31 protein-coding genes and 5 tRNA genes are annotated in these 54,892 nt (G+C 45.6%); 27 read left to right on the forward strand and 9 right to left on the reverse strand.

Annotated features, from left to right (window positions below; all coding sequences use genetic code 11):
• Window positions 1-259 precede the first annotated feature (259 nt).
• From HMPREF3190_RS05965 to glf, 4 genes are all read left to right on the forward strand, one after another.
• Window positions 260-2,902 carry a BspA family leucine-rich repeat surface protein gene (locus HMPREF3190_RS05965; RefSeq protein WP_066781353.1) on the forward strand — a complete coding sequence of 881 codons (2,643 nt, stop codon included), beginning with the start codon at window positions 260-262 and terminating at the stop codon, window positions 2,900-2,902.
• 249 nt (window positions 2,903-3,151) lie between these two features.
• A complete protein-coding gene (locus HMPREF3190_RS05970; RefSeq protein WP_066781355.1) occupies window positions 3,152-6,313 on the forward strand; it encodes a leucine-rich repeat domain-containing protein in 3,162 nt (1,053 codons plus the stop codon).
• A gap of 172 nt (window positions 6,314-6,485) precedes the next feature.
• The gene (locus HMPREF3190_RS05975; RefSeq protein ID WP_066781357.1) at window positions 6,486-8,336 is read left to right on the forward strand and encodes a polysaccharide biosynthesis protein; all 1,851 of its coding nucleotides are present in this window, start codon (window positions 6,486-6,488) and stop codon (window positions 8,334-8,336) included.
• Window positions 8,337-8,571: 235 nt separating this feature from the next.
• The gene (glf, locus tag HMPREF3190_RS05980) at window positions 8,572-9,684 is read left to right on the forward strand and encodes a UDP-galactopyranose mutase (protein ID WP_066781359.1); all 1,113 of its coding nucleotides are present in this window, start codon (window positions 8,572-8,574) and stop codon (window positions 9,682-9,684) included.
• 80 nt (window positions 9,685-9,764) lie between these two features.
• Here the strand turns inward: glf and argS are convergent, their stop codons facing one another.
• Window positions 9,765-11,561 (reverse strand): arginine--tRNA ligase, encoded by a 1,797-nt coding sequence (gene argS / locus HMPREF3190_RS05985; protein ID WP_066781361.1) that lies wholly within the window; start codon window positions 11,559-11,561, stop codon window positions 9,765-9,767.
• Window positions 11,562-11,769: 208 nt separating this feature from the next.
• On the opposite strand from argS, the gene HMPREF3190_RS05990 reads away from it, so the two are divergent.
• From HMPREF3190_RS05990 to ybaK, 8 genes are all read left to right on the forward strand, one after another.
• Window positions 11,770-11,845 (forward strand) — tRNA-Arg (locus HMPREF3190_RS05990).
• Between the two features lie 99 nt (window positions 11,846-11,944).
• Window positions 11,945-12,196: a glutathione S-transferase N-terminal domain-containing protein gene (locus tag HMPREF3190_RS05995; RefSeq protein ID WP_066781363.1), complete on the forward strand. Its 252-nt coding sequence runs from the start codon at window positions 11,945-11,947 to the stop codon at window positions 12,194-12,196.
• A 79-nt stretch (window positions 12,197-12,275) separates the two neighbouring features.
• Window positions 12,276-12,352 (forward strand) — tRNA-Pro (locus HMPREF3190_RS06000).
• A gap of 4 nt (window positions 12,353-12,356) precedes the next feature.
• Window positions 12,357-12,430: transfer RNA gene (locus HMPREF3190_RS06005), tRNA-Gly, on the forward strand.
• 335 nt (window positions 12,431-12,765) lie between these two features.
• Window positions 12,766-13,686, forward strand: coding sequence for an L-lactate dehydrogenase (locus HMPREF3190_RS06010; RefSeq protein ID WP_066781402.1), 921 nt, complete (start codon window positions 12,766-12,768; stop codon window positions 13,684-13,686).
• 142 nt (window positions 13,687-13,828) lie between these two features.
• Window positions 13,829-14,659 carry a patatin-like phospholipase family protein gene (locus HMPREF3190_RS06015; RefSeq protein ID WP_066781365.1) on the forward strand — a complete coding sequence of 277 codons (831 nt, stop codon included), beginning with the start codon at window positions 13,829-13,831 and terminating at the stop codon, window positions 14,657-14,659.
• Between the two features lie 212 nt (window positions 14,660-14,871).
• Window positions 14,872-15,489 carry an RdgB/HAM1 family non-canonical purine NTP pyrophosphatase gene (rdgB, locus tag HMPREF3190_RS06020; protein ID WP_055348447.1) on the forward strand — a complete coding sequence of 206 codons (618 nt, stop codon included), beginning with the start codon at window positions 14,872-14,874 and terminating at the stop codon, window positions 15,487-15,489.
• 94 nt (window positions 15,490-15,583) lie between these two features.
• The gene (gene ybaK / locus HMPREF3190_RS06025) at window positions 15,584-16,075 is read left to right on the forward strand and encodes a Cys-tRNA(Pro) deacylase (RefSeq protein ID WP_055348264.1); all 492 of its coding nucleotides are present in this window, start codon (window positions 15,584-15,586) and stop codon (window positions 16,073-16,075) included.
• A gap of 292 nt (window positions 16,076-16,367) precedes the next feature.
• Here the strand turns inward: ybaK and HMPREF3190_RS06030 are convergent, their stop codons facing one another.
• The 5 genes from HMPREF3190_RS06030 to sstT form a co-directional block, all read right to left on the reverse strand.
• On the reverse strand, window positions 16,368-18,410 hold the full coding sequence (locus HMPREF3190_RS06030; protein ID WP_066781367.1) for a cation:proton antiporter domain-containing protein: 2,043 nt from the start codon (window positions 18,408-18,410) through the stop codon (window positions 16,368-16,370).
• Between the two features lie 90 nt (window positions 18,411-18,500).
• Complete coding sequence (locus HMPREF3190_RS06035) at window positions 18,501-20,078, reverse strand: NYN domain-containing protein (protein WP_066781371.1); 1,578 nt, start codon at window positions 20,076-20,078, stop codon at window positions 18,501-18,503.
• Window positions 20,079-20,402: 324 nt separating this feature from the next.
• A tRNA-Lys gene (locus HMPREF3190_RS06040) sits at window positions 20,403-20,478 on the reverse strand.
• Window positions 20,479-20,567: 89 nt separating this feature from the next.
• Window positions 20,568-20,644, reverse strand: a tRNA-His gene (locus tag HMPREF3190_RS06045).
• A gap of 715 nt (window positions 20,645-21,359) precedes the next feature.
• On the reverse strand, window positions 21,360-22,685 hold the full coding sequence (sstT, locus tag HMPREF3190_RS06055; protein ID WP_156425746.1) for a serine/threonine transporter SstT: 1,326 nt from the start codon (window positions 22,683-22,685) through the stop codon (window positions 21,360-21,362).
• A gap of 785 nt (window positions 22,686-23,470) precedes the next feature.
• On the opposite strand from sstT, the gene HMPREF3190_RS06065 reads away from it, so the two are divergent.
• The 6 genes from HMPREF3190_RS06065 (at window position 23,471) to HMPREF3190_RS06090 (ending at window position 35,736) form a co-directional block, all read left to right on the forward strand.
• The gene (locus HMPREF3190_RS06065; protein ID WP_066781376.1) at window positions 23,471-26,482 is read left to right on the forward strand and encodes an AfsR/SARP family transcriptional regulator; all 3,012 of its coding nucleotides are present in this window, start codon (window positions 23,471-23,473) and stop codon (window positions 26,480-26,482) included.
• A 136-nt stretch (window positions 26,483-26,618) separates the two neighbouring features.
• Window positions 26,619-29,375, forward strand: a complete 2,757-nt coding sequence (gene secA, locus HMPREF3190_RS06070; protein ID WP_066781378.1) for a preprotein translocase subunit SecA — start codon at window positions 26,619-26,621, stop codon at window positions 29,373-29,375.
• 9 nt (window positions 29,376-29,384) lie between these two features.
• The gene (gene prfB / locus HMPREF3190_RS06075; RefSeq protein WP_066781380.1) at window positions 29,385-30,491 is read left to right on the forward strand and encodes a peptide chain release factor 2; all 1,107 of its coding nucleotides are present in this window, start codon (window positions 29,385-29,387) and stop codon (window positions 30,489-30,491) included.
• Window positions 30,492-30,928: 437 nt separating this feature from the next.
• Window positions 30,929-31,435 carry an NfeD family protein gene (locus tag HMPREF3190_RS06080; RefSeq protein ID WP_066781382.1) on the forward strand — a complete coding sequence of 169 codons (507 nt, stop codon included), beginning with the start codon at window positions 30,929-30,931 and terminating at the stop codon, window positions 31,433-31,435.
• Between the two features lie 54 nt (window positions 31,436-31,489).
• A complete protein-coding gene (locus tag HMPREF3190_RS06085; protein WP_156425747.1) occupies window positions 31,490-32,467 on the forward strand; it encodes an SPFH domain-containing protein in 978 nt (325 codons plus the stop codon).
• Window positions 32,468-32,667: 200 nt separating this feature from the next.
• Window positions 32,668-35,736, forward strand: a complete 3,069-nt coding sequence (locus HMPREF3190_RS06090) for a phosphoenolpyruvate carboxylase (protein WP_082715212.1) — start codon at window positions 32,668-32,670, stop codon at window positions 35,734-35,736.
• A 269-nt stretch (window positions 35,737-36,005) separates the two neighbouring features.
• Here HMPREF3190_RS06090 and HMPREF3190_RS06095 read toward each other — a convergent pair whose 3' ends face one another.
• Window positions 36,006-37,472, reverse strand: a complete 1,467-nt coding sequence (locus HMPREF3190_RS06095) for a dicarboxylate/amino acid:cation symporter (protein WP_156425750.1) — start codon at window positions 37,470-37,472, stop codon at window positions 36,006-36,008.
• A gap of 399 nt (window positions 37,473-37,871) precedes the next feature.
• Between HMPREF3190_RS06095 and HMPREF3190_RS06100 the strand changes: the two genes are divergently transcribed.
• From HMPREF3190_RS06100 to HMPREF3190_RS06115, 4 genes are read left to right on the forward strand one after another with little or no spacing between them, the layout of a single operon-like run.
• Window positions 37,872-39,674 carry a lipopolysaccharide biosynthesis protein gene (locus HMPREF3190_RS06100; protein WP_449676325.1) on the forward strand — a complete coding sequence of 601 codons (1,803 nt, stop codon included), beginning with the start codon at window positions 37,872-37,874 and terminating at the stop codon, window positions 39,672-39,674.
• Window positions 39,674-40,129 carry a hypothetical protein gene (locus tag HMPREF3190_RS06105; protein ID WP_066781384.1) on the forward strand — a complete coding sequence of 152 codons (456 nt, stop codon included), beginning with the start codon at window positions 39,674-39,676 and terminating at the stop codon, window positions 40,127-40,129. The genes HMPREF3190_RS06100 and HMPREF3190_RS06105 overlap by 1 nt, the downstream gene beginning before the upstream one ends.
• A gap of 8 nt (window positions 40,130-40,137) precedes the next feature.
• The gene (locus HMPREF3190_RS06110) at window positions 40,138-41,016 is read left to right on the forward strand and encodes a DUF5685 family protein (RefSeq protein ID WP_066781386.1); all 879 of its coding nucleotides are present in this window, start codon (window positions 40,138-40,140) and stop codon (window positions 41,014-41,016) included.
• Window positions 41,009-41,875, forward strand: coding sequence for a J domain-containing protein (locus HMPREF3190_RS06115; RefSeq protein WP_066781388.1), 867 nt, complete (start codon window positions 41,009-41,011; stop codon window positions 41,873-41,875). Before HMPREF3190_RS06110 ends, HMPREF3190_RS06115 begins: the two co-directional genes overlap by 8 nt.
• 163 nt (window positions 41,876-42,038) lie before the next feature.
• Here the strand turns inward: HMPREF3190_RS06115 and sdaAA are convergent, their stop codons facing one another.
• Complete coding sequence (gene sdaAA, locus HMPREF3190_RS06120; protein WP_066781390.1) at window positions 42,039-43,667, reverse strand: L-serine ammonia-lyase, iron-sulfur-dependent, subunit alpha; 1,629 nt, start codon at window positions 43,665-43,667, stop codon at window positions 42,039-42,041.
• A 652-nt stretch (window positions 43,668-44,319) separates the two neighbouring features.
• On the opposite strand from sdaAA, the gene HMPREF3190_RS06130 reads away from it, so the two are divergent.
• The 3 genes from HMPREF3190_RS06130 (at window position 44,320) to HMPREF3190_RS06145 (ending at window position 48,660) form a co-directional block, all read left to right on the forward strand.
• Window positions 44,320-46,215 carry an ABC transporter ATP-binding protein/permease gene (locus HMPREF3190_RS06130; RefSeq protein WP_066781393.1) on the forward strand — a complete coding sequence of 632 codons (1,896 nt, stop codon included), beginning with the start codon at window positions 44,320-44,322 and terminating at the stop codon, window positions 46,213-46,215.
• Window positions 46,212-47,975: an amino acid ABC transporter ATP-binding/permease protein gene (locus HMPREF3190_RS06135; protein WP_449676328.1), complete on the forward strand. Its 1,764-nt coding sequence runs from the start codon at window positions 46,212-46,214 to the stop codon at window positions 47,973-47,975. The genes HMPREF3190_RS06130 and HMPREF3190_RS06135 overlap by 4 nt, the downstream gene beginning before the upstream one ends.
• Window positions 47,976-48,198: 223 nt before the next feature.
• On the forward strand, window positions 48,199-48,660 hold the full coding sequence (locus HMPREF3190_RS06145; protein ID WP_082715214.1) for a nitrous oxide-stimulated promoter family protein: 462 nt from the start codon (window positions 48,199-48,201) through the stop codon (window positions 48,658-48,660).
• Here HMPREF3190_RS06145 and HMPREF3190_RS06150 read toward each other — a convergent pair.
• Window positions 48,596-49,936: an MATE family efflux transporter gene (locus HMPREF3190_RS06150; protein ID WP_449676330.1), complete on the reverse strand. Its 1,341-nt coding sequence runs from the start codon at window positions 49,934-49,936 to the stop codon at window positions 48,596-48,598. The two genes, HMPREF3190_RS06145 and HMPREF3190_RS06150, sit on opposite strands and share 65 nt — an antisense overlap.
• Window positions 49,937-50,595: 659 nt before the next feature.
• On the opposite strand from HMPREF3190_RS06150, the gene HMPREF3190_RS06160 reads away from it, so the two are divergent.
• Both HMPREF3190_RS06160 and HMPREF3190_RS06165 read left to right on the forward strand, forming a co-directional pair.
• Window positions 50,596-51,552 (forward strand): magnesium transporter CorA family protein, encoded by a 957-nt coding sequence (locus tag HMPREF3190_RS06160; protein ID WP_066781401.1) that lies wholly within the window; start codon window positions 50,596-50,598, stop codon window positions 51,550-51,552.
• Window positions 51,553-51,649: 97 nt separating this feature from the next.
• Window positions 51,650-54,892, forward strand: a 3,243-nt coding sequence (locus HMPREF3190_RS06165; RefSeq protein ID WP_156425748.1) for a leucine-rich repeat protein, incomplete at its 3' end; no start/stop codon positions are given.

Here is a 54,892-nt window from a genome sequence, read left to right on the forward strand (position 1 = left end):
CTTTTTTTGTGCTTGAATAACTTCTCTTTACCTGTAGTACGTATGTATGTGTGCTTGTACATACATTTTGAAGGCATGTTACCATGCGCTATTATTACCGATAATATCAGCATTATGCCTGATAGTTCTATAGTTATGATGTAGAAAGACATCGTTGAAGCCATTCTTAAGTGTTCTTTAACGCTTATGGTGTAGCATTCAATTCCATTGTTTACAATTTTATAGTTATGTAAGTGTTTTTGTGGATAAGGATGATACGATGTTACATAATGTAAATAAATGCTTAGCTGATAATAAACATTGTATGTATCATCATGATGAAGTGTTTTGTACGAACGCACGACAGGATGATTCTTTACGTCGCTTTCGTCTCTTTTCTGCTGTTGGGGGAAGTATGCGTTTAGCGGCTGTTGTATCGTGTGTAAGCTTATCGCTGATTTGCTCTTCTTTTATTGCTCCACAAGCGCACGCGCTTTCTTCAAGTACTCCTTCGCTGCACAATGTTGTTCGCAATCAATCTCGTGTTTTAACAGATAGTGACGTAAATGCTATGGCTGGTTGCGAAGCAGTGCTAGAGGGAGATACTGTTGTCATTCGTCCAAAAAATGGTGCCTTAGAGGGTGTTATATCAGGTTTTAATGATAATAATCCACTGTTACAAGATAAACAGCTTGATTTTGAAAAAATAAAATCTGTTCTATCGAATAATTATCTCGATATTAAGAAAATACGTCTTGATGGTAAGATTTTTGCTTATAAGTCGATAGCTGGACTGTTTAACTTATCGGGCTCAGATGTTGCTCCAGAGGGTGCAGACAATCGCTTTTTGCATATAGAGTCACTTGGCAATCTTGGCGAGATGGATGTAAGTAATGTCACTAATATGTATCGACTTTTTAAACGCTGTGTAAATATTACTGATGTCTCAACGCTTGCTCAGTGGGATGTATCTCATGTTGAAAATTTCGGTGAATTATTCCGCGACTGCACAAACCTTAGCGATTTATCTGGCATAAAAGCGTGGAATGTGTCTCGTGTACGTGATATGACGTCGCTCTTCTCAGGAACAAATATTACTTCTACTGACGCTGTTTCTAATTGGAAAACAGATAGTTTAGTATGTGCTAATGGTCTTCTTAGTTCTTGTAAGCATCTTACCAGTTTAGAGGGGCTTACGAACTGGAATACCCGTAACGTTACTTCGATTAACGCTGCTTTTGGTGGTTGTGAAAGCTTGAAAAGCTTAAAAGGCTTAGAGAAGTGGGATACGAGCTCGGTTCAGACGACACGCGGTTTATTTGCTGACAATGCACAGCTTACCGATATATCGGCATTACGCAATTGGAATGTATCGAAAGCAAAAGAATTCATTGGAATGTTTTTTAATTGTCACTCACTTAAAGATGGGTCAGCCCTTACCCATTGGAAAACATCAAACTTAGAAGATATGACGGCTACGTTTGGCGGTTGTACATCACTCGAGAACATCGGCTCAATTATTTCGCACTGGGATACCTCGAAAGTTACTAATTTATCGGGTGCTTTTGATGGTGTACCTTCTGATCAAAATTCTACTATCCTTGATTTGAGTAACAAAGTTTTTAATGATGTTCAAGGCATTGCTTCATTTAAAGCGTATAAAGGCATTCTTATTGCAAATAATTGGTCAGGAGATGCTCTCAAAACCATATCGCATGACACTATGTTTGCACCAGGCAAGCCAACCTATCTGCTGTTAACGAATACACACAGCTTGCTTGATACATTTAAAAATGAGCAATTTTCACTACCTGTAACTATCACTTTTAAGTTTGGTAATCCAGAACAGCTTATTACGCGAACCATATATCTTCCTGCCGTATATGACACGAGCGCTGTTATTGGTACTGCAGGTTTGTCACTTGCAGAACGTGAAGCATATGCTATGAAAGTTATCAAGCCTGTTGTTGATAAAGCCGTTGAAGATGAAGTGAACGCGCTTAAAGCACAGTATCCGCTGACAGGTGTTGTAAGTCCGCACGCAGCGCTTACCACATCCCCTATGTCGCTTTTTCAACAGTATGTAGCACAACAAGAGTTTGTCTTAAACGATATTGCACGTGATGCAAAAATTTCTATCACTCATGATGGTCCGCTCACTGATACAGAAAAAGCTAAGGTTAAAGCTTTATTGGTTAGTGTAAGCAAAAATAAAGATTTTACAGCGCAGGATATTTCCGTTGATGATGCAGGAAATGCTACGATAAAAAAGGATAATTTTGCATCGAAGAAGATATCCTCTGATCAGCTCCTTGATGTAAAAATCACACGCACAAGCAGTGTTGTTATTCCTACAAAGACAGTTTACGTAGCAGATGACACGCTTGCGTATCGCCAACAGCGCGTTATTGAGCAAGCAGTTGATGGACAAAATACTGTCACGACTACTATTAATAACGGTAAAACTACGACAACAACTGTTATGACGCGTGCTGTTCGCAATGGTTTGGTGCATGTTGGTAATAAGGAAGTTATCAAGAACGGAAATGAACTAACGGTAAAAATATATCGTGTGAATAGTGAAACAGGCAGTTTGTATAATCCCACTATTCATGTTGAAAAACCGTGGACGAAGCTTTTAGCTGCTACACCTTATGCACCAAACGCTGCGCCTGATGATTATACTTCAGCCTCGACTGATGACGCATCTTCTTCGCTTGCATCTCCTAGAACACATACGGCACCGTCGCTTTTAGAATTTCCTCATTCAGATAAACAGAGCAAGAATGTGGCCACTTCAGAACATAAACTGCCTGCTACTGGTGATTTATCGCTGTATTTATCAGGTGCACTGTTAGCAACAAGTATAAGTGCGGGCGTGCTTGCAAAGCGGCGTAGTACGCAACGTTCAAACAAGCGTTAGTTAGCGCTATTCTTACACGTGCGAATTCTTCTGAGCGGTGCATTGTTACTCCGTTTATCTTGTTGTGTTTTGTATTGCGCAATATGGACGTTTAAGTATACGTACCGGTTTTTCGTTAGTGCGCATTCATTATTTCTATCCTTTTTATCTTATTATGCAAGTATGTGTTTATTTTTATAATAGTTCCTGCTATGTTTGAACATTGTGATAATAGCACTGATTGTTTTAGTGACTTAAAGGACGTAAAGCATGACAGGATATGAACCATCAGATACACCAACGGTGCATAATAATAGGTCGGCATCGTCACTTGTGATAGCTACAGACGATGAACAGCCAAAAAATACGCATGCTGTATCAATGCATGCAAGTCGTTGTTCAAACAGTGTCGTAAGTGTAACACTGGTTACTACCGCACTAGCAGTGGGTTTAGCATCGGCGTCTCTGATTGGAGGAGAACCTGCATTTGCATTAAGTGCCCATACTGCGTCTTTAGCATCAAATGAAGAAACGGTACCGTCTGCTGTTGATGCGTCTACCAACACGTATGATGTATCAGGGAAAAACAATCAAACGAGCGCATCGGTGCGTGATCACAATCAAACGGGTGCGTACAAGCCGCACGCTGTACCAATCGACATTCAGCCAGGCGATGACAAAAAGTATGTTGCTGAAGATAGTCCTGTTTTAAAGCAGCTTATATTTTTAAGTCAGGAATGGCTTGCATATCAAAAAGATAGAAATTATGATCGAAAAGCTCGTGTTCCTGATAATTGGAAGTTTAGCGTTGCTGACGCTAAAAAAGTAGAGCGTCTTGTAGTGCCTTATGAAGTTCTACCAATTATGACACGCTATCATGATGGTGCAGAGCTTGGCGATACATCTGATTTAAAGTATTTTACTCATCTGAAATCGTTTGACTTTCATAAGTATAAAGTTGATAAACCTGATGAGTTTATGAAAAATTTACCCGATTCGCTTGAAGAGCTTTCGTTTTATACCGATCAACGCGAAGACTCACAGTGTGGTTCAACACTTATGCGCAGCATAGCGCATTTAACAAAGCTGAAGAAGTTGAATTTGCACAATATGTATCTTACGAATCTTGATGGCGTTCAATCGCTTACGAAGCTTGAAGATCTTGATTTAAGTTATGGCGCGCTTACTGATATAGCGCCCCTTGCAACACTTAGCAATTTGAAAACACTGAATGTTAAGTATAATACAGTAAAAGATATTGCGCCTTTAACAAAGTTATCGCAGCTTAAAACAATTGATGTATCTCATAACGACATCTCTAAACTTCCAACATGGACAAATCAATCGCAGTTACAAGATTTAAATATTTCAGAGAATACTATAAGCGACATCACTCCTTTAGCACATTTACAACAACTACAGAACTTAAACGCGGCTTCTAATCAGATACGTTCTATAGAAGCGTTAAAAAATCTTACTGCCTTGCGTGCATTAAATTTCAGTTTTAATAAACTGAATGATGTAGAAGCGTTAAAAAATCTTTCGACATTACACAGTCTTGCTATAGAAGATAACAAAATAAAGGATGTGTCGTGTTTAGCGCCTTTTTGTAAGCCTGGGGGGCTTACTACGATATCTGCTTCTGGTAACAGTATTGCAGATGTGTCTGCTATTTCACGTGCGGTCACTGAAAAATTTACCGACGAGCATCCTGAGTATCATTTCGATTTTCAAAATCAGAAACTAGATTTTGATATTGATCCTGCTAAGCCTGAACTTTCAGCATGGGGAATTAAAGCAGCTGACCATACGATACAGTTTTCTCTTGGCGATACACATCCAACGCGAGTTGATGCGAATCCTTATATGGGTGAAGAAAATATTACATTTGAAGCGCTTAATCTTCCGTCGGGAGAATTTAAGCCTTCTTGGTGGCACCTGCTGGGGATTAGGCCACATACGTGGAATTTTTCTTTCGATGGCACGCTAACGCTGTATCGTTACCGACCATATCTTAATACATTAGATTCGCTTAAGCTTAATTATGGAAGCGATTATCCTGGTGATAATGCCTTTGTTAGCAGAGTGTCTATTAAAGGAGAAGATTCGTTTCCAAAAGACGGACGTATTGATGTGCATATTCGTCCGCAAGACAGCGCTATTGATACTTTTGCTTCTGGATTTACCGAGAAGTGGGTGACTATTAGTTATCAGAAAAAAGATGATCATAGTAATAAATTTACTACTATGCAAGAGATATATCTTCCGGTGCCAGTATATGTTAAAACGATGGCTGAAACGTGGAATCCTCGTGTTGCGATGCTTAAACTTAAAGCAGGTGAGCTGTTGAAGCTTGATGCGCTCAAAAGCGCAGTTACCGATACAACACCATATAGAAAGTATATTCCGACTAGCGATGAGATTGACGATGAGATATACTCTCCGGTTCCATATGGCATTGCGAAAGTGTATGCCAAGATGAATAAAAACGGTGATTTCGAAGAATATGTATGTGCTGCCCCTGAATTTGATTGGGGCAATTTTAAGGACCGCGAAGTGTCTACACGTGAGGTAGGCAAAACCATTTCTGTGCCATTTACGATGACGTTTGCTGATCAATCAACGTATACCGGTAAGGTTGAAGTGAAAGTTGAAGCTCATTCATCGGGTTCTGGCACAGGGACAGGGACAGGCTCTGGAACGGGCACAGGCACGGGAACTGGAACTGGAACAGGTGGCGATACGGGATCTGGGACAGGCACAGGAACAGGTGGCGATACCAGCGGTAACGATCATACAGGATCGGAAAACGCTACCACGTCTGATACAAGTAACAGCTCTTCGTCCGACAACACAGGAGATAACGGCAGCAATACTCCAGGCGGCAACAATAGCGGCAACAATGATGGCACCGATAACGGCACCGACAACGAAGGCTCCAATGCCGGCTCCAACGAAGACGATACCGCTTCCAACGAAACGTTCTCATCAGAACAAACGTCGGGTGCAGTCTTGGTACGTGCTCCTGCTCATCGCTTTGCTCGTTACACTCATGGCGCGGGCAGTGCAGGTGCACGCGGTGCGTCCGCACAAATGTCTGCTGGCGTACCTGATGGCACGTCTGGCAGCTTGGATAATGCCGCCGCACGTGACGCAAACGCCGCAAACGCCACGCAAGACGCTACCACCGCGCAAAACGCCGCACATGCCTTGAATGGCGCATCATCTGCACACGGCACCAGCACCAACAAAGCAGACGCTTCAAAGGGCGCGCAAGCTTCTCACAAGAACGGTGCAGAGAGCGCACTTCAAGCGTTTTCCCACGGATGGCCTTACATTGTTGTGGGTGTTGTGATTGTGGTTGCAGCGATAGCGCTTGTTGGCAGGCGTGCTGCACTTCATCGCGATAAACAGCGCTCAAGCAAGAAATAAGCGCCGCGTTTTCGTGCATCGCCGCGCATAAAAGAGTACAATAGACATTGATTTCTAGCAAACTATCAGTATGTATATCTTGCATAGTGGTAGTTTGTTTGCTAATCTAACTAGGTTTTCTAACTAGATTTAGAGGCTTGAAAAAACACAGGGAGTTAAGGCGTCACGGCTTATGGATATTCGATTTACGCGCCGAACAGCATTTCTTATTTTTTGGGATATTGCTTCTACGTTTGCAGCGTATTATTTTGCGTCGGTATTAACAGGCTTGGTGCTCGAGCTGTTTGATACTCATGAAATTTATTTTCTTATTGGAACAGCAGTAGTTATCAATTTGTTGCTATTTTTAGGGTTTCGCCTGTACAACAACTTATGGGAATACGCGTCAATTGATGACGCTTTGCGCATTACTGTTGCGTGTTGCTTGGGCACCTTGGTAACAGCGGTGTTTTTATGGCTGGTAGGGCATTGGCTGCCTATTCGTGTGTATTTTGTATCACTGTTTATTATGATTTTTCTGTCGGGAGGCGCGCGCGTGCTGTTTCGTATTATACGAAGTAAGCGCCGTGAGTTTGAGCTTGTGTCTCATGCGGAACATCGTCCGCGTACGCTTGTGGTTGGAGCAGGTGAAACGGGGTCACTTGCCATTCAGCGCATGATGTCAAAAGATCCTCTGATGCCTGGTAATCCTCTTATTGCAGTGGACGATAATCCCGATAAGCAAACGTTGCGTATACATGGCGTGCGCGTTGTAGGCACGAGCGATGATATTCCTGAACTGTGCGAGCGCTATAGTATTGAGCAAATTGTTGTAGCCATTCCATCTGCTTCAATTGATCAGCGAAAACGTATATATGAGCGCTGTACACAAACGAATTGTAAATTACGTACCCTTCCTAATGTGCGCGAACTTAACGTTGATGAAATTGAGGATGTGCGTCTGCGCGAAGTAGATGTTGCTGATTTGCTTGGGCGCGAGGAAATTGTGCTGAATACGCAGCTTGTGTGCGGGTATATCTCGGGGAAAACCGTGCTTGTGACGGGTGGCGGTGGCTCGATTGGCTCGGAGCTGTGCCGCCAGATGTGTCATGTTGTGCCTGAGCGCATTGTTATTTTCGACATGTACGAAAACGATGCCTACCTGCTGAAAAAGGAGCTGCTGAGCCATTTTAGCGATACGGAAATTGATATTGAAATTGGCAATATCTGCAATGAAGCACGGTTGCGCGAAGTGTTTGAAAAGTATCATCCATCAGCGGTATTTCATGCAGCAGCGCATAAGCATGTTCCCTTGATGGAAATTTGTCCGCGCGAAGCAATTTTGAATAATGTGTTTGGAACGCTGAATACGGTGAAGCTCTCTGATGAATTTGGCGTCAACAGGTTCATTTTTATCTCGACCGATAAGGCGGTAAACCCCAGTTCAGTTATGGGTGCCACCAAGCGCATGGGCGAGATGATCATCCAGCACTTTGCGCAAAGCTCGCAAACGGTGTTTGCGGCGGTGCGCTTTGGCAACGTGCTTGGCAGCAACGGAAGTGTTATTCCTATCTTCAAGAAACAAATTGCTGATGGTGGCCCTGTTACCGTTACCGACCCCAATATCGAACGCTTCTTTATGACTATCTCTGAAGCGGCGCGGTTGGTTATTCAAGCAGGTGGTATGGCGCATGGCGGCGAGATATTCATTCTCGATATGGGCGAGCCTGTGAAAATTCTCGATTTAGCGAAAAGCCTTATTACGCTTTCCGGATATAAGGTTGATCAGGATATTCGTATTGAATTTAGCGGTTTGCGCCCCGGTGAAAAAATGTACGAAGAGCTGCTTATGAACGAAGAGAATACGCTCCCGACGAAGTTAAAAGGTATCATGATCTCAACCGGCAAAGATGTTGGTTATGAAGAAGTGGAACATAAGCTTGAGCAGTTGCGTCACGTGTTGACGCAAAGTGATAAGCAGGCACTTCGCGTGTTGCAGGCGGCTGTTCCCACGTACACGTACACGGCGAATAGCCACGAGTAGGTTTTTTGGCGCTACGAGGGCGCACTTGATGCGTTTTGCGCGTTTGGGCATTTAACGGAGCTTGCGTGTTGTACGGTTGCGAATGCGCGATGGAGCAGCGCATTTGCGGTGCGTTTGCTGGAAGTTCGCATTACATTTTCGCTGAATGCTTGTTTTGGTTATATGCGTCTTCTGTAGCTTTATCGGTTTTGCGGTTTTGCACTTTAAGTACGTCTCCACGTTTGAAAGGAAGTTTATGACACGCTACGATTATCTTATTGTTGGAGCAGGATTAAGCGGAGCTGTGTTTGCGCATGAAGCGCAGGCGGCAGGGAAGAAATGCTTGGTTATTGACAAGCGCGCTCATATTGCGGGTAATATCTACACGCAAGAGATAGAAGGCGTGAATGTGCATCGATACGGTGCGCATATTTTTCATACGTCGCTTAAAAACGTGTGGAATTACGTGCAAAAATTTGCTGAGTTCAATAATTATATCAACAGCCCAATAGCGTATTACAAAGGCGAAATATACAACATGCCGTTCAACATGAACACCTTTGCAAAGATGTGGGGCGTCGTAACTCCTGCTGAAGCTCAGGCGAAGATTGCAGAGCAAATTCAGCGTGAGGGCATTACCGAGCCCAAGAATTTGGAAGAACAGGCATTATCGCTTGTAGGCCGCGACATTTTTGAGAAGCTCGTGAAAGGCTATACCGAAAAGCAGTGGGGGCGCTCGTGCACCGACTTACCGGCGTCTATTATCAAGCGCTTGCCGTGCCGCTTTACGTACGACAACAATTACTTTAACGACCCGTATCAGGGAATTCCTAAAGGTGGCTATACTGCATTTGTACGTGCGATGCTTAAAGACGTTCCCGTGCGTTTGAACGTGAGTTACGAAGCGTTGCTGCGCGAGACAAGCGATGAGTTTGCGCGCGTAATTTATTGCGGTCCAATTGACGAGTTTTACCACTATGACATGGGACAACTTGAATATCGTTCGCTTCGTTTTGAGGATGAAATTCTTGACGAGCGCAACCATCAAGGCGTTGCGGTTGTGAATTACACCGAGCGTGACGTGCCGTATACGCGTATTATCGAGCACAAGCATTTCGAGTTTGGCACGCAAGAGAAAACGGTTATTACGCGTGAGCATCCGGCGAACTGGCAGCCTGGTGACGAGCCGTATTATCCGATTAACGATGAACGTAACACCGCGCTGTATAAGCGCTACGAACAGCGTGCAGCGCAAGAAGGTTCAGTTGTGTTTGCAGGGCGCTTGGGTGCGTATAAGTATTACGATATGGACAAAGCTATTGCTGCTACATTTGAGCTTGTTAAACGCGAGTTGGGTGTTGTGCTGTAAATAGGCGCATGTTGCGTGCAGCCCTAGTTTTGTGTTGAATTGTGAGCGCACAGCAAGCTGTGCGCTTTTTCTATTTTGCTTTACATTTTTTCAGGTGCGCTGACGCCCATCAGTGACAAGGTAAGTGCAAGGACGATGCGCACAGAGTCGCAAAGCGCTAAACGTGCCGTGCGCGTTGGTTCGGGAGCGTCAATAATGCGACATTCCGTATAAAATTGGTGGAAGAGCGCTGCTAAATCTTGCGCATAGTGAGTAAGTTTAAACGGCGCTCTATCGCGAGCAATAATGCTGATCAGTTCAGGGAAATCGGCCATCTTACGCATGAGCGCAAGTTCGCTTTCGCACGTAAGTGAGCTTAAATCGCACGCGTTGCCAATGAGGTTTGCAGCAAGGTTTTGTGCGCTTGCATGCTCCAAGGTGGTCTCTGCTGTTTGCGTTGTTTGTGGCTGCGTATCCGCACCGTCCGCGCCCGCAGCGGCACTGCGTTCCCGTGAAATAAACACATCCTGACCAGCCGCTTTGCGCAAAACAGCGCAAATGCGCGCGTGGGCATATTGCACGTAGTACACGGGGTTGCTTGCGTCTTGCTTTTTTACAACTTCAATATCGAAATCAATAGGCTGATCGCTTGAGCGCGAGAGCATGGTATAGCGTGTCGCGTCAACACCTACTTCATCAATCAGTTCCTGAAACGTGATCATCTCGCCGGTGCGCTTCGACATACGCACGGTCTCACCGTCACGAAACAGGTTCACAAGCTGGCCAAGTACCACTTCAAGCGCACCTGGACAACCCCACGCCGCAAGCATTGCCTCGCAGCGTTTTATGTACCCGTGATGATCGGCTCCCCATAAGTCAATAAGGTGGCCAAATCCACGTTCGAGTTTATTGTGATGATACGCCATATCGCTCATGAAATAGGTGTATTCGGCGTTTTCTTTTATAAGCACGCGATCTTTCGTGTCGTCGAATGCTGTTGAGCGAAACCATGTAGCGCCATCTTTTTCATAGATGTAGCCTTTGCTGCGCATGGCTTCAAGCGCGTAATCGATTGAGTTTTTGCCCTGCTCGTCGGGGATGTATAAACTGCGCTCACTAAACCAACAGTCGAAATTCGTGTGAAAGTTCTCAAGTGTTTCCTTATTTGCAGCAAGCATCTCATGGTATGCGCGTTCACGAAATGCGACCAAGCGCGTTTGCGGATCGGCGTGAAGCCACGTGTCGCCATCGCTTGCAATAATACCTTTTGCGATGTCGATGACATACGCGCCACCATAAAACGCTTCCGGTATTTCGATTGCTTCACCAAGTAGTTCCAGATAGCGCAGCACTACTGAGTTGCCGAATACGTCCATCTGAACGCCTTGGTCGTTAATGTAGAATTCGCGATACACCTGGTATCCTGCGTGTGTCATAACGCGTGCGATGGCATCGCCGAGTACCGCCCAACGACCATGACCCACATGAAGTGGGCCTGTTGGATTTGCAGACACAAATTCCAAGTTGATGCGCGGCTCTGACGTACGAATAGCATGTTTTCCGTAAGAAAATTGCTGCGTGCGCACCGTTTGTATTACGTCGTGTAAGCATGAAGGCGAAAGCTTGATGTTGATAAAGCCAGGTCCTGCAATGCACGTGCTTTCAATGTATGAGTTTGCTGGCAGGTGATCAAGGATAATCTGCGCTATATCTCGTGGATTTTTGTGTGCCTCTTTGCTGCAACGCAGAGCGACCGTTGATGCCCAATCGCCGTTAGCTTCATCGCGCGGACGCTCAAGCGCGCAGGGCGGTATGGTTGAAAGCTGCAACGATTCATCTTTGCATGCGGCATCAAGTGCCTGAGTGAAGAGAGTTTCGAGATTTTCACGAATTGACATGCGTATTAACTCCTTTTAACACCACATAGGTAACGTGTAGAAAAAAGTATATCAGGTGAACGGTTAAAAGCGCAGGCAGTTATTGAAAAACGCGCCTATTCCATAATTTTTAGAAGCAGGAGCGCATTGTGCGTAAGATGTACCTACGTTTACGCTATAATAGAGCCGCTTTGCAGTATGCATGCATGCGCAAAAAATGATGTAATGTGCGCCCATGGCTCAACGGATAGAGCAACAGACTTCTAATCTGTCGGTTGTAGGTTCGATTCCTACTGGGCGCGCCATGTTTCATTATTACATGCATTATGAACCTCAGTGTTTTGCGGCGACATGTGTTGTATTGCGTAACGTGCTAGAAGTTGCTGTGTTAAGGAGAGGGCATTATGATTTTTGAACACCATATTCTTTACTTTAAACCTCATTGTCCTTACTGCGAGCGTGTTCTTGAGTTTTGTCGCCGCAATAGCGTTTCTCTTGTGATGAAAAATATTAGCACCGATCGGAGTGCTTTTGAAGAGTTAGTGCAGGTAGGAGGCAAGTCGCAGGTACCTTGCTTAGTGCACGGCGGCAAAGCGCTGTATGAATCGCAAGATATTATCGAATATTTTGTAGACAAAATCGAAAAAGAACGTTAACATACCAAAGTGCGTTTTTAAACCTTGTGGTTGAACTTAACAAACGTTTTGCAAGGAAGTTTTGTATGAACGCAAGCGTCGGGATGTGGCGCAGTTTGGTAGCGCGCCTGCTTTGGGAGCAGGATGTCGCAGGTTCGAATCCTGTCATCCCGACCACTCTGCGGGTGTAGTTCAATGGTAGAACTCCAGCCTTCCAAGCTGATAACGCGGGTTCGATTCCCGTCACCCGCTCCAGTTTTCTCAGTTTCTGGTTATAGTGCTTTCCTGAGTATAAAATTTAGGAGAACCTCTTTGCTATCAGGGGTTTTCGTTTATCGAACACCCTTTAATAGTATCCTTTATTTTTTAAACCCCCCCCCCTGTTAAAAGCGTCATTTGAGTTACGCCTGTGGCAGCGTTGCTGTTAGGCTTGATGCTGCTGCTTGGTGACGCGCTTGGCGCTTCGCTTTGGCATTTCACCTTTTTTCACCGCAGCTTATTTTAGATATTGGTTAATTTCAGATATTGTGCGCATTGTTGTGCGTACGGCGTGCTATGTTGGTATCAATACAAAAGAAAGAGGTGATACTATGCGAAAAGTTGCCGTATTGGGCATGGGCAATGTTGGTGCTGCCGTGGCGCATCATCTTGTTGTAGCTGGTAAAGTTGATGATTTGTACCTTTATGACACCAACGAAGAAAAAGTGAAAGCTGATGCTCTCGATTTCAAAGACTCGATGAATAATCTTGATCATTTCACAAATATTTATATCAACGATTATGATGCCCTCAGTGACGTGGATATTATCGTAAGCGCATTGGGGAACGTGAAGTTACTGGACGTTCCCAATCCCGATCGATTTGCCGAGTTAAAGTTTAATCGTCCACTTGTGCTTGAGTGGGGTGCACGTCTTAAAGCATGTGGCTTTAAGGGCATTATTATCAATATCACAAACCCCTGCGATGCCATTTGTGCGCTGTACCAGCAGGCAAGCGAACTGCCTCGCGAGCACGTTATCGGTACGGGCACTTTGCTTGATTCAGCTCGTTTGCACCGCGCTGTATCTGAAGTGTTTCAGGTGTCTCCGAAGGCAGTTAGTGGCTATAGCCTGGGCGAACACGGCGATTCTCAATTTGTTGCCTGGTCGACGGTAAAAGTGTTCGGCAAGCATATTGAAGAGTTGTGCGCTGATAGCGACATCAGCTTGCCAGCGATTGATGACGCTGTGCGTGTTGGCGGTTTTACGGTATTCTTTGGGAAAAAGTACACCAATTACGCCATCAGTGCTGCGGCAGTTCGTCTGGTCGATGCGGTATTTGCTGACGCGCGCGAAGAAATGCCGGTTTCAAATTATCGCGAAGAGTACAAAACATATTTGTCGTATCCAGCTATTGTGGGGCGTAGTGGCATTGTTGCACGTTGTGAACTGCCGTTGACGGATGAAGAACTAAGCAAATTGCAGCATTCAGCTGACACGATTTTGCATAAAACGGAATTTGGCGTTTCATAGTGCGTGTCGTTTTTTGTTTAGCTTACGTGCACATGAAATGATGATGTGCCTGATAAGGTATTCTTTCTTGTGCATATGTTAGTTTTTGCACACTACACAGTGCATTGTGTTTATGCGTTTTTTTGCTACGAAATGAGGTTTAATGGAGTTTTTTGGTGAGTTTGAGGGTGGCGGATCGCGCTGCTTTTTTACGCTGGGCGCACTTTCGGTTTTAAGAAAAGAAGGTGTAACGTTTTGTGATTTAGCAGGTGTTTCTGCGGGTTCAGTGTCTGCGCTGTTAGTGTATTGCGATGCCGTAGACGATATGCTCTGCGCGCTACCATATATTGAGCGTAGTGTTGGCTTGCTTCTTAAACGCGGCATTGATGTAAGCGACGTTTATACATTTTTGAATGAGCTTATCGCGCTGTTAGATTTATCGCTTCCTGAGCGTTTTAGTGCACGAGCGGCAACATCGGATGCTCCTCGTTTATTTGCAGGCGTTACATCTGTTGACGGTAAACGACAGTGGCTTCAAAATACCGACTCTTTTGACGATTGTCTGCGTGCGATAGGCGCTTCTTGCACGATGCCTGGTTATTCAAAACCAGTATGTATAGAGGGAAAATATTACGTAGACGGTGCTGTTTACGAGGGGTTTTGTCTTGATATTGCAATGCAGTTGCATACCAATGCGCAGCATTTGGCTATCTTTACATCTCCACGTAATTTTCAACTTGATGAAACTGCTGCAAGCGGACAATGGTGCCAAAGCACTATTTCTGATTTGCAACACTGTACTCAAACGCGTGCAGGGCGATATAATGCTACGCGCAAAGCGTATAAGAACCTTGAGCGTGAGGGAAGTGCCTGGTGCATTTTCCCGCCTGATATTCTTGATGTGTCGGTGCTCGAATATCGAGCTGATGTGCTGGCGCATGCGGTAGAAGTTGGGAAGCAAGCAGCATATGATTGTCTGCGCCGTGTGTCGTAAGTGATTGTCGTGCGCGTGTGGGTGAGTCGTAAGTGATTCACGTGCTGGTGCGTGCAATGATAGGCGAATGTATGTGCGTGCGCACTTGTGCGTTCGTTGTGTGCGCGTGTGTGGCTGTGTTCGTTCGTGTGTTTGGGCGCGTGTGCGTTCATGCGTGTGCGCTTGTGTGGCTGTGCGCACGTGCGTGGGCAGAATAAAAGCGAAGGATGGCTATGAAAACAGTATTGATTGCGTCGAATAACGCTCATAAAGTTCAGGAAATTTCACGTGCACTTGCGTTTCCAGAATGGGAGTTCAAAAGCCTGCGTGACATGGACATCATTTCTGATCCGTGTGAAAGTGCGTCCACGTTTGAGGGCAATGCACGGATTAAGGCGCGTGCTGCTTTTGACAAAGCGCCTGGTGTAGCTGTACTTGCTGACGACTCTGGTTTGTGCGTTGATGCCTTACATGATGCTCCTGGTGTGCATTCGGCGCGTTATGCAGGCGAGCACGCAACTGACGCGGAAAACAACGCGAAGCTTCTGGCAGCGCTTGATTGCGTCCCTCATGAAAAACGCAGCGCTCGTTTTGTATGTACACTCGTATTTATCGATGCTGATGGAACCGAATGGCTGGCGCATGGTTCAGTTCATGGCTTTATTGGGACACACCTTCAAGGGGCGGAGGGTTTTGGTTACGATCCTCTGTTTTTCCCCGATGCGTTTCATGGTGAAAAAACCTTTGCAGAAGTTTCTCAAGCGGAAAAAACGTCACTTTCGCATCGAGGATGTGCGCTTCGTGCGCTCCATAAGCAGTTATCGAGCGTGTATGGAGAACGTAACGCGTAAGGAAGCTGTACTCGCCGCACTTGCACCGTTGCCAGCTCACGTACCCGCCGCACTCGCACCTACACGCACTCGTAAGATAGAAGATGACTGAAACATGAGTGATAAAACAAGCGAAAAGAAGACAAACGCCGTTCGCGAACTAGAAGCGGCAGGTTGTGCGTTTAGAACGCATAGCTACGATCCTGAATGCGCATTGGCAGGCGTTGAAGTAGCTGCTCTTTTACACCAAAACCCTGATGCAGTCTTTAAAACACTGGTAACGCAAGGCAAATCGGGTGCGCATTACGTATTTATGGTGCCTGTAGCGTGCAGTTTGGATGTGAAGCGTGCTGCTAAAGCAGTAGGTGAGAAGTCTATCGAAATGGTGAAGTCGAAAGATTTACTAGGCTTAACAGGCTATATACATGGCGGTTGTTCTCCTGTTGGTATGAAAAAACCGTTCATAACAGCTTGTGATGAAACAGCTCAACTCTTTGATACTATTATTTTTTCAGGTGGTAGGCGTGGATTACAGCTCGAAATGAGTCCGCTTGAATTGGCGCGCTTTATGAATGTATGCTTTGTTGATCTTGTTGAACATCCATAGCTATGCATGGAATGCATTTCATAAGGAAAGACATCTACAATTCTCGCGTCACATTATATGCTTTGTGCACGCATTAGTGCATCTTGCATAACAAGTGTACGCCACTCATAACACGTTACGTCACCAAACGCTGTATCGTGCAAAGTGCCACATCCTTCAAGTTATTACATCTTCTATAATGTTGCGTTCTATGCACCGCAACATCGTGCATGAAGCTTCACTCAATGCAGTTTTTTGCGTAGATCTGCATTACAATGCTATTGCACATATTGGTTGCTGCCGTTTTCAAACTCTACAATTGATCATTGAGGTCTATTTGCATAAGTGCCACATTTTGGCGTAAATCACGCGCTTGCTGCCAGCTGAGCTTCTCGTCTTCATACGCGCTTTGAATCGCTTCAAGTTCAAGACGCAATGCTTCACGCAATACTTCTTCAATTGATTTTTCACGTCGCGTAAACGATGTAATTGATGGGAGTGTTTCTAAGAGTGCCGCACGTGCCGTTTGATATTCCACTATCAAGCGTGAATACGCTTCACTGGGCAGCTGCGATATGGTCATTTCTTCTTCCATACGCTCAATAGCATAACTTATAGCATTCGCATGCACGTTACGATTGATTACTTGCGTTTCTGTGGGTGTTTGTGAAGGAAGCTGCCTGCGCATTTTTTGTATGCGTGTTAGAGTTCGTCGTGCAAGGTTAAGCGCATTTCTCAGTCGTTTTGTAAGGTATGGCAAGCGATGCTGCGACCGTTCGAGCATGTTGATAACACGCGCATAGCGTGCAATAAGAGCATACGCGTCTTTGAAGGATATTTCTTCTGCTTCAAGACGCTGCCATACATAATCTTGCTCCCACTGAAGTGCTTTAATACGCAAGTGTAAATCGGAGATGGTTTCTAAATTTTCAGACTCTACAATGCGTTTTATTCTATCGTTGTAGCGACGAATAACTTCTGACGTTGCACGACGATTATCATCATTTTGTTGTGCTGTTAAGTTTTCAATGACATTGCGTAAAATAGCGACATTATTTTGAGCTTTTTGCTTTGAGTCACCAATCGTATCAGGTAGTTTACGCGGTGCAAGGAGCGGCACAATAAAGGTTGCAAGAATAAGCGATAACAAAATAACGCCTGATGCAATAAAGATAAGCAAATTGCGATTAGGAAAGTGAAGAAGTGAACCATCGATAGTTATCCACGTTGGAATGGTGAACATAATGGCTAGCGTAATAGTTCCTTTAGCACCTGCAAAGGTGGTAATTGCCGCACTGCGAGCGCGCTGTTTAGTGCTGCGTTTTATATGCTTTTCTACGTCGCTTCGCCATTCAGAGAGTAACGACCATACAAAACGCGTAGAGTGCATGATGATTGACACAATAAGGATATAGGCAATAAGTTCGAGTGGTCCTGCGTCAATACCTTTAAATCCATCGGTAAGAGCAGTAGGAAGTTGCGTTCCAAGCAGCACGAATACAATACCGTTCAGGGCAAAGGCTGCCACACGCCATACACTACTTGATACGATATTAAGACGCGAAATAGATGGTCCTAAATTGCGTTTCGCAAATGACATGGTAATTCCGCATGCCACAACGTTAATAACGCCACTTACATGCATGTGTTCACCAACGAGGAATGCGATAAATGGTATCAACACTTCAAACAATACATGAAACGTAGTATTTTCAAGCCCAAGATTGCGCACTTTTTGAATTGCAAAATTTGCAATAAGTCCAATAACGATACCAAGAACAAGTCCACCAATGAATTGGTACAAGAACGTAAGTATGGCGTCTTGCGCTACAAATACACCACCAACAGCCACGCCAAGGGCAAACTGAAAGCACACGATACCACTTGCGTCATTGAGGAGCGATTCACCTTGCAAAATGGCCTGCTGACGTGGCGGAATGTTAGCATCATGTTTAAGCGATGACACAGCAACCGCATCGGTTGGCCCAAGCGCCGCACCAAGCGCGAGTGCTGCAGCAAGTCCGATAGATGGAATAAGTGCATGCACTGCTACACCAATGACAATTGCAGATAAAAGCACAAGACCAATGGCATACGAGAGCATTGATTTTTTATTTTTCCACAGTGAAGTTTTATCGGCTTCATGCGCTTCGTGAAAGAGAAGCGGCGCTATAAATAACACTAAGAATAGTTCTGGCTCAATTTCAATAATAATGCGGCTATCTGCAATAATTGCAACCAGTGCACCGAGAGCAATTTGTACAAGCGGCGATGAAACTTTTGGCACGATTTGGGCAATAACTGCTGATATAAGTACGGCAGATAAAAGTACGAGGGCAAGTGTTATTGTTTGCACGTGATGTCCTGTTCGTTGAAGTTGTGCTGTTATGTGGCTTACACGGTGTTATTCCTGGTATCAAATGCGTGATTGACGGCTTTAGATGCGTTATTCTTGGTTGTTTGCACGTATGGTTGCAAATATGCTTTTATTTTTGTGTACAAGCTCGATGGTGCTTATGTGCGCAAGCAAATCGGAAAGTTTGCTATACGAATACGCTTTAGGTTCAAAGTTCGGTATGCTTGTTCGAATAAGCTTTCCCAGTGCAGGAACTGAAATAGTTGCATTCTTGTGTTCTGCTATGAGCGTTGTGATGTGCGCACTCAGTGCATCTAACGATGGGAAAGCAGCTGTTTGCAAGGGTGTTTGAGCTGAAATGCTTGGTTGTTGTGTTGTGTTTGGATGTGTGAGTGTTGTATCAGTGCTCCGCGTTTTTGCAACAGCTCGTGGAAGCGCTTTGTTTGTTTGAGGGCGAGCTTCGCGTTGATGAGAGTCATCTATGGTATGAGATAACCTGGCTACCTTTGAAGTGTTGTTGGACGTCTTGGCGTGTGATTCTTTTGCTTTTGATGCATGCGTTAAAGCTGGTGCTTTAGCTTTGCGGCTTGCTGAGCTGGTGCTTGTGGCTGTATCGTTTGTTTGCTTGTCGTTTGTGGTGTTCGTTGTATGTGTTACGCGTGTTGCATGTGCAGAAGCGCTTGTGTTTTCATTGCTTTCGTTACTTGTTTTAAGCTCGGCGTTCGTTGTGTGCTGTGCATTTGCACTTTCTTCTTTACGTTGCTGAGTTTGATGGGCAGGTTTTGGCGCTTTTGGCGCGGATGTAGCATTGCTTGCTGCTTGTTGCTTTTGATGCGCTGTGGTCGTTTGTACTGTTCGCGCATTTGACGTTGCCACAAGCTTCAGTTTTGTAGCAGCTTGTGTATGGTGCTGTTTATTTGAATGTGTGTCAGCAAGTTCTACTAACATCGTTTTGCCCGATGAAACAAGTTTTATGCTACTAAACTCTGCAAGCAGTTTACTCAGCTGGTTGGTGCCATAATTGCGTACATCAAAATCGGGATAGCGTTTTACAAGACGGCTTCCAATTTCCCCAAGACCTGTTTCTCGTTCTTTATTCAGATTATTGGTAACAATATCAATGATTGTTTTTTCAATTTTTTTGCGTGATAAAAGCAGCTCCGCATTTTGTGTGTTATGTCCATTTTTTTGTTTCGCTGCATCATTTTTGTTGTCGTCTTCTCCAAGAAGCACTTCAAGGCATTTAAACACATCACAGGCAGTTCTAAAAGGCAAGGGAGTTTTGTTTTCGCCTGCGCCAATAACCATAAGGCCTGCTTCACGAATACGTGCTGCTAAACGTGTGAAATCGCTGTCAGATGACACAAGGCAAAATCCGTCAACCGTTTTGGTGTACATGATGTCCATTGCATCGATAATAAGCGCTGAATCGGTTGCGTTTTTCCCCGTTGTATAACTAAATTGCTGAATAGGCGTTATTGAATTTTCTAGCAGGGTGTCTTTCCATTTGGCATGGAGTGTACTGGTCCAGTCGCCATAAATGCGTTTGTAGGTGATAATGCCATAATTTGATAATTCGTCAAGAATAACGCCAATGTATTTTGATGACACATTATCTGCGTCAATAAGTAGTGCAAAACGTTTATCCGATGAGTTTTTTTGCTCCAAAGTATGCTCCTCACATGAACCTGAGGTGTTCGTTGTTGTTTGTTTTTGCTTTTCAAATATAAGTATACCGAGTTTCGTGGAAGGTATTTGGGAGAGTTACATAATTCTACAAAGAGAATTGATGCAATGCGCGCATGGGTGTGTACATGCCTGCGTTATACCGGTTGTAGCGCATGCATTACGAGTGTGGTAAGGCGTCTGTGCAATCGTTGTGTCGGCGCCTGCGTATGCGTGTGCTTATGGTGCACTTTGCACAGAGAGAGCGCTGCGTTTACTTGTGTGTTTATCTGTAAAAAGAAAGGGAAGTGGTGAAAAGAGAGGTGGTGGTGGACCGTCGGGGACTCGAACCCCGGACCTTGGGATTAAGAGTCCCCTGCTCTACCAACTAAGCTAACGGTCCAAAGTAGTGCACTTTCATGAATAATGCACAGTGTAAAACATTGTAAATCATGTTTTGTTTTGCGCAAGTACTTATATGCAATAAGTGTCTGGGGTGGATGATCGGACTCGAACCGACGACCTCCAGAGCCACAATCTGGCGTTCTAGCCAACTGAACTACACCCACCAAATGCGCAAGCAAGTATTTTATAGATTATTGCGTGAAAAAGCAAGTAGCTTGGATAAAATTTCTTGATCCTGTTGCAAAAGTGCTGCATACAGGCATGTTTGTAGGGTAACGAAAGGCAAGCATGCAGGTAGTTCGAGGGCAGTGCGCACGTAGCGCGCAATGATTCGTATGTCAATGTAACGGCAGCATGCAGGTGCGCGCAACATGGGGAGTTATCTTCACATGAACAGCTTGAAAGTAACAGCAGTATGCAGGAGAGTGTAACTTTTGCGTTTATCTTTGCGCCCGCAAGCGCGTAGTAACAACACCACGCAGGTGTGCGCAACGCTTCTTTAAGCACGCTCTTACATGATACGTGGGTGTGCAACAAGTATTTGCGGTAGCATGCCGCATGCACTCTTTCGGTGGTTGTTTTGCAATCACACGGCACGTGTAAGGTTAGGTTTTCCAATATATGCTGCCCACATAAAAAAAGAGCACCTTGCATTTGGGTACAAGGCGCTTAAAAGAGAACCAACTGGTGTGGGTTTGGGAAGGTTGATTAGAGGAAGGTAATCAAAATTCCAGTGGTTCTTCGGATACACAACATCCACTTGTGGTGTAGCTTATCAAGTAAACCTGAAAGCAGTCTTAAAGAAATCGTAAAAATTCAAAAATGACCCAAGAAACAATGAGTCTTTTTTGTTTTTGAGCACGAACAGCACCATTATGCCTATTCAGTTACCGTAGCTTCTGCATGTGGAGAAGCTGCATCACCTGCGCTTGTTGTTTTGTTTTCTTCAGGACGAGCGCTTCCAAGAGCTTTGCGGTCTTTTCCCATAACAAAATCAATACCTTGTTTTTGCCACTGGCGATACTCTGCTGCGGCAGTAAAGAGTACATCGGATGACGAATTAAGAGCTGTTTCGCAGGAGTCTTGAATAACACCGATAATAAGCCCGATAGCAACCACTTGCATAGCAACATCGTTTGAAATGCCAAATAGTGAACATGCAAGAGGAATCAGTAACAGCGAACCGCCTGCTACACCCGATGCTCCTGCAGCGCTTATAGCTGAAAGCACCGATAAAATAACTGCTGTTGGCAAGTCGACCTGAATGCCCATGGTGTGAGCAGCACACATAGCCATAACAGAAATAGTGACGGCTGCGCCTCCCATATTAATAGTAGAACCAAGCGGAATGGACACTGAGTAGTTGTCTTTTTCGAAGCCTAACTTTTCGCATAATTCCATGTTAACAGGAATGTTTGCAGCAGAAGAACGCGTAAAGAATGCCGTTAAACCTGAGTCGCGTAGGGTACGCAGCACTAAGGGGTAGGGGTTATGACGTGTGAGAGCAAATACGAACAGCGGATTTACGATAAGCGCAATAATCAACATGCATGCTACAAGCAGTACAATGAGTGCTCCGTACTGGGTAAATATTTTTAAGCCGTTACTTGATACTGACGTATAGACCAAGCCTAAAATACCAAATGGGGCGCAGTTGATAACCCAATGAACAATTTTTCCAATAGCGTTTGAAATGCACTCAAACATGTTTTTGGTAGTGTCGCGTGATATGCGCAATGCAATACCAAGCAAGATAGCCCACGATAAAATGCCAATATAATTAGCTTTCATAAGCGCTTCAACTGGATTGACAGTGATATTTAGCACAAGTGTGTTCAGAACTTCTCCAATGCCTTCAGGAGATGATTGTTGTGCGCCATTGACTTGAGCAAGCGTAAGCTCAATAGGAAATGCCATCGCAGCGAGAACAGCCACGAAGCCTGCAGCAAACGTAGACAGTATGTACAGGAGCAGAATTACTTTCATGTTGCCTGCCGTTTTTGCTTTAGCGAGCGCGCTAATTACCAAGAAAAATACGAGGATTGGCGCAACTGCCTTTAGTGCAGCAACAAATAACTTACCAAGCAATTCGATAAGATAAATGTGCGCAGGTGCGAATACGCCTAGCAGCGCACCTATGAAAAGCCCGAGAACAATTCGCAGAATAAGATCGATATTGTTCCATTTTTGAATAATAGTTTTCACGTGTAACCTTTCTCGCAAGAGGCATATGCTTGTTATAGTGTAATGGTTAGCCACAACAAGAAATGTTATCAGCTTATTACCATTTCTGTTAAAAACACATTGAAGCTTTTTGTAGCTCCTTAAAAGCATGTGCCAGAGCGTTGTGTACATAGTATCGAAAAAATTCTTTTTCGTATGTCAGATTTTTCAAGAGGGATATTTTTCACTCTTAACGGAATAGACACGTTACTGTTGCACCGTCCGTTCTTGCATCTTTTTCATGGTGAACGTCGTGTGCTTTCGGTTTTTTATAGGTTGCGCATCTGGTTTGCGCGCAGGAATACGTGCTTCTAGCTTGTGGGCGGATATAAGCATTTCTTGCTTGCATACAGGAATGAAACGCTTATTGTGTGCGGGAATACATACGAATTGCGAGAAGCTAAGCGTACAGGTAATTGAACTGGGCGGCGTATTTTTTGACTGCAGAAATGGTATTTTTGCAGTTAAATGCGAGGTGTTTTTGCAATTGCGCATGTTATGCACAGTGTTTGAACCGTAAGGGTTCTTGTATGGTCGTGCGTTGCAATACAGTTCCTGAGCGCGTGCAATATCAAGATTTATCAGGTATTCTTCCTACCGTATGGCGCTATTAAACACAAACATTGGTCGCCAAATCACGCACAAAAAACTTTTTAATGCGAACAAATAGTCGTACAGCAGAATAGTTCTCGCTTGAAGTACGTTTCTCTACTTGATATTTTTTTGCGCACTTTACCGCGAAACACAAACAATTGAAAGGGGTGTTTATGAATTGCTACCTTAAAGCCTCACTTTGTTTTGGGGCAGCACCTGGGTATTTAGAGCAATTGAGCGTTACGAGTCGTCCTCACTTAATTACCAGATTGCTCCAAGAGCGAAATGTGGCGCGCTTTATTGTTGCTCCAGTTGGATTTGGTAAAACGGCACTTGTCTACGATTATTGCAAAACGGTGTTTTCCTTTAAGACCTTAGCGTGGCTTGATTGTGCTAATCCTCGGTTTTTGCGTGATTTAGACAATAACGACCTGTTGGAATTTTTATCCGATGAAAGCTTCGCTATGAAGCTGGTAGTGTTTGAAGATATCCCACTTCTTGATGAAGATCGCCAACGCGCATTCTCACAGTGTATTGATGTGTGTATTGATAAGCATATTGAAGTGATTGTAACGTGCGTACCGAGCAATGATGCCTACGGATGCTTGCAAAAAGACCGTTTGTATCTTCCCACGTCTTCCTTGCTGCTTACCAACGAAGAACTTATACACGTTGCGCGCCATCTTCAACATGTATCTTACGATTATGAACAGGTACACGATACATCCCGCTTATACCTTAAAGATCGGCCAGTACGTGCAACTGATACTCAGCTCGCACACCATAGCACGCCTGCTCACCAGATAGCTTTGTGTCGAACATTTCAGCGCATTCCACAAGTATGTTGGCAGCATAATGGACATCCTACTTGTGCATTTATTGAACAGTGTTTGCGTGCTGCACGTGATAAAAGAGAACTGTTTTCCCTGTTGACGCTTTTGATTGTACGCCGTGCATCAGTCGCTCAGCTTGAGGATATTGTATCAATTGACGCCGCGTGGCTTTCTGATTTTGCTCGCATGCATGCTTTTGTTGAGTTTGATGTTCGTACACAGATATTTGAAACACTTGCTGTTGATGTGTCGTGCATTTTAGAAGCATTTATGCACGTAGTTTCGTCATCAACGATGAATTTTGATTCGCTTGATAGCAGTCTCAATGGTTTTCTTTCGCTATCGCATTGCGCAAGCGTACATGATTATTTCGAGCAGATGAGCGATGTACTTTGCTCTTGTAATAATTATGCGCGCGCTCTGCAATGTATAACACGCGCCTTTTGTCCACAAGAACAGCTTGAATGGTGCTTGATTCACAATAGCGCTCTTATCGAGCAGTATTGTTTGGCTGATTCGTTAGTATTGCTTGAAAATGTTTTGCCGCATGTGAACAAGCATAAAGCTGAGTGCTTGTTTATGTGTGCTGAACGTCATTTTTATTTTAATCATTACAAACGTGCACGAGTGCTTGCTGCGTGTGTATTGCATGAAAAAGATGCACCTGCTGAATTAAAAGACGCTGCTCTTAATGTATATATGTGCAGTGGTGGGCGTGTGTCTTTGGATGCGAAACACACAGATAGGACACCTTGCGATAAACAAGCAGATAATACGCCCGTAAATACGCAATCGCGCAATGAACGTAGCGATAGCTGTTCGCTTCATGATATTTTATTTGCATCTGAACAGGAAAATTATAAGTTATTAGCATCATTTGCCTCTAATAAAGCACCACAACTTGCCTTTAAACAGCCACATACTGGTTATGATACTTCGCTGTATTGGTGTGCATTTGTGCTTCTCAAAATAGCAGAAACGCTTACGCAACAGTATCAGCGCTGTACGTTGCGCTCTCGTTCAAACGCAGCGCACTCAACGTACTATTTTGATCATCTTGCATGCTTAAAAGAAATTCCAGCAGCGCAAAGATTTACCTACGAGGCATTTTCAAAGGAGATACACTACATTAACCCATTGTTTGCATGTTTAGGAAAAGCATATACTACGTTGTGTAAAGAACAGAGTATGTTTCCAGGGCCTTTGTTGAGCGCGCCTCTTTGTCGTGCGCTGCATGCTTCTCATGTTTTGCTTGAGTATGAACACATGCGTTTTCAGAAGATGTCACCTCATCCGCCCGCTCAATCACTTCAATCGCTGCACAGTCCTATTGATAGCTCTCCCTGTTCATCGGGACGTCGTTTAGAGCATAATGCTGCTGGTACCTTAGAGATAAACTCTTTAGCTGCGCCGAGCTTGACTGCCGAGCAACCGTGTACACTGTTACCGAATACACGGTATAATGCCAGATTGCAGTGCGCCAAAGGAGCTGCTGTGATAAATGCGTTACCTGCGTGTTCTCGTTCGATAGAACCCGACGCTGTTGTATCACCTGGCGTAACATCTGATGTGTCGGGCAGTAACGCACCAGTATTATCAATTCATATTTTTGGGCGATTCCGTATTTTATGTAATGGAATTGAAGTTACCGAGCGGCTGTGTAAGCGCCATAAAGTACAAACCTTGCTTGCCGTTTTGCTGCTTAATAAGGAGAAGGAAATTCCAAAAACGGTGCTCGGTCAGTTACTGTGGCCTGAAAGTTCAATTCCAACAGCGCGCAAAAATCTCTATTCACTGTGGTCGGTACTGAATCACGCACTGTCTCTTCCTGATGGAACGTGCCCTTATCTTATACGGAGCACTCATGCGTATGCTGTTAATACGCTGCTTGTCCACTGCGATATTGATGAATTTCGAGTTATGTGTAGCGATTTTCAGCAGGGAAATTTCGATCATTTGCGCTGGCGACATTATTTGGATGAATTAAGCGATAATTTTCAAGATGTGCTTATGTTAGGAGAATATGATAATGCGCATGTTATACGCCAGCGTGAAACGTGTCGAACAAAATTGATTGAATCACTTGTCTGTGCAGCTCAACTATTGTATTCTGCTGGCGATTATACAGCAGCATCCAATTGTGCAGGCAGTGCGCTTCACTTTGATACCACGCGTGAAGATGTAGTAGCACTGCTTATGCGTTCGTATTTGGCAGCAGGTCAGCGAATGAAAGCTATCAATACGTATCGTGTGTGTAAAGAGGAGTTGATGCATAGTGTTGGCATACAGCCGTGTGAGTATGTTCAGCAATTATACAAAAGTGCACTGCGTAATGATTATGTAAAAGAATAGTATTTCGTAGCGCTTATACTTTGTTGCGTTTAATATTTGGCAAAATTCAGCTGATATTATGGTTGCACGTATAAATATGCGATGTTTGTGCTAGAGTTACAAAGGTTATATAGTAAAAGCGATAAGGGATACATATATGGCAGGATTTCTCTCAAAGTTGCTGACGTTTGGCGAAGGTCGTCAACTTAAAAATTATCAGGCTATAGCTGCAAAAATTAACGATGCTGAACCATCGATGCAGCAGTTAAGCGACGAAGAATTACAGGCACTTACCAGTACATATCGTGAACGACTCGACGCAGGAGAAAAGCTTGATAACTTGCTGGTAGAAGCTTTTGCTACGGTACGTGAAGCCAGTGTGCGTGTACTTGGCATGCGTCACTTCGATGTGCAGCTTATTGGTGGAATGGCTCTTAATGCTGGTCAGATTGCCGAAATGAAAACTGGTGAAGGTAAAACACTCGTTTCAACCTTGGCTGGTTATCTGAATGCCCTTGAAGGTAAAAATGTTCATATTGTTACCGTCAACGATTATTTGGCTCGCCGCGACAGTGAAATTATGGGACGTTTGTACCGCTTCTTAGGTATGAAGGTAGGTCTCATTCAAAATAACATGCCACCACTCTATAAAGATGCAGCTTATAAGGCAGATGTTACGTATGGAACGAACTCTGAGTTCGGTTTTGATTATCTGCGCGACAACATGGTAACGCGCGCTGATCAGCGAGTTCAGCGCGGTCATCACTTTGCAATTGTCGATGAGGTTGACTCAATCTTGATTGATGAGGCGCGTACACCGCTTATTATTTCAGGCGCTGGCAGTGAAGCGGCTGATATGTACAATCGTTTTGCTCGTGTTATGCCAGCGTTAAAGCGCGATGAAGACTTTGAAATGGACGAAGGCAAGCGCACGATTAATACAACTGAATCGGGTCTAGAGCATATCGAACAGCTGCTTGACCTGGATATTTACTCAGACCCTTCAGGGCAGCTTGCTAACCATTTGCAACAGGCGCTGAAAGCGCAATTTATGTTTAAACGTGATGTTGACTATGTTGTAACACCTGAAGGCGAAGTTAAAATCGTTGACGAGTTTACGGGTCGTATCATGGAAGGTAGACGTTATTCAGAGGGCTTACACCAGGCGCTTGAAGCAAAAGAGCACGTGCGCATTCGTGAAGAAAACCAAACGCTTGCTACTATTACGTTGCAAAATTACTTCCGTTTATACGATAAACTTTCTGGCATGACAGGTACTGCTATGACAGAAGATGCCGAGTTTAGAGAAATTTATAAATTGCCAGTAATGGCTATCCCGCCTAACAAACCCGTTATCCGTAAAGATCAAAACGACCAAATCTATCGAACTGTCGATGCTAAATTTAATGCTGTTGCCGATGAAATTGCAGATAGAAATGCAAAAGGACAGCCAGTTTTGGTTGGTACGGTATCGATTGAAAGCTCTGAGCGACTGTCGCGCTTGCTTGATAAGCGCGGTATTCGTCATGAAACACTGAATGCAAAAAATCATGAACGCGAAGCGCATATTGTTGCCCAAGCAGGCCGTTTAGGTGCTGTTACGATTGCAACGAACATGGCTGGTCGTGGTACCGACATTTTGCTTGGCGGAAATCCAGAAGTTCTTGCTGATGATGCATTGCGCTTGCTTGGCTATAACCCTAGTTTGTTTGAGGGTGAAGTTCCTGAAGAGGGTGAGCTTCCTGCTCCTACGACTGCTCAGCGTGAGCTTGCATTGAGTGAAGCAAAGAAAATTTGCAACAAAGAAGCGGAACAGGTTATCGCTGCAGGTGGTTTGCTTGTTATTGGTACCGAGCGTCACGAATCACGCCGTATCGACAACCAGTTGCGTGGTCGTTCAGGGCGTCAGGGCGACCCAGGTGAAACGCAGTTTTACCTTTCGCTTGAAGACGATCTGATGCGCCGTTTTGGTGGCGATAAGATGGATCGAATTTCTGCTATGATGGCGCGCAGTTCACTTTCCGATAGCGAACCTATTCAAGCAACGATGGTATCAAAGGCCATAGAAAGCGCTCAGCGACAAGTAGAAACGATGCATTTTGCAGCTCGTAAGCATGTTTTGGAATACGACGACGTTATGAATTTGCAGCGTACGGAAATTTACAAGGAGCGCAATGCCATTCTTGATGGTAAAGATATGACTGAGCGCATTCCAGAAATTATTCAAGACGTTGTACAAGAAGCAGTTCAGGAATATTGTCCTGCACGTGTTCCAAGCGACGACTGGGATGTTAAAGGGCTTGAAACATGGGTTGCAAATCTTACAGGCACGAGCGATTTTGTACTATCAGCGCTTGATCATGGCGACGACCCCGATGCAGTTGCCGAGTTCCTGATTGAACACTTGAAGAATATCCACGCTATGAAGCGCGAATCGGTGGGCGAAGAGATTATGAAAACTCTTGAAACTCAAGTTATGTTGCGCATTATTGATACGCGTTGGATGGCTCACCTGCAGGAAATGGATTACTTGCGAACAGGTATTGGCTTGCGTGCGCTTGCTCAGCGCGATCCATTAACAGAGTATCGCGAAGAAGCATATCTTGCGTTTAAGCATTTAACACAAAGTATGTATGAAGATTATTTGCGTACTTTGTTGCGTTTGCAATTAGCTGTTCCTGAAGATGAAGAAGAAGAGGTATTGCCGCAGGCTGCAAGCCCCTTGCAAGGTAAAGTGCAGTATTCGTCTCCTGAAGCCGCACTTACCGGCGATGATGAGAAACCATCGAGCACATCGTCAACGGTCGTTAAAGATAAAGATGATCCTTACGCTCAAGCTGGACGTAATGATTTGTGCCCGTGTGGTTCTGGCTTAAAATACAAAAAATGTCACGGCAAAGATGCGCAAGAATAGTGAGTAGGCGTGGAACTCGATAGTCAGCTGTTTTTGCAGCTTAGAAAGCGTCTTGATGATGCTGCAGAATTTTTGCACATTGATGATAAGAAGCGTATGCTTGCAAAGCTTGATGCACAGTCTTCTGAAGAGGGATTTTGGCAAGACGTTGTGAAAGCCCAAGAAATTTCCAAGCAAGCAGGTGTTTTGCGTGATAGTATTGCGCAATACACGCGTGCGTGTAGCTTGTTTGATGATGCGCATACTGCTTTTGAGCTTTCTTGCGAAGACGAAGCGTTTGCAGGCGAAGCAAGCAAGCTTACGAGTACGCTTCAAGAACAGATCGAGCAGCTTGAATTAACGTCGTGGTTTAGCGGTCGCTTCGATGCTGGTGATGCTATTCTCAGCATCAACCCAGGTCAGGGAGGCCTTGAAGCAAACGACTGGACGGATATGCTCTTTCAAATGTATCTGCGTTATGCGCAGCAAAAAGGCTGGCACACAAGCGTATTAGATGCAACCAGTTCAGAGGTTATAGGACTTGATCGAGCAACTATTCAAATTGAAGGCTTGAACGCCTACGGTATGTTGCGAAGCGAAATTGGAGTGCATCGCCTGGTGCGCATTTCGCCAACCGACGAAAAGCAGCGCCGTCATACCACCTTTGCAAGTGTGGAAGTACTGCCAGTTTTACCTGATGAAGTTGAAGTTAATATTAATCCTGCGGATGTTCGCGTTGATGTGTATCGCTCAAGTGGCCCTGGTGGGCAGTGCGTAAATACCACTGATTCGGCAGTTCGTCTGACGCACATTCCAACAGGTTTAGTAGTGACGTGCCAAAACCAAAAGTCGCAATTACAAAATAAAGAGGCTGCGTTTCGCGTTTTGCGCGCGCGCCTCTATGAGCTTGAAGCGCAAAAGCGCGCTGAAAAACTTGACGAGCTGCGTGGTGAACGTCATGAAAATTCGTTTGGATCGCAAATTCGCAATTATGTTTTATATCCGTATCAGCTGGTAAAAGACTTGCGAAGTGGTGTTGAGACGGGAAACGTTGATGCCGTGTTACAAGGTGATATTGACGCCTTTGTTATTGGATACCATAAGTGGAATGCAGCTCGCGATACACAAGGCAAATAGTACACAAATTGAGTAGTGTACGTGCAAGCAGTATAGAAAATATGCACGTTATATAACAAGCAATACACACCATACTTACATGCAGTATGTTTGGTGTTTATGAGTTTCATATTGTGCGCGTGGTCTTTTTTGTTTGTATGAACATTTTGAATTGAGTATGTTCTCGCTCTATAGTTAATCTTGCTTGTATATGCGTCTGTATTCTGTAAGCATCTGTTATGGGTAGCGGTATTGAAATATATGTTTTATACTCCATAGCTTGCTTGTTAGGCAAAGTTGTAAGCTGTTGTATACCTATTTGCTGGTATTATAGTTGCAAGCATAAGGTTTTGTATGCGATCTGAAACGCCTGCAAAATTGTGTAGCTTATAAGCTGCATGTTTGCTTCCCGAGCACGTTATTTCATGGTGATATACGAATTTTGCCGAGGAGTGGTTATGGAAATTCAGCAGGATACTCTCATTATTTTTTGGCTTGCGCTTGCTCTTATTATGGGCGTTGCTGAAGCGCTTTCAATTAACTTAATTACTGTTTGGTTTGTTGTAGGTGCTCTTATTGCGTTTTTGAGTAATATTTTAGGAGCAACGCTCATTGTACAAGCAGCTCTTTTTTTGGTTGTTTCCCTTATTGGTTGTATTTTGTTTCGACCGTATGTGCGACGTCGCCTTAAACAGCCTGTTCAAGAGGGCGATGATTTAATGATAGGGCGTATTGCGAAGGTTATTGAAGATATTGACCCTAATAAACAAACAGGGCGTGTACGCACGGCCGATCGCATTACGTGGATGGCTATCTCGCAAGACGGATCGTTTATACCTGCAGGATCGCACGTTCGTGTGCACGGGCACGATTCCATTAAGCTGATTGTTTCGCGTTGTTCAGACGATCAAGGCAAAGAGCTTGATGAAATTCTTGCAAACCATTCAGCGCCCTATATGTCGTAGCGTGCGTGCACGCTGCAAACTGTTGTAAAAACCATCTTGAAAGGAGATGTTGCGATGCTGGTTATTATTGTCCTTATACTTATCTTTGTCTTTTTTTGTTTGTCATGCATCAAAGTTGTGCCTCAAGCAGAAAAGATGGTTATCGAGCGTTTAGGCTCATATCTCACCACGTGGGACAACGGTTTGCACGTTAAGCTGCCGTTTATCGACCGCGTGCGCGCACACGTAAGCGTCAAAGAGCAAGTGTCAGACTTCCCACCGCAGCCTGTTATTACTAAAGACAATGTTACGATGTCAATCGACTCGATCATTTACTTCAAGATTATGGATCCGCGTTTGTATTGCTATGGTGTTGAGCGACCGATTACCGCCATTGAAAATCTTACTGCGACAACGCTTCGTAATATTATTGGCGATTTAGACTTAGATACAACACTTGTGTCGCGCGATACTATCAATTCACAAATGCGCGCTATTTTGGATGAAGCTACTGATGCGTGGGGTATTAAAGTAAATCGTGTAGAAGTGAAAAATATTACTCCACCTGCAGCAATTCAGCAAGCTATGGAAAAGCAAATGAAAGCTGAGCGCGAAAAGCGTGAAGCGGTGTTGTTAGCGGAAGGTCAAAAGCAAAGCGCTATCACGATTGCCGAAGGTCAAAAGCAAGCACAAATTTTAGCCGCAGAGGCACAAAAGCAAATGGTTATTCTTGCTGCAGAAGCCGAGCGCGAGCGTCAAATTCGTGAAGCGGAAGGTCACGCGCAGGCAATTCGCAGCGTGCAGGAAGCGCAAGCAGCTGGTATTGAGATGATTAAGAACGCTGGAGCTGATTCCTCGGTATTAACGCTACAAGCGTATGAAGCACTGAAAGAAGTGTCAAAAGGTCAAGCAACCAAGCTGATTATTCCGTCAAATTTGCAAGGTTTAGCAGGTCTTGCGGCTTCGCTGAAAGAAGTGGTAAGCGATGGTACGCACGCTGTGCAAGCAGACAAGCCATCCGTACCTGCTGATACGAAGCATACGAAAGCGTAACGTCGCAAACATACACAGCGCACTACACGTGCAAGGCATTTCGGTGTCTTGCACGTTTTTTTATGCGCCGCATACGTGATTGTAAATTTTGCATTTCTAGATAGTGCTTAGCTCCTGTTTATGTTCGGAAGCATTCTATAATGGCATTATTGTGCATGATGCTTGTGTTTCGGCGCAAGCAACGATCTTAAGGGGTTTCCATGGCACATTCAAGAAACACTGATTCGCACTGCGTGCATGCAGTGTCTGAACAAGGGAAATGCGTTGCTTCCGAGAACGCAGCTGGTCAAGGGAAGAACGCAGCTTCTGAACCCACAACTGAGCAGGGGAAGGGCGCTACTTCCAATCACGCTTTTGAGCACTCGTTTGCTCAGGCTCCTAAGCAGGAAGAAAGCCCTCGTTCTGAATACACACCTGAACAGGTATCTGAACAGGAGCAAAGCGCATCTCATGCTCAGCTGCATGAAAGCGATACGCTGTTGCGTTCACCGCTTAATCATGTTGATATTCCTGAACAGCTGCGCGAATCTATGACGTTATTTTTACGTCTTATTCGCCGTGTGATTTCAGAATACGATCATAGTTTGCGCAATGTATTTGATACGTTGCTTGCCGATTTTGTAGAAGCTGACAATTATGCGCGTTTGCATGACGCAAAACCATGGGAAACTCAAACATCCGCTGCAAACTCTGCCACTCAGCAGGCCTCTAGCACTGCAACATCCCAGCTTGGCCCATCTGCCGCTAAAAGCGATACCTACACATGCGCAGCGTTCGAGCGTGCTATGAACACCATTGCTTCACTTGAATTACACCAGGCAATCATGCTGGCACGCGCTTTTACGACATATTTTCATCTTGCAAATTTATGCGAAGAACATTACCGCGTAAGCGCTCTACGCGCTCGCGAAAAGGATATTCCCGTGTCGCGCGCTCACAATACGGGCGTGAGTTCCAATAACGATTTGAATGCTGCATACGAGGAATTAAGCGAGCAATGCGGCTCTCACGAGGCTAAACGCATTCTTACGAACTTGGAATTTCATCCTGTATTTACCGCGCATCCTACTGAGGCGCGCCGCAAAACAGTTGAAGTGCGTATTCGCAGCATTGCAGCATTGCTTGAACAGCGTGCCTCGTTAGGTGGCCCGTCGCTTGCCGAAAACGAGCGCCGCATGCTTGAGGAAATCGACGCGCTTTTGCGCACATCACCTATTGGTGTAAAAAAACCAACACCTGTTCAGGAAGCTGATACTATTATTGACGTGTTCGACCATACGCTTTTTAACATGGTAGCTGATGTGTATCGTCGCTTTGACGATTGGGAATTGGGGGATGATGCTGGCTGTGTGTCCCCGGTATGCCCTGCCTTTTTCAAGCCTGGCAGCTGGATTGGAACCGACCGCGACGGCAATCCCAACGTAACGGCGCAGGTAAGCCGTGTAGTTGCTGAAAAATTCCGCGTGCATATGCTTGAAACGCTCGCAAGTGCCACGCGCGCTATTGCAGCAACGTTAACGCTTGACGCCGTTTCAACGCCAGCTTCAAGCGATGTGCGCGCCTTGTGGAAACGTCATGTTGAAATGAGCGAAGATCTTCCTGCGCGCACGCCAGCGCTTTCAACAAATGAGCTGCACCGTGCTGTGTTATACGCCATTGAACTGCGCCTTCGCGCAACTATCGACCGCAAAGCCGACATGTTATATGCTTCGGCGCAAGACTACATTAACGATTTGCGTATCGTGCAAAATTCACTGGTCGCGGCTGGCGCCTATCGTGAGGCTTATGGCGCGCTCCAGCGCCTAATCTGGCAGGCACAAACCTTTGGATTTTCCATGGTTGAAATGGAGTTTCGTCAGCATTCATTGGTTCATGAACGCGCTTTGGCTGACCTTCGCGCTCACGCTCACGACGATGAAAGCGCCTTGCAACCTATGACGCGTGAAGTGCTCGATACGTTTCGCGCTATCGCTTCAATTCAGCGCAAAAGCGGCGTAAACGCTGCGCGGCGCTACATTATCTCCTTTACGAAATCGGCGCAGCATGTGCAAGATGTGTATACGCTTGCACGCATGGCGTTTGCGTGCGAAGCTGACATGCCAACACTTGATGTTATTCCCTTATTCGAACAAGTAGAAGACTTGGAAAACGCAATCGATACACTCAATGGCATTATTAAACTTCCGTGTGTTCAAAAGCGTCTTGACGAAACAAATCATCGCTTTGAAGTTATGCTTGGTTATTCTGATTCCTCAAAAGATGCAGGTCCAACATCGGCAACCTTGGTTCTGCACAAAACGCAGCAAAGCATAGCGCAGTGGGCGAGTGAGCACAATATCAATCTTGTGTTGATGCACGGGCGTGGTGGCGCGGTTGGACGCGGGGGAGGCCCAGCTAATCGTGCGGTTCTTGCTCAACCCAAGGGGTCGGTTAATGCGTTTTTTAAACTAACAGAACAAGGTGAAGTTATTTTTGCACGCTATGGTGACCCTGTGCTTGCACGTCGTCATGTGGAATCAGTTGCTGGCGCTACGCTTTTGCAATCAGCACCCTCTGTCGAGGCGCTGAATACTACGGCAATGATAAACTACCAGTCGCTGGCCGATGAGCTGGAGGAATCATCTAAGCAGCACTATTTGGATCTTATTCACACTGAAGGATTTGCGGAATGGTTCTCGGTAGTAACACCGCTTACTGAAATTGGTCTTATGCCTATTGGTAGTAGACCTGCAAAACGTAATTTAGGAGCAAGCTCTTTGGACGATTTGCGTGCGATTCCGTGGATTTTTTCCTGGTCGCAAGCGCGCACGAACCTTGCTGCGTGGTATGGGCTTGGCTGGGCATGTCAGCAGCTTGGCTCACTTGAGCGCCTGCAAAGTGCGTATAAAAATTGGCCGCTGTTCACCACGTTTATCGACAACATCGAGATGTCACTTGCAAAAACCGACATACGGCTTGCTGAACGCTATCTTGCGTTGGGCAATCGCAGCGACTTGTCTACTTTGGTGTTAGATGAAATGAAACGCACGCTGCAATGGGTGCTGTCGATTACGGGCAATCGATGGCCGCTTGAAAAGCGCCGCGTGCTTGGCCCGCTTATTCGCAGTAGAACGCCGTTTGTAAACGTGCTCTCTGCGATGCAAGTGTGCGCTTTGGAACAGTTGCGCCAGCATCACGATACGCTGAGCGCCGAGGAACTACACGATTATACGTACCTCATTTTATGTACGGTATCAGGAGTTGCTGCAGGCTTGCAAAACACCGGTTAAGTGCCTTGTGGCTGTTCGTTTCTGGATGTATGTTCTTCCTTGTGCGTATGTCTTACGTGCGCACATTTCTTGCGATGTGAAAATACCATCGTCATATAAAATAAAGCCGTTATACAAATAGCACCGTCGCAACGACGATGCTATTTTTTTGTGCGAAGCGAAATGTGAAACAAGCAGCTCGTTCGTACATAAGCATAAAACAAGCAGCCTGTTCATACGTATACATGAACAGGCTGGTTAGTAGTTTAAAACCTACACGCACGTGGAACTTAGTGCTCTTGCTGCGCTTTCTGCTCTGTTTTTTGCTTCTTTGCTGGGTATTCGAGTTCAGCAAATTTGTCCATGTTGCCAGCACCGCCAATTTCGCTTCGTTCAGGAGCAATGGTAAAGTCGTTATAATCTTGTGGCTCGGTGCTTAAATCAACATCTTCCGGATTAACAGCCTGAATGCTATCGTTTTTGAACACGTCACGCTTCAAAAGCCCCGTTGCATTTGCAATGCAGGTGGTAACAACGCCGTCGCCTGTAACATTGATAACCGTACGCCCCATGTCCAAAATACGGTCGATGCCCATAATCATTGCTACGCCTTCAACAGGAAGTCCAACTGTGGTAAACACCATCGTCAGCATGATAGTGCCCACACCAGGAACACCAGCGGTACCAATTGAGGCTGCTGTGGCTGTTACGACAACGCTTAAGAATGCTGCGGTCGTAAGGTCGATGCCAAAGGCTTGAGCTGCGAAAACAACTGCTGCACCCTGCATGATAGCAGTACCATCCATGTTGATTGTTGCACCCAGGGGGATAGTAAACGATGCAACTTTTGGATGTACACCGATGCGCTTTTCAAGCGTTTCCATATTAAGCGGAATACACGCATTTGACGAGCTCGTTGTAAATGCAAACAGCATAACAGGGATGTATTTTTTCAGGAAGTGAATAGGATTGATGCGCGTAAAGATAAACAGAATAAGCATGTATACAATAAACAGCTGAATAGCAAGACCTAAATAAACCGTCAAAATAAAGTTCAGCATCGGCAAAACGCCTGTAAAGCCTAGGTTCGTAAATGTGCGTACCATAAGAAAGAAAATTCCGATAGGAGCAACTTTCAAGATGATGGAAATCATGCGCATCATCACAGCATTGAACTGCGTAAAAAAGCGATTGACGGTACCCACTTTGCTACCCAAATGTCCCAAAATAAAACCGAGCATCAACGCAAAAAAGATAATCTGTAACATGCTGCCTTTTGCCATACCAGCAAAGATATTGGTTGGAATAATATTAAGAATTACTTGCTGGATGGTTTGATTTTCTGCAGCTTTTGGCGTTACGCGCACAACAGAGTCTAAATCGAGGCCAAGGCCGGGGTTTGTTAAATGCGAAATGCCAAGCGCAATAAGAACGGCAAGTGCTGTGGTAAGTAAATACATAGCAATGGTGCCGCCACCAATTTTGCCCAGCATTTTGGGGTCAGACATCGATGCTGCGCCTACCACAATCGAGCAAAAGACCAGCGGAACTACTATCATTTGCATAAGGCGTACAAAACCTTGCCCTACGACATAGCACACGCCTTCAATAAAGTAGGCACTTACCACATCGCCTTTGTGTACAAAAAAGCTGAGAATGATTCCTACGAGAGCGCCTGCAATAAGCGAAATTAAGATCCATGTTGTTTGGTTAAGTTTAGGACGCTTAGCCTTTGAACAGGGAGCTTGTGCTTGCATACTATCTGCTTGCATAGAACTGCCTTTCAACTATAATGCACACACTGCGGTGCGCAAACTTGCTGGTATAAGCATCGTGAGATCGCGTTGTCGCATCTATATATTTCTGTACAGTGTACGCGTGGTGACACGAAAGCTTACGGTGATATTGTAATAGTATCGAAAACTTTTCGCGTTCAGAGTTATGCTGAACGTCTTTTAATATGGTTTTAACGTAAGTCAATTATTGTGAGCCGTGTGCGTAGCAGTAATACAGTACTATAAGAGGAAAAAGGACGATAATGAAGGGACCTTATAAGCGTGAATCTACCAGATAACAGACAGAGCATATCAAGAAAGCACATCACACCGGATTCTGCTCCACGTGCATCGCGTACAAGCTATGCAGCATATACCGGCATGCCGTTAAAACGCAAGCACTCGATGCGTCCTTCGCGCTCGTCGCGCCCACGCAAGCAAAATCCGCTGACCAAAATTTTGAATGCGTGGTGGGATAGACTTGTTGGCGCAATGAATGACGGCGGATTTTCAAGTGCTGATGAGCAGTACGAAGCGCACTCAACGCGCCGTGATTATCTGTGGAACACGATTGGCCTTATCGCGTGGGGAATGTTGTTCCCGCTTCTTACCATTATTGTTACGCAGCTGTGCAATGTGGATGTTGCTGGTATGTTCTCCATCGTGTTTGTAACTGCTAATTTGCTGTATATCGTAGGAACGTACGGCGCGCGTACGTATCAAATTTCCGACTTGCATGAATCGCATTCATTTTTAGACTATCAAGTTCATCGAGTTATAACCTGCGTTATTATGCTGGTATGCGGGTATGCGTATTGTACGCTACGTGGATACTCTGATGAATTAGTGCAGCTGTGCATTGCAGTATTTTTGTTCAAGATGATAGATGCGCTTGCCGATGCGTATGAGGGGCGCTTACAGCAGGTTGATAAGCTTTATCTTGGTGGAATTTCGCAAACGTTGCGCTCGGGGCTTGCGCTTATTTTATTTATTATTGTGCTTGCAATTACACGCAGTGTTGTATTTGCGTCATATGCGATGTTTATCGGTGCGCTTATTACGTTTGTTCTGGTGACGTTCCCCTTAGCGCTGCTTGAAACGCCGCGCTCGCGTCCTTTGCATATTACGGGCGTGGTTGGTTTGTTCAAGGCTTGCTTGCCACTTTTTGCAGCTCTGTTTATGTATGCGCTGGTAGATAGTATGCCAAAATTTGTAATGGACGGTGTGCTGAGCTACGACAATCAGTTGTACTTTAACGCGCTGTATTTTCCTGCACAAGCAGTGTTATTAAGTGTAGGTTTTATTTACAAACCACAGCTTGTGCGCATGTCACAGCTGTGGGCTGATGTGTCTCATCGTAAGAAGTTTGATATTTTCATTATTGCTATGATGGTGCTTATTGCGGTAATTACGTTGATTGTTGGCTTTATGATGAACCTGTTTGGTGTGCGTTTATTAGGGCTTATGTACGGTCTTGATTTCACGGAGCACACCAATCTGGCACTTATCATGATAGCTGCTGGTGGCGTTACCGCAGGCATCGATTTTTTGTATCAGGTTATCACTATTTTACGACGTCAGAAGGCTGTTACCGAGCTTTATTTCATTACGCTTGGATTTTCGATTTTGGTACTTTTGCTTATGGTGAACATCACGGGGCTCCAAGGTGCTGTTATCGGCTATTTGGTTGTGATGGCTATTTTGCTGGTATTGTTGCTGCGCGAATATATTACCGTTCGTATTGAGTACGTTCACAACCCTTCGTGCGAAGCTGCGCGCGAGGCGTATTCACGTCACGAAGATCTGCAACCGCATACCGATGTTTCGTCGGTAAGCACTATCAGTCAAATTATTATGTCTGATGAGCTTGAAAAAGTTCGCCGCAAAATTAAAGCAAAAAAAATTGGCATCGATCCGAATGACGAGAGTTTTAATGCGAAAGAAGATGCTCGCGAGCGTTTAGCGCAGCGTTTGTCGCGCCAACGCGCTGGTGATGGTGCTGGTGGTGGTGCGGGAACGGGCGTTGCAGGTGCTGGCGGCATGGCTGTTGGTGGTGGTAGCGCGGGTGCTGAGGTACGTGGTGTTGCTGGAGCTGTCGGTGGCAGTGCTGCTGGTCGTGGTGTTGGCGGTCACACTGTCCGTTCTGAATATGCAGGTGATGCAGGTCAAAGGAGTGGGGAATAATGGCGCGTGGATATCAAGGATCAGGCTCTCCCTTTTCAGGAGGATCTCCTTTTCGCGGCTTTCAGGAAAAACTTGCGCGCATGATGCAAGGGCGCTACGGTGCCGATAGTTTAAATCGCTTTTTACTTGGTGTAGCTATCGTTTGTATTGTGCTGTCGCTTTTTCCACCGTTGCGTTTTATAAGTTACGCAACAACAGTGCTGCTTATCATCTGCATTGCGCGCATGTATTCATGCAATTACACTGCGCGTTCTCGTGAAAATTTGGCGTTTTTGCGCATCACTACCGCGCCGCGCCAGTTCATCAAAATTACCCGCCTGCGCATTCGTCATCGCACTACAAAGTGCTACAAGAAGTGTCCGTTCTGTAAAACATATTTCAGCTTGCCGAAAGGCAAAGGCAAAGTGTCTGCTACCTGCCCATCGTGCCATAAAAAGCACACGTATCGCACGTAAGAGCAGCTATGTTTGGTATTGTTGCGCCGCCTGCTCATGTGTTGTCGCCCGCTAAGGTGGAGCGTTATCGCTTCGTGTACTGCGGTGTGTGTCACTGTTTGAAGCACGACACGGGGCAGCTTTCGCGTTTGTCACTAAGCTACGACTGCGTATTTTTGGCGCTGGTGCATTTGTCGCTGTACGAAGATGAAGAACACAGCGTGAACGGTTCGTGCGTTTTTCACCCAATTGCAAATCGTCCTGCGCTCTCGGCGCGCTCCTTGCATTATGCTGCGTCAATGAATGTGCTGTTTGCGTATTTTAAGCTGCTGGACGACTGGGTTGACAACGCATCGCGCACCGCACGCATTGCATCGCTTCTTGCACAACGTTCGTATCGCACAGCAAGCGAACAGTTTCCCCGTCAAGCGCACATTATTGAGCAGGGAGTTGCAGCGCTTGCGGACATCGAACAAACGGCACTGCGGACACACGCGTCATCTGCACAAAGCAACGCTTTGCTTCAAGCGGGTGATAAAGCAGCAGCAACGTTTGGTGCTGTTCTCGGGGAAATTTTTGCACCATACCCTGATCGCTGGCAGGATTTGCTGCGCGAGTTTGGCTTTTGGCTGGGTAAGTTCATCTATTTGATGGATGCGGCGCTTGATGTTGAGCAAGACTGCGCAAACGCTACGTTTAATGTTTTTCGAGACACTTCTTTAACAAGTATAGAAATGCGCTCGATTTTATCGACATGTATGCGGTATGCTTGTGAAGCGTTTGAAAAATTGCCGCTTGTGCAAGATTGCACGCTGATGAGAAGCATACTGTATGAAGGTGTATGGGCGCAGTTTAACGCAAAGTATGAAGTTGCACAGCAACAGACGTTAGGGGAACAGAGTGAGTAAATCGCCCTATGAAATACTAGGAGTATCTCCCGGTGCTTCAAGCGATGAGATTAAAAAAGCATATCGAAAAAAAGCACGCGAAAATCATCCTGATTTGAACCCAGGCGATAAAGATGCTGCTGCTCGTATGAATGAGATCAACGAAGCGTATGAGCGTCTTACTAATCCTGAAAAATTTGCGCGTGAAGATGCACGCCGCCGCGCTCAAGAAGCGTATGCGCAAGGTACAACAGGATATTCTTCGCCGTTTGGCAATCCGTATGCAAGCCCTTATGGCAGTCCGAATGGAAACCCAACCAGCAATCCATTTGGTGACGGTAATCCGTTTGCAAATCCGTTTGGTGGCCCCTTTACATGGACGACTACCAATTTTACGTGGGAAGACATTTTTGGCGCGTATCAATATGCAGGTGAAGGGCCGCATGATATTCATCCCGAAGCGAACATCTCTGATAGCGCTGAGATGCGTGCTGCTATTGATCATCTGAATGCAAATCGCTACGAGCAAGCTAAGATGACACTTGACGCTATCGCGCCTGAAAAACGCACTGCACGCTGGCTTTACCTGGCGTCACTTGCAAATTATGGGGTTGGGAACACGGTGCTTGCCTATGAGCAAATTCGTCGCGCGTGCGAGCGTGAACCAAACAATGCCGACTTCAGACGTGTATATAACTCGTTTCAGGGTGCACCGCGCAGCTATGAAGATCAAGCACGTAGTCACGGTTTTAGTTGCACGAGCGCCAGTTGTATTGAATGTTGCTGCGCTATTGTTGCGCTGAATATTTGCATGGGTTCGTGCAGTCGCATTTCTGCCATTTCTGCTGGTGGGCTTGCGGGAGTGCGCCCGTGTTTCTAGCGGGTCTCTCGTGCATGAATGTGTTGTGTGGCGCGTAGTGTACCAAGCGGGATTGTGCGGGGAACAGAGCATCCCACGTTTTGTATGTGCGTTGCGCTGCGTCACACTTTCATTGTCGCGCGGCGGTGCACTGTGTTATACCCGCATTGTTTCGTGCTGCGTCTTAATGACACCCGCTACATCCACCATCAGGCTTAATGTTTTTGCAGCTCGGGCATGCCGCCATACCACCGAGTGCTGTTTCGCGCAATTCCATCGGCAGAGCTTTCCCAACTTTATACATGGCTTCTACCGTTTCATCGAAAGGCACAATATGTTTGATGCCTGCCAAAGCACAATGTGCTGCCATCAGCGCATTTGCTGCTGCGGTGGTGTTTCGCATCTGACACGGCGCTTCCACAAGACCGGCGATAGGGTCGCACACGAGCCCCAAAATGTTTGAAATGGCAGTTGATGCAGCGTGAAGACACATTTCAGGGCTGCCACCCATAAGTTCCACTACCGCACTTGCCGCCATACCACTTGAGGCACCAATTTCTGCTTGACATCCTCCTTCAGCACCTGCAACGGTTGCATTGCGCGCAATTAAATATCCGATAGCTGCGGCGTTTAAGAGCGCTTTGTGCATCTGTTCGCGCGTGCAGTGAAAGGTATCGCGCATCGACATCAAGACAGCGGGCATAACGCCTGACGAACCTGCTGTTGGAGCGGCAACAATGCGACCCATTGAAGCATTTGTTTCCAGAACAGCAAGCGCGTATTGGCACAGCAGCTGGAATTGCCCCGAAAGTACTCCCTGTTCGCCAAAGTTGTGCACGCGTGCCGCTTCACCACCGATAAGCCCACCCATTGATTTTTGCGGATGGGTAAGCGGTGTATGGGTGGCTTCGTGCATTACTTCTACAATGTAATCGAGGTACTCATCGGTGCTTCGTGCGTCACTGGGAGCTAAACTTTCAAGCACGTGCTCGCGTTTCTCAAAGAGTGAACCTATGCTCATTTGGTGTTTTTCACATGCGTCAAGCAGTTCTTTTCCCGATGTAAAGTTGTAGCGTGCAAGCTGCTGTTCCAAATCACCCGGATAGAGCGCCGCCTCAAGGGCATCAGAATTTGCTTGCGCGCTGGGAGCTGGGATAAAACGCACGCTTTTGATAGCGTCATGCGCGAGTATTTCTTCAATTGTATGCTCAGGTACGGTATCGTCAATTTCAAGAACGGTAAACGCATCGCCACCTTTTTCACTACGGTGAAGCGAAACAGTTGCAATGTTTACGTGTTGGCTGCTCAGGCACGACGTTATGTGCGAAAGCACGCCTGGTGAGTCGTTTTGATGCACAATCATGTTATTGAATTCGCCCGTAATCGCAACGTCGATGCCGTCTATTTTGCGCAGTTCAGCTGCTCCTCCACCGATTGACGCCCCGCGCACATCAAGCTCGTTTCCTTTTGCATCAACAACGTGAATATCAACCGTATTGGGATGACCTGCGTCGGTTTCAGTGTCAGGAATGATGCGTATGTTGATGCCGCGTTTCTTAGCTTCATCAAATGACGTACGCAGGCGCGTGTCGTCAGGCTGAAATCCAAGAATGCCTGCAACAAGCGCACGATCGGTACCGTGTCCACGATAGGTATGCGCAAACGAGCCATACAATGTAAAGGATACTTGTGTTGGCGGCGCACAAAGAAGGTTGCGCGCCATAAGCGCAATGCGGCATGCTCCAGCTGTGTGGGAAGAGGATGGTCCAATCATTACAGGACCAATAATATCGCGTAATCCTAATTGCTTCATAGTTACCTTAACTTCTCGTCTGTTTGCATGAATTATGGGTGGTTAACAATGTTCTAACAAATGAGCTTTTTGGCGTATCACCGTTGTTTCATGGTTCGCATGCTTGCTATTATGCAACACAGTACTTGCACATTATGTTTGATTGTAAGACGTATACGCTTTTGTTGCCTTGCTACATTGTTGCTTACGCTCGTGAGTGTCTACGATATGCGAGTAACACTGCTGTTTATGGTTATACCGTACTTGTGCTCAAAAATAAGCGACACGAAAGGGTAATAGTGTTAGCGGTTTTAACAAAGCGGTAAGTGTACGTATATACGTTGTACTATGCATGCGTAGGTGCGTTGTATTATGTACCGAACACTCTTGCGAAAACCGTGCAAAATTTGCCTGCTTAATGCGCAACAATGCCTTTATATGATACATTTAATCGTAGCATAGGGCGTGATAGTACAACGAACGACGTTTAGAGCAGATTGAAGTTCATACCGCGGCGTAGCTTATTGTTTTATGGAGTCTAGTGCGTCATTGGTGGTATGTTCTCCATACGTAGTGAGCATACAGAAGCAATAAGCATACAGAAGTAACACGTTTGCATAAGAAATGAATGTACATAAGAAGAGATAGACCATACTAGAAAAGGGAGTAAACCATGGTTGATAAGCGGCTTTTGTCCGTTGTGCCTCAAGCTAAAACTGCCATTGGCAAAACAGTTGCAGCTCAGTTCGTAGGCCTTATTGCGGGCATTTTGTTCGCATACAGCCTAGCGTTAGTGCTTGCAGGAATGATTGCGAAATCACCCATAAACTTTGCGCTGGTAATACCTTGTTTTGCTGCAGCATTGGTGCTGAAATTCGCATCTGCCAAAATTGCTGAACATTTTTCGTATATGGCAGCGCGTGATGTAAAACTTGCACTTCGCAGAAAAATTTATGAAAAGCTTTTGCGTTTAGGTAAGTGCGCATCGTCTCATTCATCAAGTGCCGAGCTTATTCAAACAACGGTTGAAGGTACCGAGCAACTTGAAATTTATTTCGGAAAATTTTTGCCCCAGCTGATGTACGCGGTGGTTGCGCCTGTTAGTTTGTTTATCGTTCTGCTTTTTGTTAACGTTCCCAGTGCTATTGCGCTGCTTGTATTTGTGCCTCTTATTCCTGCAACGATTATGGCTATACAGCAGCTTGCAAAGCGTGTTATGGGCAAATATTGGGATACATACACCAATCTTGGCGACACGTTTTTGGAGAATTTGCAAGGGTTAGTAACGCTGAAAATTTACCAGGCCGATGCGCTGCGTCACGAAAAAATGAATGAAGAAGCTGAAAACTTTCGCTTGGCAACGATGCGTGTGCTGCGCATGCAGCTCAATTCGATTATTGTGATGGATATTGTAGCGTTAGGTGGCGCTGTTGCAGGCATGAGCGTTGGGTTATACCAGATGGTAACGGGCGCCCTTGATGTCTTTGGTTTCTTGTTTATCGTATTGGTATCAGCTGATTTCTTCATTCCGATGCGCACGCTGGGATCGTATTTTCATGTTGCTATGAATGGTATGTCGGCAAGTGACAAAATTTTCACGTTTCTGAATGAAAGCGAGCAGCAGCGTGGCACTGCGCGCGTTGAAGGCGAACCTGTTATCGAGTTTAGAGATGTGACATTTGCGTATCCATCTGTTTCACGTGATGAGGAAGCTGCAGATGACGGCGTGGTAGCAGCAAGCGGCGCAGGAACAGACGCGCCACCAAGCAGCGACGATACAAACGTGTCACCAAGCAGCACCCAAACAGGCGCGCCATCAGCTGAAAGCACGCCATCAGCCGCGAGCGCATCTTCGTGCGCAAGCACGCCCGTGTTGCGCAACATTACGATGACGCTTCCTGCGCAAGGTATGTGCGCTGTTGTGGGACTTTCCGGTTCTGGCAAATCAAGCTTGGCACACCTGATTGCAGGCGAGTATCTCAATTTTACCGGCTCGCTTACTATTGGATCTATCCCTGTGCAGCAGCTTAGTTTGCAAGCGCTTTCTGACACTATTACTACCGTTCCTACCGGCGATTATGTGTTTAGTGGTACGCTTCGTTCAATGTTGTGCATGGCGCGTCCGCATGCCACCGATGCTGAATTATGGGACGCCCTTGAAAAAGCCAATATTGCATCGTTTGTTAAAAACGCAGGTGGTCTTGACATGCCTATCGAAGCACAAGGCTTAAATGTTTCAGGTGGTCAGCGTCAGCGTTTGTGTCTTGCACGCGCGCTTTTGCATAATACGCCTTACTACATATTCGACGAAGCAACGAGCAATATTGACGTGGAATCAGAAGAGCATATCAATGCTGCTATTGAGCGCCTTGCGCGCGAAAAAGGCGTGCTTGTTATTTCGCATCGCTTGGCGAATGTGGTTCATGCTCAGCGCATTTTTGTACTGCATGAAGGAGCACTCGTTGGATGGGGCACTCATGAAGAATTGCTTGCAACGTGTGATATGTATCGCAGCTTATGGAACCAGCAAAGTGCATTAGAGAACATTCGCAAAGGAGAAGTTCAATGAATGAATTTACAACATCGATGCCAGAAGATTTTGATGCACGTCCCAATAATGCACACATCAGCAGCGATGCGTATGCGATGAGTGCTCCTGTTTGTATTTGGCGTATGTTGGGTTTAGTAGGTTCATTTGCTGGCGTTGTAACACTGGCGGTAATCTTTGGCGTACTGGGATTTTTGTGTGCTATTTTTATTCCTGTTATTGCACTTGCAGGACTTGGCGTTATCCTCAATCTTCCTAGTAACTTTTTTATATTTACCAGCCATGATGCAGAATTTCTTCCCTTTATTATATCGGTACTGATAGCGCTTTCTATATTGCGTGGATGTTTGCGTTATTTAGAGCAGTTGTGTAATCACTATATCGCATTTAAGCTGCTTGCCGTGTTGCGTGATAAGGTGTTCGGCGTGATGCGTACGCTTGCCCCTGCAAAATTAAGCAGTTCACAGGCGGGGAATTTAATTTCGCTTATCACGTCGGATATAGAATTACTTGAAGTGTTTTATGCGCACACTATTTCGCCCGTATTGATAGCCAGTATTACCAGCATTATTATGGTAATATGCGCAGGTATTCTGCACCCGTGGTGTGCATTTGTTGCGCTGGTTTCGTATGTTATCGTTGGTCTTGTTGTGCCTGTATGGATTTATTCATATATGGGTAATATTGGTTTGCAGGTACGTGAAAAAGCAGGCGATCTTACAAATTGCGTGCTTGAAAATTTGCGCGGTTTGGCAGTTGTGTTGCAATTTTCTGCCATTGAAGCGCGTCTTGAACGCATGATTACACAATCAAAACAGCTGCTTGAGCACCAAAAAGTGGTGTCGGATAAAGCAGGTTTGTCGTTTGCTGTTGCGGGTGTGCTTATTATGCTGCTGAGCCTTGTGCAGCTGTGTGTGTGCGCTGTTCTTGTTCAGCAAGGCAGCATGCTGCCACTTGATGGAGTTATTGCATCAGTTTTGTTGTTCTCATCGTTTGGACCTGTTGTTGCGCTTGCTAATTTAGGAACATCGCTTCAAGGAACACTTGCATCGGGCAAACGTGTATTAAGCTTACTTGCTGAAAAGCCTGCCTTGCGTGATGTGGAACAGGGCGTGAAGTTGCGTCCAACAAGTGCATCAGTGCAGCAGGTTCAGTTTTCATATCCGAATACAAACGAGTGCGTACTTCGCGATGTGTCCCTTGAAATACCTGCTGGCAAAATTGTGGGTATAGCAGGTAAAAGCGGCTCGGGCAAGTCGAGTTTATGCCGTTTGTTGATGCGTTTTTGGGACGTATCACAAGGCCGCATTTTACTTTCTGATGTTCCTATCGATACGATTGAAACGCGCTCTTTACGCGCAGGTCAGGCTCTTGTTGAGCAAGATACGTATATTTTTCATATGTCTATTAAAGAAAACGTGCTCATTGCGCGCGAGAACGCTTCGTTTGAAGATGTGCAAGAAGCATGTAAGCGCGCCTCACTTCACGACTTTATTATGAGTTTGCCGCAAGGCTACGACACGCAGGTAAGCGAGCTTGGTGCGTCGCTGTCAGGTGGTCAGCGTCAGCGTTTGGGGCTTGCGCGTGCCTTTTTGCACGACAGTTCGTTTTTGCTTCTTGACGAGCCAACAAGTAATTTGGACTCGCTGAACGAGGCGGTTATTTTAAGCAGCTTGCGCTCGCTTGCGGGGAAGCGAACCGTGGTGCTTATTTCGCATCGCGCATCCACGATGAACAGCGCCGATGTGCATTATACGCTCGATTGTGGACGAGTGTCATAGCTGCACGTGCGGGGGCGCTTGAGCGCGGGAACGCGTTCAAGCGCAGCATCGGCGTTGGGTTTGGGCGCGTGTTTGAGCCCAGCAACGGCGTTGGGAACGGGCGCATGTGCGAGCGCGGTTGGGTGTGGTGTGTGGATGCGGTGCATGTTTTCGCACGTTGGAGGCGTTGTTTCGCCTGACGCACGCCGCGGTACACGTCAGTGTGCATTGAGAGGGGATTGGCATGGTTCAACATGTTGAACAGGTAAAACACAAGGGTGGCAACGCAGCGCCGCAGGCGTCGCTTGACGCGCATGGCGTTGCGCATAATCGGCCGCTTACGCCTGAAGAGCGCCGCGAAAAGCAAGACAAAGAAATAAGCAACGTGTCGCGCATGATAGGCATCTATTGTCACGGCGTGCACAAAAGCGCCAAAGGGCAGCTGTGCGATGAGTGTCGCGAGCTGCTTGAATACGCGTCTGCGCGCATTCGTGCGTGCAGGGTGATGGACACGAAAACCTTTTGTTCGTCATGCAAAATTCATTGCTATGCGCCTGCGAAGCGCGAACAAATTCGCCAAGTCATGCGCTATGCAGGGCCGCGGATGATGCTCGTTAATCCTGGTCGCGTTCTGGAACATATTATCGATTCGCGCAAAGCACGCGCTTTCGAAAAACAAAATAATAGTACGCAAGCATCAAAATAAGAACCGCACTCCACGTAATGGGAAACACGTATCCAACACCTGGCGCTCCAAGCGTTGTTAGCGGCGTGAACAGCAACAATGCGCACCGTCCGCCCACAAAACAGCTCAAGATAACCAGCATCGCGTACAGCGTTTTTTTACCGCCGCGGCAAATTCCTACGAACACTTCCACAAACGCGTAAATAAAATACAGTGGAAATACGGCGCGCATAATACTTACCGTGATGGCAATAACGTCCGCATCGTGTGTGAACAGGCCAACAACAGTATCGGCGAACAAATACAGCGTACCTGGGAAAAGAATTGACAAGCCGCAGCCCAGCGCGCAGGCTACCCGTAAACCCTGTTTCACGCGAGCATACTGTGCCGCTCCTAAATTTTGCGCTGTGAATACGCTGAGCGCCTGGCTCAGTGCGATAAGTGGGCCGTAGCAGAGTATCTCTATCTTGAAATACGCCGTAAATGCAGCAATTTCGTGCGTGCCGAGCGTGTTAATGATACTTTGTATAAATGCGTTTGAAAACGTGATAAGCGCGCCTTGAACCGCAGATGGCAGGCCAATGGACAGTATGTGTTTGCATTCGTGCGCGTCAATGCGCAGCTTGCGCAGGCGCAGCGCATAATCGGCGTGCAAACGGGTAAGGCACAGCAGCATAAGCACACACACGATTCCTTGCGCAATTAAGGTTGACCAGGCGATACCTTCAACATCGCTGTGCAAAAGACACAGAAACGCAAGGTTTAATCCAACGTTAAGCACGCCTCCGATACCTTGAATGTACAGCGGGATTTTTGAATTGCCAAGACCGCGCATAATGCCTGCTCCCATGTCGAACAGCGCATAAAACGGCAAGCTTAAAAAGTAAATTTGAACGTACGTTGCTGTGCTTTGTAAAATTTCTTCGGGCACGTTTTGGCTTTGCATCAGGGGAAATGCCATGATGCTGCCAACAAGCCCAATGCAGGCGCTTATGATAAGCGAAACGATAAGCGACGTGTGGATGTTTGCCGAGATGCCTGCGTGGTTGCGCGCGCCAAAATAGCTGGCTACAGCCACGTTTGCACCTAACGCAAGACCCGAAAAGAAGCTAATCCAAAGCACTACAACAAAACTTGCTGCGCCGATAGCTGCAAGTGCGTCAGTGCCAAGAAGGCTGCCTGCACAGAGTGCATCGACTGTTGCGTACAGCAGTTGTACTAAACTAAGCGCAAACAGGGGCAATGCAAAACGCAAAAGCGCGGTGCTGACGCGACCTTCAGTTAATGTGTGTTCCATAGTATCCTCACCAGCATAAACGCAAGCGATGCGCATGCTGTTTTTGTACCTGTGTGGCTCTCAGTGCGAACGTGTGTCGTGTGTAACGCTGTTGGCGCAGCGCTTCACATGGTGCTGACGCGCCGCTTGCAATGCTGGTGACGCGTCTTGATTCACATGCGTGTTCGAGCTCGTTGCGAACGCGTTTGCGATTGCGCGCCTGTTTCTGAAGCCGCGTCCAACCATGTTCCCGTGTCCGTTCCTGCTGCTCGTACACGTTTCAATCGCGTGCCCAGCTACGCGTTCAACCACGTTCCCGCGCCCGTGCCCAAATACGAGCCCGCACCTCGCATTCGCGTTCAAACTTGCGTCCGTTCTCAAGCACGTTCCTGTTTTCGTTCCCGCGCTCAAGCATGTTCCCGAGTTCGGAGCCCACCACGCATCCGACCACGTTTCCGAGTTCGTGCCCAACCACGCACCCGATCACGTCCGAGCGATTTTTAGAGCCTCTTCCCAAATATCCCTTTCTGTATTGTATCGAAAGATGGGGTATTTACCTTTGCATTCACACGAACTGCAATTTTTTCATAAGCGAATAATTTCCGAATTGTAAAGATAGTACACCAAGCAAAGCGGTATACTATTCAAGTTATGGTATGGAGCGCACGCAAGGAGGGCATATGATTGAATGCATGAAAACTGGCCCTGATGGAACAACAAAAATTCCTGCTCCTGTACCAGGTTGTTGGATTAGCGTGGTAAAGCCCGACCAATCAGAGCGACAATGGCTGCAAGAGACATTAGGCATTGTTCCTGAGTTTGTGCGTTCAGCGTTCGACGAAGAAGAAAGCTCGCATACCGACTTTGACGACGACACAAAGCAAGCGCTTGTTATCGTTGACTGCCCGTGCGTTGAGGACGATCAGGAAAGTGACGATCCGTCAACCGTGCAGTATGAAACGCAGCCGCTATCGTTGCTGTTCATTCCCGAAAAAGATGTGATTGTTACGGTAAGTTTGCGCCGCAATGAAACCATTGAAGCGTTTTTGTCGGGGCGCGTGCGCAATATCAATACGAACTTGAAAACACGCTTTTTGCTGCGCATTTTGCTGCACGTTTCGCAGCGCTATCTGCAATGTTTGCGCAACATCGACCGACAATTTAACGCTAACGAAAAAATTCTGCGCGAAACATTGCGCGATGAACAGCTTATTAAAATGCTCGGATTTCAGAAATCGCTCGTATATTTTTCCACCTCGCTGAAAGCCGATGAAGCGACGCTAACGCGCATTAAAAACAGGCAGATCATTCGCTTATATGATGACGATAAAGACCTACTTGACGACGTGTTTATCGAAATTCGACAAGCTATCGAGATGACAAGCATTTATACAAACATTTTGGAAGGTACTATGGATACCTTCGGCACTATCATTAACAATAATGTAAGTCAGTCTATGCGTATTTTAACGGTTGTTACCCTGGTACTTTCTGTGCCAACGATCGTGTTTAGTTTTTATGGCATGAACACAGAAGATAAGTTGCCTTTTGCTGCCGACTGGATTCCGCCGATGATTATCACGGCGGCACTCTGCGTTGTTGCCATTGTGCTTCTGCGCCGCAAGCGCCTGATTTAGTTTCCATTTCAAAATTTATATAAGCACGGTTATACGCATTGTGTTATTATCTTTATAGAGAATAATTCTGCAACAAGAATAATTAAAAGGGGATCTCATGAAGAAAACACCAATGCGTATTGTAGGATCATGCGTTATGAGTGCTGTCTTAGCAGGAGCTTTTATACCTGCACAACCGCTCAAAGCATATGCGAGCACTCACATAGCAAACTCTGCAACACAATCTGATGCTACTCAAGGCGCTTCCACTCAAAGTGATGCAGCAGTTCCTGAAGCGTGGTCGGTTGACAATTTTGTCATTGAAAAAGAAGGCGACCATGCAGTTGTTAAAGGTTTATCGCAAGCAGGCGAAACAAAACTCCAAACGTGCAAAACCTTAGTGCTGCCTGCGCGCTACGATAATCTTGATATTTCGAAGATTGCCAAGGCTGCATTTAAGAAAAAAGTCTTTACAAGTGTGTATATACCCTCCACTATTACCTCTATCGAAGAAAAAGCCTTTTTCGGATGTAAGATTAAAGAACTATCGATTTCAGACAAACTGGCACACCTTGGTAAAGCTGCGTTTATGATGAATGAACTGAGCGTTCTTGATGTACCTGCTTCATTAACTACAATTCCTGAAAATGCATTTAATGAAAATAAGCTTATGTCCTTGCGTTTATCTGAAGGCATAACAAAAATAGAAACTCGTGCGTTTTATGATAACAATCTTCCTGATGTTGTTATACCAAAAAGCTTGGAATTTGTAGCTCCTAATGCGTTTGAGTATCAACATGACGGCAATAAGCCCGAGCAGAAAGCAACGCTTCATACTATCGATAAAACTAATCCGCATAATCTGAAAAATTCGCAAAATCATACTATTATTGCTGAAACAACAACGCTTAACCCCAACACATTTACTCCTTTTAGTGAAGAATTAAGTTCACTTCAACGCATTCTCGATCGTTTTTATGTGAGCGCTGATGGTAAGGATGTTCCCAGTAAGGGTGTTCGTATCAATAAAAATGGCATTGAAGTAGAACGCTGGATTACGCCTCAGCAAAAAATGGATACGCTTAAGCTTCTTGAAAAAGCTTATGAAGCACATTTTTTCCGCAATATTGATGAGCGGCAAGTAGAAGCGCTTAACAAGGAGCTTGCCGCTCGCTATCTTGAGCTTGGCAAGCAAGGAGAAACGCAAACCGGAACTGCGCCTTCGCTTGAACGTTTTTCAGCTCCTGTTGAAACACTTAAAATTGGTGTACATGGCTGGACGCCTCTTTATAAAAAATCTCTGTTCGCAAAATATCTTGAAGTAGGTTTGCGTGATACTACACGTCCTAACAGCCGTTTGTATCGTTTGCAAGCTATTGATGACACAACGCCTACTATGCTGCGTCTTGATTTTCTTGTACCACTGCGTAATAACTCGCAAGAAGCGCCAGAGAAGTATGAAATTGAATGTAATATGCCTGGACTTGCATTCTTTAAGCCCGATGACACCGAGAATCTTAAACATAGTCCGCAAACCGATTTGTCGGTTATAGTGCCTGATATTGAAGATGAAGCGCATCCAAAGCACAAAAACGTGGGATTTGGGCTTGAGCCTGGCGCAGTTGCCTTATTTAATGTTGGTGAAAATGGCGATACGCTTGATAATTTATGGCAGACGGTTGTGTGCGGATATGCGCCGAATAAAGTGCCCCATGTGAGCGCTCATAAGGGGCTTGCATTTAAGGGTTGGTCGCTTACCAAGCCTGCTGGCGTGCTTAATGATGGCGACGATGGCCATCTTGTTGACCCTACGAAAGTGCCGCTTAATAAACATACTGTTTACTATGCTGTGTATGAAAAAGCGGCTGTTCCTGCTCCAGTGCCTGTTCCTGCTGTACCTCAGCCAGGGACTGGAGAGCAGCACCCTGCGACTGTTGTGCAGTATAAAGCACTTCCCGAAAATATTATCGATTTAGCGCGTTTAGTGGATTATGTGTATACAAGCCCCGATGGCAATGATGTTCCTACTGCGTTTAATACTATTGGAACTACTAAACCTAAAGATATCTTATTTGCTAACGATGCCGTTGCAAAAAAAGTTAATAAGCAATTAGTTTATGTTGATCAAGATACAAAAAATAAGTTGAAGCAAGAGCTTTTTAATGCGTATAAGAAATTTTATATTGACCAAAGTAGCGACATTACACTTACCGATATTTCAAGTATTGATATTAAACCAGGCAAAAAGGGTAACTGTGACGCTATTGATGTACACAACATCAAACTAAAGTTTAACAATTATTCCGCAAGGAAGAACGGTCTGCAGCGTCAAAAAGAGGAATACTTTGCATTATTCGATATAAACGATTCTCAGAATGTTATGTATCCTATTCACAAATTCGGCTATTTTCCTAATGGTAGAACTAATTCAGCTCAGGCAAATTTTCAAGTAAAGAAAAGCGACAATGCAGAGTATCATCTAAAAGCAATACCAGGGTTTGCATTTGTTGACTTAGTAGCAGGAAAGCGCAGTACGATACAGTATCCACAAGTAAATCTTGAAAAGCAGCCTGGTAATAGCTCTGCATCACTTATATCAAAGCAGGAATTTACCGTTGAACCTGGATTTGTTGCGCTTTTTGATTGTGGCACTAATGGAGTGATTGAAAAAGGCGAATGCGTTCAAACATATGCACCGCAAACAACGCTTGATTATGTTCCTACCGTAAAAGCAAAGGATGACTTTACGTTTAAAGGATGGAAAGCACAGGGCTCTGACACAGTGTTAAGCTCAGAGGAGATTAAAGCAACTCAACTAACACAACACACGCTCTTTACTGCCGTGTATGAAAAAGCTGCTGTTCCTGCACCTGTGCCTCCTGTACCAGCTCCTAAGCCGCCAGCTCCAGCACCTGCGCCACGTCCCGAACCACAGCCAGGTAAAGAAACTCCCGTTCCAAGCTTTAATCAGGCAACCAAGCGCATTGCTGGTAACACTGCAGAAGACACCATGCAACAAATCGTGCAAACAGCGTTTCCTGATCCGGTAAAAGAAGTAGTACTTGCAACCAGTGAGAGCTATTGGGATGCACTTTCTGCAAACTCACTTGCTGGAAGCTTAAATGCGCCTGTATTACTTACACACCACAATCAACTACCAGCACAAACCATAGCAGAACTTAAACGTCTTAAAACAAGCAAAGTAGTTGTGTGCGGTGGAGAAAACGCCATCAGTAACGATGTTGTAGCACAGCTTAAAGGTCTCAGCATTGAAGTTGAGCGTGTTGCAGGTCAGATGGCAAGTGATACGGCAAACGATATTGCTCAAAAACTTGATAAGAGTGACACAGCCATTGTAGCT

Origin of the sequence: Umbribacter vaginalis (genome assembly GCA_001552935.1) — a bacterium.
Taxonomy (GTDB): Bacteria; Actinomycetota; Coriobacteriia; order Coriobacteriales; family Eggerthellaceae; genus Berryella; species Berryella vaginalis.

Excerpts from the sequence above, each read along its gene's own strand:
- HMPREF3190_RS05965 (WP_066781353.1), top strand. The coding sequence starts at position 260 with ATGTTACATAATGTAAATAAATGCTTAGCTGATAATAAACATTGTATG.
- HMPREF3190_RS05970 (WP_066781355.1), top strand. The coding sequence starts at position 3,152 with ATGACAGGATATGAACCATCAGATACACCAACGGTGCATAATAATAGG.
- HMPREF3190_RS05975 (WP_066781357.1), top strand. The coding sequence starts at position 6,486 with ATGGATATTCGATTTACGCGCCGAACAGCATTTCTTATTTTTTGGGAT.
- glf (WP_066781359.1), top strand. The coding sequence starts at position 8,572 with ATGACACGCTACGATTATCTTATTGTTGGAGCAGGATTAAGCGGAGCT.
- argS (WP_066781361.1), bottom strand. The coding sequence starts at position 11,561 with ATGTCAATTCGTGAAAATCTCGAAACTCTCTTCACTCAGGCACTTGAT.
- HMPREF3190_RS05995 (WP_066781363.1), top strand. The coding sequence starts at position 11,945 with ATGATTTTTGAACACCATATTCTTTACTTTAAACCTCATTGTCCTTAC.
- HMPREF3190_RS06010 (WP_066781402.1), top strand. The coding sequence starts at position 12,766 with ATGCGAAAAGTTGCCGTATTGGGCATGGGCAATGTTGGTGCTGCCGTG.
- HMPREF3190_RS06015 (WP_066781365.1), top strand. The coding sequence starts at position 13,829 with ATGGAGTTTTTTGGTGAGTTTGAGGGTGGCGGATCGCGCTGCTTTTTT.
- rdgB (WP_055348447.1), top strand. The coding sequence starts at position 14,872 with ATGAAAACAGTATTGATTGCGTCGAATAACGCTCATAAAGTTCAGGAA.
- ybaK (WP_055348264.1), top strand. The coding sequence starts at position 15,584 with ATGAGTGATAAAACAAGCGAAAAGAAGACAAACGCCGTTCGCGAACTA.
- HMPREF3190_RS06065 (WP_066781376.1), top strand. The coding sequence starts at position 23,471 with ATGAATTGCTACCTTAAAGCCTCACTTTGTTTTGGGGCAGCACCTGGG.
- secA (WP_066781378.1), top strand. The coding sequence starts at position 26,619 with ATGGCAGGATTTCTCTCAAAGTTGCTGACGTTTGGCGAAGGTCGTCAA.
- HMPREF3190_RS06080 (WP_066781382.1), top strand. The coding sequence starts at position 30,929 with ATGGAAATTCAGCAGGATACTCTCATTATTTTTTGGCTTGCGCTTGCT.
- HMPREF3190_RS06085 (WP_156425747.1), top strand. The coding sequence starts at position 31,490 with ATGCTGGTTATTATTGTCCTTATACTTATCTTTGTCTTTTTTTGTTTG.
- HMPREF3190_RS06090 (WP_082715212.1), top strand. The coding sequence starts at position 32,668 with ATGGCACATTCAAGAAACACTGATTCGCACTGCGTGCATGCAGTGTCT.
- HMPREF3190_RS06095 (WP_156425750.1), bottom strand. The coding sequence starts at position 37,472 with ATGCAAGCACAAGCTCCCTGTTCAAAGGCTAAGCGTCCTAAACTTAAC.
- HMPREF3190_RS06100 (WP_449676325.1), top strand. The coding sequence starts at position 37,872 with ATGCCGTTAAAACGCAAGCACTCGATGCGTCCTTCGCGCTCGTCGCGC.
- HMPREF3190_RS06105 (WP_066781384.1), top strand. The coding sequence starts at position 39,674 with ATGGCGCGTGGATATCAAGGATCAGGCTCTCCCTTTTCAGGAGGATCT.
- HMPREF3190_RS06110 (WP_066781386.1), top strand. The coding sequence starts at position 40,138 with ATGTTTGGTATTGTTGCGCCGCCTGCTCATGTGTTGTCGCCCGCTAAG.
- sdaAA (WP_066781390.1), bottom strand. The coding sequence starts at position 43,667 with ATGAAGCAATTAGGATTACGCGATATTATTGGTCCTGTAATGATTGGA.
- HMPREF3190_RS06130 (WP_066781393.1), top strand. The coding sequence starts at position 44,320 with ATGGTTGATAAGCGGCTTTTGTCCGTTGTGCCTCAAGCTAAAACTGCC.
- HMPREF3190_RS06135 (WP_449676328.1), top strand. The coding sequence starts at position 46,212 with ATGAATGAATTTACAACATCGATGCCAGAAGATTTTGATGCACGTCCC.
- HMPREF3190_RS06145 (WP_082715214.1), top strand. The coding sequence starts at position 48,199 with ATGGTTCAACATGTTGAACAGGTAAAACACAAGGGTGGCAACGCAGCG.
- HMPREF3190_RS06150 (WP_449676330.1), bottom strand. The coding sequence starts at position 49,936 with ATGGAACACACATTAACTGAAGGTCGCGTCAGCACCGCGCTTTTGCGT.
- HMPREF3190_RS06160 (WP_066781401.1), top strand. The coding sequence starts at position 50,596 with ATGATTGAATGCATGAAAACTGGCCCTGATGGAACAACAAAAATTCCT.